Origin of the sequence: Azospirillum sp. 11R-A (assembly GCF_049472615.1) — a bacterium.
GTDB lineage: Bacteria > Pseudomonadota > Alphaproteobacteria > Azospirillales > Azospirillaceae > Azospirillum > Azospirillum palustre.
This window is the reverse complement of the sequence record NZ_JBCEBL010000010.1, coordinates 110,076-165,974: the sequence shown is the minus strand read 5'-3', so window position 1 is coordinate 165,974 and position 55,899 is coordinate 110,076. Positions and strand designations below refer to the sequence as shown.

Here is a 55,899-nt window from a genome sequence, read left to right as displayed (position 1 = left end):
CAGCGGCCCCGGGCTGTGAAGCTCCAGGCAACAGCGCGTCGTTTACCGGCTAAAGGGCTACCGTCTCACAGCCCCACCGTGGGCAGCGTACATACTGACCTCCCTCTCGGGACCGACCCACTGGAATGGTCGGTTCTGCCAAAAAGGACGCGGTACGTCGTAGCATAACCACAGAGGGCCATAGGCACGTGCGGGTGCGTCGTGCCGATTGATTTACGCTTTTCCGCCCGTGATTCAAGTGAATTTTTTGAGGCGGGAATGGGGCGGATTCAGGCCGCCTGCGCAGCTTCCGGCTCGAAGGGCGGGAAGCGCGCGGCGATGGCGTCGCCGGTCGGGGTGGCCACCCAACCGTCGGGACGGCCGAAGAAACGGATGGTGGTGAAGCGCGGCTTCGGCCCCATGTCGAACCAGTGCGGCGTGCCGGCGGGAATGCTCAGCAGATCGCCGGCCTCGCACACCACGCGGAAGACGCGGGCCTTCAGATGGATGTAGAAGGCGCCGGCACCCTCGACGAAGAATCGCGCCTCGTCCTCGTCATGGGTGTGTTCGTCCAGGAATTTGGCACGCAATGCGGCGATGCCATCCGTCTGTGGGGTGACGCGGACGACATCCGCCGTGAGGAAGCGGCGCGCCTGCTTCAGCCGCTCGATGGGGACAGCATAGGCGTGCAGCACGGCATCCGCATCGCTATCGGCGGGGAGGGGCGTATCGGCGTTCCAGCGCTCGCATAGAATACCGGCATGGGCGAGATGAGCCGCGATCAGGGCCGCATCGGACGTGCGGAGTTCCGGCCGGCGGGCATCGCTTTCCAGATATACGGTCAGATCGCTCACCGCGCGCACTCCCGCCGAATGGACACGCACACCGTGAAGCGCCGTCCGGCGCAGCGCAATAAGCCGAATCGCAGCCGCGACCGTTCGCCGCGCATCGGCGGCTGTACCGCAGCTCGGCCGTCAGCGGCTGCGTTGCAGGCCGACCGTCACCCCCACCGCAACCGTCAGCAGAAGGCTGACGAAGGCGGCCACCCCGGTCCAGCCATAGCCATGCCAGAACAGCCCGCCGAGCGTCCCGGCGAGCGTCGAGCCCAGGTAATAACAGAACAGATAGATGGAGGAGGCTTGGCCGCGCGCCATCGCGGCGCGGCGGCCGATCCAGGCCGACACGATGGAATGGGCGCCAAAAAAGGCGAAGGTGAACAGGGCGATGCCGAAGGCGATGACGAACAGGCTGTCGATCTCCATCAGCGCCAGCCCGGTCACCATCAGGGCCACCGCCGCCGCCAGCGTGCGGTTCGATCCGAATCGGCCAGACCAGCCGCCGAACAGCGGGGAACTGACGACGCCGAAGCTGTAGACAAGGAACACCGCGCCGACGATGGCCGGACGCAGTTCGAACGGCGGCTCGCTCAGGCGGAAGCCGATATAGTTGAAGACGGTGACGAAGCCGCCCATCAGCAGGAAGCCGAGCGAGAAGAGCCCGAGCAGAGCCGGATCGGTCAGCAATCCACGCCAAGCCCGCACCAGGGCCGGCAGCCCGGCGGCGCGGCGGACAAAGTGCCGCGACGGCGGCAGGGCGAACCAGACCGTGACAGCGGCTGCAACCGCCAGCGCACCGACCACCCCGACCGCCAGCCGCCAGCTGCCGAGATCGGTGAGGACGGCGGTCAGCACCCGGCCCGACATGCCGCCGATGGCCGTCCCGCCGATATAGAGTCCCATGGCGACGCCGGCCGACTTCGGATCGACCTCTTCGGAGACGTAGGCCATCGCCACAGCGGGCAGGCCGCTCAGTGCCAGACCCTCCAGCGCCCGCACGGCCAGGAAGCCATGCCAGCCCGGAATCAGTGCGCCGACGATCCCGAGGATGCCGGCGCCGAGCAATGCCGCGACCATCACCGGCTTCCGGCCGATCCCGTCGGAAATGGCGCCGGCCACCAGCAGCGCCACCGCCAGGATGCCGGTGGTCAACGACAGCGACAGGCTCGATTCCGCCGGCGTTACACCGAACTCGCGCACGAAGTCGGGCAGCAGCGGCTGGACACAATAGAGAGTGGCGAAGGTGGAGAAGCCGGCGACGAACAGGATGCGGCTGGCGCGCCGGTAGGCCGGAGTGCCCGACACCAGGTAAGCGGGCGATTCATTATCCTGCTCTGCCACAATCCCTCACTGCCAAAAAGCCCTGCTGCGCTTCAGAAGATTCGCCACGCTGCCATGCGAACGGCCGGCGGACATTGTGCGCCGAGGGAAAAATTGTCCAAGCTCCCAAAGTCTTGTCCGTCATGCTCCGGACGCAATCCGACGACATCCGGTCCCCGACCGGGATAGCCGGTGCGGAATCGAGTCCAGCCGATACTTGGCTGCTTCGCGGCTTTTCAGGGTTTGATTTCCGTTCTATGGTCCATCGGAAACGGTTCGAACACCGTGGCTGCGGCAGCCGCAGTACGATCGATTGCTCTCCTTTTGTCGAGACCGGTAATGGAAAAAGAATATTTCGTCGATGATTACGAGAAGCTGGTTGCGGCTTTGAAGAGCGTCGATCCCATCGATGTGGCGATGAGCAAGGCGGTTGGCGGGGCCTACGAGATTTTCGGCCATATCGAATGCCAGGTGCTGGAGCAGCATGGATTGGCGAACGGTATGTCCGTTCTGGATTTCGGATGTGGCAGCGGTCGTCTGTCCACGGCGCTGTCACAGAAGTGGGGTGTCGAATATCTCGGGGTGGACGTTGTCGACGATCTTCTTCGGTTCGCCGCCTCCAAGGCACCGCCGCATTACCGATTCCTTTTGAATCACGGGCTGTCCATCCCGGTGCCCGACGCCTTCGCCGACATCTGCTGCGCCTTCAGCGTCTTCACCCATCTCAGGCACGAGGATTCCTTTCTGTATCTGATGGACCTCGTGCGTGCCGCGAAGCCGGGCGGTCGCATCATCTTCTCGTTTCTGGAATTCGCCGATCCGAACCACTGGACGATCTTTACCGACACGGTTGCGGCCCGTCGGCAGTCGGTCCTCCCGCACCTGAACGTCTTCATCGAACGCAATGCGATCTCGCGCTGGGCCGCCCACCTGGGGTGTCCGCAGGTCGCCTTCGTCGATTCCCACGACCCGCGCTGGGGCGGCCATGCCCTGGGACAGTCCGTCGCCGTGCTGACCAAGCCGGCTGCCTGAGCAGAGCCCCCGATGCGCGGTATCATCGGGGGCACCGACGATGGCCGACTCCATCCGTACCGACCGGCGCTGTGGCCTCGCACTGGACCTTGGCGGGGTCGCGCCGTATAACCAGTGCCCCACACAATTCGTTGATTGTTCGAGCCATGCACGACCTTCGCGCCATCCGTGAGAATCCCGAAGCCTTCGACCGCGGCCTTGGCCGCCGGGGACTGGCGCCGATGTCGTCCTCCGTGCTCGACCTCGACAGCCGCCGCCGCGCCGCGCAGACCCAGATGCAGGAGATGCAGGCCCGCCGGAACGAGGCGGCAAAGGAAATCGGCCTCGCCAAGCGCGAGGGGCGCGATGCCCAGCCGATCCTGGACGAGATGGCGACCCTGAAGGACCGCCTACCCCAGGTGGAGGAGGAGGAACGCGCACTCGGTGCGGAACTCGACGCCATCCTGGCGGGCATCCCCAACATCCCGGCCGACGACGTGCCGGACGGCCCGGACGAGACCGCCAACGTCGAGGTTCGCCGCTGGGGCACGCCGCCCGACATCGCCAACCCCAAGCAGCATTACGAGCTGGGCGAGGCGCTGGGCCTGATGGACTTCGAGGCGGCGGCCCGCATGTCCGGCGCCCGCTTCACCGTGCTGAAGGGCGGTCTGGCCCGTCTTGAACGCGCGCTCGCCGACTTCATGCTGGACATCCACACCAGCGAGCACGGCTTCACCGAGATCGCGCCGCCGCTGATGGTGCGCGACACCGCCCTGTTCGGCACCGGCCAGCTGCCGAAGTTCGAGGAGGATCTGTTCAAGACCACCTCCAGCGACCATTACCTGATCCCGACCAGCGAGGTGCCGCTGACCAATCTGGTCAACGACCAGATCGTGGCGTCTGAGGAGCTGCCGCTGCGCTACACCGCGCTGACCCCCTGCTTCCGGGCGGAAGCAGGGTCGGCCGGGCGCGACACCCGCGGCATGATCCGCCAGCATCAGTTCTGGAAGGTGGAGATGGTCGCCATCACCGCCCCGGAACAGTCGGAGGACGAGCATCAGCGCATGACCCGCTGCGCCGAGACGGTCCTGGAGCGGCTGGGCCTGCCTTACCGCACCATCGTGCTGTGCACCGGCGACATGGGCTTCTCCTCGCGCAAGACCTATGACGTCGAGGTCTGGCTGCCGGGCCAGAACGCCTACCGCGAGATCTCCAGCATTTCCAATTGCGGCGATTTCCAGGCCCGGCGGATGAAAGCCCGTTGCCGGCCCAAGGGCGAGAAGCAAACTCAGTTCATGCACACCCTCAATGGATCGGGTGTGGCGGTCGGGCGCTGCCTGATCGCGGTTCTGGAGAATTACCAGCAGCCCGACGGTTCGATCCTGGTTCCTGAAGCGCTCCGTCCCTACATGCGCGGAGTGGAGAGGATTTCCATCTGATGTTCGACCTGCCGCTCGACCTGTCCCGGACCCGGATCCTCGTCACCAACGACGACGGCATCCATGCCCAGGGATTAAAGGTCCTGGAAGCCATCGCGCACGAGCTGTCCGACGACGTCTGGGTCGTGGCGCCGGAGATGGAGCAGTCGGCGGCCAGCCATTCGCTGACCATCAACCGGCCGCTGCGCCTGCGCAAACTGGATGAACGCCGCTTCACCGTCGACGGCACGCCGACCGATTGCGTGCTGCTGGCGGTGAACCATGTGATGAAGGACGCCCGTCCGACGCTGGTTCTGTCCGGCGTCAACCAGGGCTCCAACATCGGCGAGGACGTGACCTATTCCGGCACCATCGCCGCGGCGATGGAGGCGACCCTGCTGAACGTGCCGGCCATCGCCATGAGCCAGCATTACGAGCCGGGCCAGCCGATCGACTGGTCCGCCGCCGCCGCCCATGGCGCCGACGTGGTGCGCAAGGCGGTGACGGTGGCCTGGCCGAAGAACGTGCTGCTGAACGTCAACTTCCCGGCCCGCCCGGCCGCGGAGGTGACCGGCATCCAGGTGGTGCGCCACGGCAAGCGCAAGATCGGCGACGAGCTGCTCGAGCGTGTCGACCCGCGCGGCAAGCCCTACATCTGGATCGGCACGCTGCGCGGCGAAGCCGACGTGGCGGACGACACCGACATCCATGTCGTTTTCAACGGCGGCATCTCGGTGACGCCCGTCTATCTCGACCTCACTCATACGCCGACGTTGCAGACGTTGAGGCAGGCCTTCGTGTGACATACAACCCGCGCAAGATCCGCTTGCTGATGGCCCTTCGCGGGGCCGGCGTCACCGACACGCACGTGTTGGCGGCCATCGAGCGGATCCCGCGCGAGCTGTTCGTCCCGGAGGCCTTCCAGGATCGGGCGTGGGAGGACACGGCGCTGCCGATCGATCAGGGCCAGACCATCAGCCAGCCGCTGGTGGTCGGCCTGATGACCCAGGCGCTGGAACTGCTCCCGCGACATCTTGTCCTGGAGGTCGGAACCGGTTCCGGCTATCAGGCGGCGGTGCTGTCGCGGCTCTGCCGCCGGGTCTTCACCATCGAGCGGCTGAAGCCGCTTCTGCGTGAGGCCGAGGGGCGGTTCCGGGTGCTCGACATCGGCAACATCACCACGCGGCTCGGCGACGGGACGCGGGGCTGGCCGGAGCAGGCGCCCTTCGCCCGTATACTGGTCACAGCCGCCGGTGGGCCGGAGCCGCCAAAAGACTTGACGGATCAACTCGCCATTGATGGTGTCTTGGTCATTCCGTTGGGGACCGATCACCGCGACCAGAGGGTCGTGCGTTTCCGGCGCTCCGAAGCTGGCCTTATCCGGGAGGACCTGTGGCCCGTCCGTTTCGTTCCGCTGCTGTCCGACCCGCCGCAATCGGTCCGTTCCGCATGAAACCCGCATTTTCCAAGCGCGTCCTGCCCGCCCTTGTTCTGTCCGCCGCCGTCCTGGCGCTCGGTGCCTGCGAGCGGGTGGGGGGGCTTGCCCCCTTCACCACGGTTTCCGAGGTGCCGGATTCGGCTGGCGGCGCCATCAGCGTGCAGAAGGGCGACAGCGCCTACAGCCTGTCGCGCCGATACAATGTGCCGCTGCGCGACCTGATCGAGGCGAACAAGCTGGCTCCGCCCTACCGGCTGGAAGTCGGGCAGCGGCTGGTGCTGCCGACCTCGCGCCAGTACATCGTGCAGAAGGGCGACAGCCTCTACAGCATCTCCCGGATGCACAATGTCGACGTCAGCGAACTGAGCCGGCTGAACAACTTGGCCCCGCCCTATGCGGTGCAGGTCGGCCAGCCCCTGCGCCTGCCGGGCAGCAATGACAGCAATGGGACCATGGTCGCTTCCGGGATCGCCTCCGGCGGTGCCGTGCCGCTGACGCCGCAGGGTTCGCCCGCCGGCCGCGGGTCGGTGCAGGCGGCCGAGCTTCCGCCGCCCGGCGCGTCCTCCTCCGGCTCCACGTCCTCCGGCGGCATCGCCGCCACGCCGCTGCCGCCGCCGTCCAAGCCTGGGGCCGCGCCGGAACCTGTCCCGGCTCCTCCCGCCGCCGCCGGCGATACCGCCTATCAGCCGGGCCAGGCGCCGACCCTGCTGCGTCCGCCCGGCAGCAAGCCGGCGGCAACGCCGATTCCGGCACCAGCCGCACAACCCGCTCCGCCTGCCGCCGCTCCGCAGCAGGAGGTTGCCGCCGCTGCGCCACCGAAGCCGGAGCCGAAGGCCGAGGTCGGCGCCCCGCCGCCGCGTGGCGGCGCCCGTTTCCTGTGGCCGGTGAAGGGCAAGCTGATCTCCGGCTATGGGCCGAAGCCGGACGGTCTGCACAATGACGGGCTGAACATCGCGGCGGCGAAGGGGACCGCCGTGGTCGCCGCCGACAACGGCGTGGTTGCCTATGCCGGCAACGAGTTGCGCGGCTTCGGCAACTTGCTGCTGCTGAAGCATTCCGACGGCTGGATCACCGCCTACGCCCACCTCGACAAGATCGAGGTGGAGCGCGGCGCTTCGGTGAAGCGGGGGCAGGTGATCGCCCGGGTCGGGCAGACCGGCGGCGTGTCCTCGCCCCAGCTGCATTTCGAGCTGCGCAAAGGCAGCCAGGCCGTCGACCCGAGCGACCAGATGGACCGCAAGGTCAGCGAAGGGACTTCCCGAGGCGGCCAGCCAAGTCCTGGATGAATTGCCAGGCCACCCGGCCCGACCGGCTTCCGCGCGTGACCGACCATTCGACGGCCTCGGCGCGCAGCCGGTCCTCCGGGATCTCCAGGCCGAAATGGCGGACATAGCCCTCGATCATCGCGAAATAGGTGTCCTGGTCGCAGTTGTGGAAGCCCAGCCACAGACCGAAGCGGTCGGACAGCGACACCTTCTCCTCCACCGCTTCCGCCGGGTTGATGGCGGTCGACCGCTCGTTCTCGATCATGTCGCGCGGCATCAGGTGCCGGCGGTTCGAGGTGGCGTAGAACACCACATTGTCCGGCCGCCCTTCGATGCCGCCATCCAGCACCGCCTTCAGCGACTTGTAATGGGCATCGTCATGGTCGAAGGACAGGTCGTCGCAGAACAGGATGAAGCGGCGGGCCTCGCCCTTCAACCGGGTCAGCAGGCGGGGCAGGGTGGGGATGTCCTCGCGGTGGATCTCGACCAGTGCCAGTTCGCCCGGCCGCTCCGTGCAGATGGCGGCGTGGGCGGCCTTGACCAGCGAGCTTTTGCCGGTGCCGCGGGCACCCCACAGCAGGGCGTTGTTGGCCGGCAGGCCGGCGGCGAAGCGGCGGGTGTTTTCCAGCAGGATCTCGCGCTGCCGCTCGATGCCCTGAAGAAGCATGATGTCGACGCGGTTGACCACCGGCACCCCTTCCAGACGGTCGGGATCGGGGTGCCAGACGAAGGCATCCGCCGCACCGAAGTCCAGCGGCCGGTCCGGCGGCGGGGCGAGACGTTCCAGCGCCTCGGCGATGCGGGTCAGCAAGGGGACGAGCGCCTGATCGGCACCGGACTGATCGCCAGGGCTTTTGATTGAGTGCGACATAATTTTCCGGAAATTTTTTCTGGATGTTCCATGGAAAGTGGGTGCCCGCGCAGCCATCTTTCCGACGCCTTCGCACCGTAACACAGCAAGGCAAGCACACAAGCTGTGGTGCGCCCGCGGATTGTGGCGCATCACCATTGCATCCCGGTCATGGGCGGCTATAGTCGCGGCGTCCCGGCGGAACGCCGATCCGGTGCCGAGACCAAACCTGTAAGGAGCTTCCAGATGTTCGTTTCGACGGCTTATGCACAGACGGCGGCCTCGGCTGGCGGCGGCGGTGACATGCTCGTCCAGTTCGCGCCGCTGATCCTGATCTTCGTCGTCTTCTACTTCCTGCTGATCCGTCCGCAGCAGAAGAAGATGAAGGAGCATAAGACCATGCTGTCGGCCATCCGCCGTGGCGACCGCGTCGTGACCGGCGGCGGCATCATCGGTATCGTGACCAAGGTCGGCACCGACGACGAGATCACCGTCGAGATTGCGGAGAACGTGCGCGTGCGCTGCCTGCGCTCCACCGTGAACCTCGTTCTCGCCAAGACCGAGCCGGCCGGCAAGTCCGGCGGCGACACCGCGCCGACCGTCGATGGCGAGGCCAAGCCGGCCGACACCACCGCCGCCGGCGGGATCGGCAAGCTGTTCGGCCGCAAGTAAGCCGCAGCCGGGCCCCTCTTCCACGGGTCGGCCCGAAGGCGCTTCCCGTCCGGCCCGGCCGCTCGCCCCCTCGACGGGGCGGGGCGGTCGCCCGGACCGGGTGTCTGATCGGATTCGAGTGACGCATGCTCTATTTTTCGCGCTGGAAGATTTACCTGATCCTGGCGACCTGCATCGCCGGGTTCATCCTGATGCTGCCCAACTTCATGGGCCGCGACACGCTGGCGGCGCTGCCGTCCTGGTACGCCAACACCCGGGTGTCGCTGGGTCTCGACCTGCGCGGCGGATCGCATCTGTTGCTTGAAGTCGACATGGCCACCGTCATCCGCGACCGCGTGGAAGGTCTGGTGGACGGCGCTCGGCAGCAGCTGCGCACCGCCAATGTCGGCTATACCGCGCTGAACGCCGGCGAGCGCGCCGTGACCGTCCAGTTGCGCGACCCGGCCCAGGCCGAGGAGGCGGTGAAGGCCTTGCGCCAGCTCTCCAGCCCGGTTGGCCGCACGGCTCTGGGCGGCGGTCAGCCGGACCTCGACGTGACCGTCAACGGCGGCACGGTGACCGTGGCGCTGAGCGAGGTCGCCCTGCGCGACCGCGCCACCCAGGCCATCGAGCAGTCGATCGAGATCGTGCGCCGCCGCATCGACGAGACCGGCGTGAACGAGCCGACCATCGCCCGCCAGGGCAACGACCGCATTCTGGTCCAGTTGCCCGGCGTCGAGGATCCCGACCGCATCAAGCGGCTGCTCGGCACCACCGCCAAGATGACCTTCCGCTTGGTCGACGTGAACGCCGATCCCAGCACCGGTCGCGCTCCTCCGGGGTCCGAGATCCTGCCGTCGACCGAGGGCGACCGCTACCAGTCCAAATACGTCATCCGCAAGAAGGTCGAGGTCGACGGCGCCACGTTGCAGAACGCGTCGGCCGGCACCAACCCGCAGACCGGCGAATGGGTGGTGAACTTCGAGTTCAACACCGCCGGCGCCAACCGGTTCGCCGAGGTGACCAAGCAGAATGTCGGCCGGCCCTTCGCCATCGTGCTCGACAACAAGGTCATCAGCGCACCCGTGATCCGCGAGCCGATCACCGGCGGCCGCGGCCAGATCAGCGGCAACTTCACCGCCGCCAACGCCAACGACCTCTCCGTCCTGCTGCGTGCCGGCGCGCTGCCGGCCCCGCTGAAGGTGATCGAGGAGCGGACCGTCGGTCCCGACCTGGGTGCCGATTCGATCCGCGCCGGCCTGACCGCCGTCGTCGTCGGCTTCGTGATGGTCTGCATCTACATGATCGCCTGCTACGGGCTGTTCGGCGCCTTCGCCTGCTCGGCGCTGTTCATCAACCTCGTGCTGACGCTCGCTGCGCTGTCGCTGCTGCAAGCCACCCTGACGCTGCCCGGCATCGCCGGTGTGCTGCTGTCGCTGGGTCTGGCGGTCGACGCCAACATCCTGATCAACGAGCGTATCCGCGAGGAGACGAAGAAGGGCCGTGGGGTCTTCGCCTCGATGGAGGCCGGCTTCAGCCGCGCCTACAGCACCATCGTCGACAGCAACCTGACGACGGCCATCAAGATGGCGCTGCTGTTCGTCTTCGGCACCGGCACCATCAAGGGCTTCGCCGTCACCATCACCTTCGGCATCCTCATCTCCATGTTCACCGCCACGGTGCTTGTGCGCCTGATGATGGTGACGTGGCTGCGCCGGACGCGTCCGGCCGTGTTGCCGGTCTGAGAGGTCTTCCGATGTTCCATCTCCGCCTCGTCCCCGACAACACCAAGATCCCCTTCATGAACGGCCGCATCGCCGGCCTCGTCGTGTCGGCGATCCTGTCAATCGCGTCCATCGTCCTGTTCTTCCATCCCGGCCTGAATTACGGCATCGACTTCCGTGGCGGCATCGTCATCGAAGCCCGCACGCCGCAGGCCGCCGACTTCGCCTCGCTCCGCCATACGCTGTCCGGCCTCGGTATGGGGCAGGTGGCGTTGCAGGAGTTCGGGTCGCCGCAGGACGTGCTGATCCGTCTCGAACGGCAGCCCGGCGACGACGCCGCCCAGCAGGTCGCCGCCGACAAGGTGCGCAACACGCTGGCGCAGTCCATCCCCGGCACCCAGGTCCGCCGTGTCGAAGCCGTCGGCGCGTCGGTCAGCGGCGAGCTGTTCGCCAACGGCATGCTGGCGCTGGGCCTCGCCATGCTGGCGATGCTGGTCTACATCTGGTTCCGCTTCGAATGGCAGTTCGGCTTCGGCGCGGTGGTGACGCTGATCCTCGACATCACCAAGATCGTCGGTTTCTATGCCATCACCGACATCCAGTTCAACCTGACGGCCGTGGCGGCGATCCTGACCGTCATGGGCTACTCGGTGAACGACAAGGTCGTGGTCTATGACCGCATGCGCGAGAATCTGCGCATCTACAAGAAGATGCCGCTGCGCGACCTGATCGACATGTCGATCAACGAGACGCTGAACCGCACCGTCGGCACCTCGGTCTGCACGCTGCTGTCGATCATTCCGCTGGCGCTGTTCGGCGGCGAGGCGCTGCAGGACTTCGGCATCGTGCTGATCTTCGGCGTTATCCTTGCGACCAGCTCGTCGGTGTTCATTGCCGCCCCCATCTTGCTGTTCCTCGGCGAGAATCGCCTGCGGCGCGGTTCTCCCGATGCCGCTTCGGCGGGCAACACCCCGGCGACCACGCCGTAACGCCGGACGTTTGGGGAAGGAGAGGGCAGTATGGCCGACATCATGCCGATGATCCCGTCGGACCGTCAGGTCATCGACGGCTACGGTCCGGGACAGTTCTGCATTTCCGGCCAGTGGCGCGTCGGCGCGGTGATCGTCCTGCCCGACCGCACCCTGGCGTGGGGGGTGACCGACGCCGCCTCCCTGTCGGTGGAGGATTTTGGGCCGGTGCTGGCGGCGGAGCCGAAGGTGGAGATTCTGCTGCTCGGCACCGGTGGCACCATGCGGATGATTCCGAAGGCCCTGCGCCTGGCCCTGCGCGAGCAGGGCATCGTGGTGGAGCTGATGGACAGCCGTGCGGTGTGCCGGACCTACAATGTCCTGCTTGCCGAAGGTCGGCGGGTGGCTGCGGCGATGCTGCCGGTATAAATCCGAATACTCTTACCGGAAATGACAAAGGCGCCCGAAAGGGCGCCTTTGCTTTTTCATACCTCGACAGGAAACGTTACGCGGCCAGCTGCTCGGCGGCGAAGTCCCAGTTGGCGAGGTTGTCGATGACCGCCTTCACGAAATCGGCGCGGCGGTTCTGGAAATCGACGTAATAGGCATGCTCCCACACGTCGATGGTGAAGAGCGGCTTCTGGCCGTGCGCCAGCGGGGTGTCGGCGTTACCGGTCTTGCCGACCTTCAGCTTGCCGCCGTCCAGGTACAGCCAGGCCCAGCCCGAGCCGAACTGGGTCAGGGCGGCCTGGGTCAGCTCTTCCTTGAACTTCTCGACGCTGCCGAAGTCGGCGACGATGCGCTGCTCCAGGGCGGCCGGCATCTTGCCGCCGTCCTTCTTCAGGCACTGCCAGAAGAAGGTGTGGTTCCACACCTGGGCGGCGTTGTTGAAGATGCCGACCTTGGACGAATCGCCGGCAGAGGCCTTGATGACCTCCTCCAGGCTGGCGTCGGCCAGCGGGGTGTCCTTGGTCAGGTTGTTCAGGTTGGTGACGTAGGTCTGGTGGTGCTTGTCATGATGCAGGTGCAGGGTCTCCGACGAGATGTACGGAGCCAGAGCGTCGTACGCATACGGAAGCGGCGGAAGTTCGAACGCCATTTGATTTACCCTCTCTTATTTGATTGTCCTTCCGGGCCGTGCCTTGCGGGCACGGCACCTCCGTCCGTCCAAATAGGCCGATGACGGAAGCTTGTGAAGGCCGGAAACACTCTCGAACGTCGTATAGGGTTATTTCCATTCGACAAAGTGGCCTCCGCCGCCCGGTTTCCCGAGCGCACGGCGGCCTCCAAGGTGGCGGGAAGTCCCGTTTCCGTCCAGTCGCCGGCCAGCGTCAGGTTGCTCCAGCGCGTCCGCGTCCCCGGTCGGCGCATCACCGATTCGGGAGACTGGTCGGGGGTCGCCCGCCGCTCCTTCACCACGCGGACGGGCGGAATCGGGTCCCCGAGTCGCGGTGCCGGGTGCAGGTGTGGGGCGATCTCCGCCCACAGGCGGCCGGCGATCTCCTCGGCCGGCAGATCGGCCAGCGCATCCGCGTCGCTGACGGTGACCGACAGCAGGTCGTCACGGGCGAACAGCCATTCCGCGGTTCCCCCGACCAGCCCGGCGAAGGGCAGGCCGCCCGGCAATCGCACCGGCCCGTCGAGTTGGAAATGCAGATTGACGATGGCCGGCCCCGGCGGCGGCACGGTCAGCCCCGGCAGCAGCCGTTCCGCCACCCAGGCCGGCGCAGCGACGATCACGCTGTCGAGCGGGCCGAGCGTCACGGCGCTGCCGGCAGCAGCAAATCCGCTCACGCGGTCCTGATCGAAGGTCACCCGATCGACCCGGGCGCCGAGATGCAGCGCCGCACCGGCCGCCCGCAGCCGTGCCAGGGCCGGCTCGACGAAGGCGGCGGAGAGGCCATACGGCGCCAGCACCGGCCGGCAGGCTGCCTCGCCGCGGAGCAGTGTCTCGCGCAGCACCGCGCCGAACAGGCGGGCCGAGATGCGCTCCATCGGCCCGTTCAGCGCCGACACCGCCAGAGGGCGCCACAGCGGCTCGAACAGCGCTCCACCGGGGGGGAGGCGGTCGGCAACGGACTGCGCCCGCCCGGCCGTCAGGCAGCGCAGGGCGGTAAGATAGTCGAGCAGCCGGCTACCCGGCACCCGGCGGGCCGGGTCGAACAGCCATAGCCCACCGGGACGGAGGGTCCAGGCAGCCCCGCTGCGCAGATCGAGGAAGGGAAACGCCGCCGGCCGCAGTTCCTCCAGCGCATGGTATCCGCCGGTCCGCCGGGCATAGTCGAGCAAAGCCCGGTTGCCGCTGAGCACCATATGGTTGCCGTTGTCGATCAGCCGGCCGAGCGTCGCATCATGGAAGCTTCGGCAGCGTCCGCCGGCTTGCGGCGCCTGGTCGTAGAGAGCGACGCGCCGCCCCGCTTCCACCAGCCGGACGGCGGCAGCCAGCCCGGCGAGCCCGGCGCCGACGACATGGACGGTTCCGGTGCCGCTCATCAGCCGGCCGGAGGGATGCCGAGCATGCAGCGCACCGCCACCCAGGCGCTTTCCCGCCGGCCGACGCGGACGCGGGCCTTCAGGTCGCGCCAGCCGGCGGCGCGGAGGCGCGTCAGCAGGCGATGGTACAGCACCATCATGGCGGTCGCGGCCCACAGCGATCCGCGCGCCTGCCCGGCGATGGCGGAGCGTGCCTCGGCGAAGCGGGCTTCCGCGAGATTGGCCAGCGCCTCGCAGGCTTTGGGCAGGGCGGGGTTGGCCAACACCTCGTCCGGGTCGGTGGCGTCGATGCCGGCGGCCCGCAGCAGTTCGCGCGGCAGGTACAGCCGGCGCAATTCCGCATCCTCGGCCAGATCGCGCAGGATGTTGGTGAGTTGCAGGGCCTCGCCCAGCGCCAGGGCGAAACGCTCCGTGGCCGGGTCGGCGCGGTCGAAGACACGGATGGCCAGCATGCCGACGGCACCGGCGACGCGCCGGCAATAGAGCCGCAAGGTGTCGAGATCCGGTGCCTGCATGCCGCCGGCCTCCTCGCCGGCGACATCCATCGCCATGCCGTCGATCAGCGCCTCAAACTCCGCCCGTGGCAGTCCGTAGCGCTCGATGGCGCCTTTCAGCGCAGCGGTCAGCGGGCCGCCGGGCGCACCCCCGACATAAAGGTCGCGGATGTCGCGCCGCCAGACGTCGAGTGCGGCCCGCTTGTCGGCAGGCTCGCCCGGTTCGTCGGCAATGTCATCGATCCGGCGGCAGAAGGCATAGATGGCGAACATCGCCGCCCGCTTGGAAGCGGGCAGCAGACGCATCGGCCAATAGAAGGTGCTGCCGGACCTGGCAGTGACGGAGGTCGCCGTATCGGGCGCCGTCCTGTCCGGCGCATTTTTGTCCGGCGACGTCGTGGATACCGGTTCCAGCGGGGCCGTCTCCAGCGGCGGAGGGGTCATCTGTGACATCCTGGGCATTGCACGTCGTGACGTGCCTGACGGTGCACGTCGCGACGTGTGGCCCCGGAGTTTATGCGGCGGAGAAGCTCCGCGCCAGCCCCCGCGCCACGGCGGCCAGCTTGTGATGCGCACCCAGCGTCACCCGCGTCTTCATCGGGTCGCGGGACTTCAGGCGCCGCGACAGCGATTCGGCGAGGCTGAGGATCACCGCCGCCTCCATCCGCAGGCCGCGATGCTGGATCAGGCCGGGCAGGGCGGCGGCGCGTTCCAGCAGGCGGTCGGTATGCTCCAGCGCCTGATCGAAGATGGCGCGCATGCGGGCGTCGCTCTCGACTTCGACAAGGCGCTCCACGCTGATTCCGGCCTCGTCGAACCAGGCCAGCGGGATGTAGCAGCGCCCGAGCTGCGTCCAGTCCTCCCGCGCGTCCTGGAGATGGTTCAACACCTGCAGGGCGGAGCAGAGCGCATCGGACGCCGGCCCGGCGGCCACACCCTCGCCATGCAGCTCCAGCAGGTAGCGGCCGACCGGATTGGCCGAGAAGCGGCAGTAGAGAAGCAGGTCGCTCCAGCTGTGGCAGCGGGCGCCGACCGAATCGCGGCGGAAGGCGCGAAGGATCTGGCGGGCATGGCGGTCGCTGACGCCGGTCTTTTGCAGGCTCTCCCGCAGATCGGTGGCCGGCTTCAGATAGGCATGCTTGGCCTGGCCCGAGGTCAGCGCCCGTTCCAGCGCCTCCAGATAAGCCAGCTTGGTCTCCGGTTCGAGATCCGCATCGTCGGCGATGTCGTCGGCCAGACGCACGAAGCGGTAGAAGGCGATCACATGCGGACGCAGATGCTTCGGTATCAGGCGGGACGCGACGGGGAAATTCTCTCCCGATTCGTCCTTGCGTGCGACCGGACCGGTCTTGCGGGGTTTCGTCGGGGCGATGTTGAAATCCGTCATGGGATCCCTGCCTGCTGCGCGTCGGGGCTGGCGGTGCGACCGTGTGTGCTTCATATAGGCGTAGCAACAGGCTTTGGCCCGTCCTTCCATCGCTCCTCCCCTCTTTTTCCAATCGGGCATCCCATGGTGAAGGCTGCGACCGACCTGTCCTATTGCGGACGGGAGGTTCGGAAATATGACAACGACCACTTTCTGGCAGGTCTGTTCACCCCTGCCGACAGGCGCGAGGCGACGTTCGCGCTCTATGCTTTCAACCTCGAGATCGCGAAAACGCGCGAGGTGGTCAGTGAACCGATCCTTGGCCAAATGAGACTTCAATTCTGGCGCGACGGGATCGAAGCCGTCTATGAGGATGGACCCGTACCCCGGCATGAGGTGATGGAGCCGCTGGCCCAGGCGGCGCGCGGGCTGGGGTTGAGCCGTTCCCTGTTCGACCGGCTGATCGACGCCCGGGAAGCCGATCTGGACGACACGCCGCCGGCCGACCTGACCTGTCTCGTCAACTATGCCGAGGTGACCGGGGCGCCGCTGGTCAAGCTGGCGCTGGAGATTCTGGGCGTGCGGGATGCGGCGGCGATGGCGGCCGGGCGCCATGTCGGCATCGCCTATGCCCTGTCCGGCATCCTGCGGGCGGTGCCGTTCCTGGCGCGTCAGCACCGTCTGCGCCTGCCGGACGACCTGATGCAGCGCCACGGCGCCAAAGCTGAGGATCTGTTCGCCGGACGCTCGACGCCTGAACTGCGGCCGGTGGTGGGGGAGATCGCCGATACGGCACGCAAGCATCTGGCCGAGGCCCGCGCCCTGCGCCGCGACATGCCGAAGGCGGCGACCCCGGCATTGCTGCCGGCGACGCTGGCCGACCTGCATCTGGGCGTGATCGCGCGCGAGGGCAACGACGTGTTCGCCCCGCGCGTCCTGCTGGCCAATCCGTTCCGTCAGCTTCGGCTGGGCTGGGCGGCGATGCGCGGGCGCTACTGACGCCCGCGCCATACGGAAATCCGCAGATACCCGCCGGTCAGCCCTTCAGCCAGCCGTCAAGGTCGGCCATTGCCCGGCGGGTGTAGGCCAGCTTGCGGTCGCGGCCGCGGATCTTGTCGTCCACCGGCGGGAACAGGCCGAAATTCACGTTCATCGGCTGGTAGGTTTCTGCCTCCGCCCCGCCGGTGATGTGGCCGAGGATGGCACCGAGCGCCGTGGTCACTGGGGGCGCGCTGATCTCGTGGCCCAGACGCTCCGCGGCGGCGAAACGGCCGGCGAGCAGGCCGACGGCCGCGCTCTCCACATAGCCTTCGCAACCCGTGACCTGACCGGCGAAGCGCAGGCGGGGCAGCGACTTCAGCCGCAGGGCGCCGTCCAGGATGCGCGGGCTGTTCAGGAAGGTGTTGCGGTGCATGCCGCCCAGCCGGGCGAACTCGGCATTCTCCAGGCCGGGGATCATCCGGAAGATGCGGGCCTGTTCGGCATGGCGCAGCTTGGTCTGGAAGCCGACGAGGTTGTACAGCGTGCCGAGCGCATTGTCCTGGCGCAGTTGGACCACCGCATAGGGGCGGCGTTCCGGCCTGTGCGGATTGGTCAGGCCGACCGGCTTCATCGGGCCGTAGCGCAGGGTGTCGACGCCGCGCTCCGCCATAACCTCGATCGGCAGGCAGCCTTCGAAGTAGGGGGTGTTCTTCTCCCACTCCTTGAAGTCGAGTTTCTCGCCCTCGATCAGCGCGGCGATGAAGGCGCGGTACTCGTCCTTCTCGAAGGCGCAGTTGATGTAGTCCTTGCCGGTGCCGCCGGGACCGGGCTTGTCGTAACGCGACTGGAACCACGCCTTCGACAGGTCGACGCTCTCCAGATAGACGATGGGGGCGATGGCGTCGAAGAAGGCCAGCGACTCCTCGCCGGTCTGGACGCGCACCGCCTCGGCCAGGGCGGGGGAGGTGAGGGGGCCGCTGGCGACGATGACGCTGTCCCACTCCTCCGGCGGCAGGCCGGCGACCTCCTCGCGCTGGATGGTGATCAGCGGATGGGTGGTGACCGCCTCCGTCACCGCATCGGCGAAACCGTCGCGGTCCATGGCGAGCGCGCCGCCGGCCGGCACCTTGTGCGCGTCGGCGCAGCGCAGGATCAGCGAGCCGCAGCGCCGCATCTCCTCATGCAGCAGCCCGACCGCATTGTATTCGGCATCATCCGACCGGAAGGAGTTGGAACAGACCAGTTCCGCCAGCTTGTCGGTATCATGGGCCTCGGTCTTGCGGACCGGCCGCATCTCGTGCAGCACGACGGGCACACCGCGGGAGGCGAGCTGCCACGCGGCTTCCGAGCCGGCGAGACCGCCGCCGATGACATGGACGGGGCGAAGGGAGTCGGTCATTGGGCTTTCCAGAACACAGTGTGATGCAGGCGGGCGAAGAGCAGGCGGATCAGGGGCGGGTTATGGCGCTCCGCATCGCCGAGATCCAGGACTCAATGAGCGCGGCATGGGAAGGAAGGCGGGAAAACAGGTCCTCCGCCTTTTCCTCGTCGTAGGTGTGAACCGTCAGATTGCGGTCGTTCATCATCGCGAGGGCGAGTTCCGTCTGCTCCTCGGTCAGGAAGCCTGCGATCTGGCTCTCGCGGACCATCGCCTTGGGGCTTGCCGAGTTCAGACGTTCCATACCCATCTGATCGGCAATGACCGATCTTGCGGCTTTCCAGACCGTTTCCGTCGCCAGAGTGAAACGCAGGATGGCGGAGTCGCGAACAACGTCGTCGGCTGGCCGGGCGAGCACTTCCTTAAGCCGCGTCAATGCCTGATATGCGGTGTCGAGTTTCCGATTCATAGTCTCCATTCGACACCCTCCCGTTCGACTTCCTGCCGCAATTCCGGCCGTGCCGCATGGAGATCGACCACATCCACGAAGTACGGAACGGTACTTTCCTCCAAATCCTCGGCGATTTCCCCGATGAGGTTGGGAGGCAGCGGTTCCAGCGGGTCGATGGCCACGTCGATATCGCTCCAGTGCCCGGCGTCGCCACGGGCACAGGAACCGAACAAGTAGACATGGGCAGGATGTCCGGCCAAACGGGCGAATACGATGCGCTTCACGGTTTCGAGAGCGCGCAGGCGCACAGGATTCAGCATGGCTCGCAGTTTAACACAGTTCGATACTGCATGCGGTCATTGGAAAAAGCCGGCCTTCGCGGAGAAGGCCGGCTGCAAGTCGATCAGGAGTCAGTCAGAACATGGAGCCTGGGGCGTCAACCGAAATGGAGGCTCACTCGCTCTTGGTCGTCGTGCTGCGTTCGACGGTGGTGGAACCGGTCGGGGCCGGCGTCACGGTGGTCGAGCCGTAGCTGGGGGTGGTGGTCGTCGTGGTCGTCGTGCTGGTGGTGGATTTGTCGGACCCGCAGGCCGCCAGCAGCAGGGCCGCACCAAGGGCGGCCCCCACACCGGTCAGAAGCGTCTTGCTCATGCCTCTCGTCTCCCATGCAATGCGAATTCTGCCTGGAAGAACAAGGCGCAGCTTGCGTTTGTTCACGCCCTCTTTCGGGTTGCCGATTTCCGCACCACCGGCTTCGCCTTTAGGTAGGGAGCGAGATAGCGGCCGGTATAGCTGCGTTCCACCTTCGCGACATCTTCCGGCGTGCCTTCGGCGACGATCTCGCCGCCGCCGGTGCCGCCCTCCGGCCCCAGGTCGATGATCCAGTCGGCCGTCTTGATGACCTCCAGATTGTGTTCGATCACCAGCACCGTGTTGCCCTGGTCGACCAGCGCGTGCAGCACCTCCATCAGCTTTTCGACGTCGGCGAAATGCAGGCCGGTGGTCGGTTCGTCGAGGATGTACAGCGTGCGCCCGGTGGCGCGGCGGCTCAATTCCTTGGACAGCTTGACGCGCTGCGCCTCGCCGCCCGACAGGGTGGTCGCCGCCTGTCCGATGTGGATGTAGCCGAGGCCGACGCGTTCCAGCGTGTCCAGCTTGTCGCGGATGCCGGGAACCGCCTTGAAGAACTCCTTGCCCTCCTCGACCGTCATGTCCAGCACGTCGGCGATGGTCTTGTCGCGGTAGGTGACTTCCAGCGTCTCGCGGTTGTAGCGCTTGCCGTGGCAGACGTCGCAGGTGACATAGACGTCGGGCAGGAAGTGCATCTCGATCTTGATGACGCCGTCGCCCTGGCAGGCCTCGCAGCGCCCGCCCTTGACGTTGAAGGAGAAGCGGCCCGGACCGTAACCGCGCGCCTTCGCCTCCGGCAGGCCGGCGAACCAGTCGCGCATCGGCGTGAAGGCGCCGGTGTAGGTCGCCGGATTGGAGCGCGGGGTGCGGCCGATCGGCGACTGGTCGATGTCGATGACCTTGTCCAGATGCTCCAGGCCCAGCACCGCGTCATGTTCGGCCGGATGCTCGCGGGCACCCATCAGCTTGCGCGCGACCGCCTTGTACAGCGTCTCGATGATCAGCGTGGACTTGCCGCCGCCCGACACGCCGGTCACGCAGGTGAAGGTGCCCAGCGGGATCCTGGTCGAGACGTTCTGCAGGTTGTTGGCGCGTGCGCCCTGCACCTCCAGGAACTGGCCGGGATGGCCGGGCCGGCGGGTGTCGGGCACGGGAACGAAGCGGGTGCCGTTCAGATACTGGGCGGTGATGCTGTCGGGGTTCTTCTGAACCTCCTCCGGCGTCCCCTGCGCGATGACCGAACCGCCATGCTGGCCGGCGCCGGGACCCATGTCGACCAGATAGTCGGCACTGCGGATCGCATCCTCGTCATGCTCGACCACGACGACGGTGTTGCCGATGTCGCGCAGGCGCTTCAGGGTTTCCAGCAGCCGGTCGTTGTCGCGCTGGTGCAGGCCGATGGACGGTTCGTCGAGCACATACAGCACGCCGGTCAGGCCGGAGCCGATCTGCGAGGCGAGCCTGATCCGCTGGCTCTCGCCGCCCGACAGCGTGCCGGATCCGCGGCTGAGCGTCAGGTATTCGAGGCCGACGGCGTTGAGGAAACCAAGGCGCTCGTTGATCTCCTTGAGGATGCGGTAGGCGATCTCGCGGTCCTTCGGGCGCAGATGCTCGTTCAGTTCGCTGAACCACGCACCGGCGCCGGCGATGGACAGCTCCGCCGCCTCGGAGATGTTGCGGCCGCGGATTTTGACCGCAAGCGCCTCCGGCTTCAGGCGGGCGCCCTTGCAGACCTCGCAGGGTTGCGACGACTGGTATTTCGAGAGCTCGTCGCGCGTCCAGGCGCTGTCGGTTTCGCGGAAACGCCGCTCCAGATTGTTGACGATGCCCTCGAACGCCTTGTTGGTCTGGTAGCGCCGCAGGCCGTCGTCATAGGTCATGGTGATGGCAGACCCATCCGAGCCGAACAGGATGGTCTTGCGCACCGTCTCCGGCAGATCCTGCCAGGGCGTCGTCATCGACGCATCGAAATGCTCGCAGATGCTCTCCAGCGTCTGGTCGTAATATTTGGAGGTCGAACCGGCCCACGGCGCGATGGCGCCCTTGGCGAGGGTCAGTCGCTCGTCCGGAACCACCAGCATCGGATCGAAATAGATCTTGCTGCCCAGCCCGTCGCAGGCCGGGCAGGCGCCGAACGGGTTGTTGAAGGAGAACAGCCGCGGCTCGATCTCCGGAATGGTGAAGCCGCTGACCGGGCAGGCGAATTTCTGCGAGAAGACGGTCTGCTCGTTGGTCTCGGCATTCTCGACCCAGACGATGCCGTCGGCCAGCCCCAGCGCGGTCTCCAGCGAATCGGCCAGACGGTTGCCCAGCCCCTCGCGGACCACGATGCGGTCGACCACCACCTCAATGTCGTGCTTGAGCTTTTTGTTGAGCGCCGGCACCTCGTCGATCTCGTACATGGTGCCGTCGACCCGCACGCGCTGGAAGCCGCGCTTGCGCAGGTCCTGGATTTCCTTCTTGTACTCGCCCTTGCGGCCGCGGACGAAGGGCGCCAGCAGCAGCAGGCGCGTGCCTTCCGGCATGCCCAAGATGCGGTCGACCATCTGGCTGACCGTCTGGCTTTCGATGGGCAGGCCGGTGGCCGGCGAATAGGGGATGCCGACGCGCGCCCAGAGCAGGCGCATGTAGTCGTAGATCTCCGTCACCGTGCCGACGGTGGAGCGCGGATTCTTGGAGGTCGTCTTCTGTTCGATGGAGATGGCCGGCGACAAACCCTCGATGGAATCGACGTCCGGCTTCTGCATCAGCTCAAGGAACTGGCGCGCGTAGGCCGACAGGCTCTCCACATAGCGCCGCTGCCCCTCGGCATAGATCGTGTCGAAGGCGAGCGACGACTTGCCCGATCCCGACAGGCCGGTGATGACGATCAGCTCGTCGCGCGGCAGATCCACATCGACGTTCTTCAGGTTATGTTCCCGCGCGCCGCGGACGCTGATATACTTGTTCATGGAGTGTTCTTTTACCCGAAGCTTTTCCGGATGGAAAGCGGCAAGGCGCCGCGACGCATGACGAAAATCGGCCGGCAGAGGAAATGGCCCCCGCCGCCAGTCGGCTGACGATATATGCGCCAAGCGCGGTATTGCCACCGGCGCCCCGCGCGGGTCGGTCATGACCAGAAGGGCGGAACGGCCCGGAACCGCTTCCACAGCTCGGGCAGCGCCTTGCGCCGCTTTTCGGATTGGCGCTCAATCCAGGCGGCCACCGCGCCGCCCGTCTTCGGATCGGCGCCGGTCAGCGATGCGAGCATGCGGGCGCTGGTAACGGCGTCCTGATCGGCGTCCAGCGCCGCCTGCAACTGTTCCAGCGCCGCGAAGAAGGGCAGGGTGGCCGCCTCCGGATAAAGTCCCCGGAAGAAATCGGCGGTATAGCGCAGCGTGCGCAGCCGCCGGCGCAGCTTGTCGCGCCCCTTGGCATCCTCCGGCGGTTTCGCCGGCTTGCCGAGCTTCGCCATGCGCGCAGACAGCCAGCCGCCGGCAAGCGTGGTGACCGGCGCCGACAGCACGGCCCGCCGGTCGGCGTCCGCCTCCGACATCCAACGGCCATGCTCCAGCCACGCGGCGAGGCCGAGGACCGTGTTGGTGCAGCCGGGCGCCAGAATCGCCGCCATCGCTTCGCGTGCCGGACCGGCCCCGGCGGAGCGGGCCAGCGATTCCAGCCGCTCCAACGCCGTGCGGTCGATGCCCGGGGCCGCCTTCGGATCGGCAAGCAGAGGAGCGAGGACGCCGGACATCAGCACGTCCCAGCCGCGCGCCGGTCCCAGCCTCTTGGCGAGCCCCCGGCTTTCCTCGACCAGCCGGTCGGCTTCCGGCGCGGCGATCAGCGGAGCGAAGAGGCGATGGGCGGTGCGCAGCCGGCGAAGCGCCACGCGCATGCGGTGCAGCCCCTCCACGTCGCCGCCGGCCAGCGCACAGGACTCGTTGGCAAGGAACTGGCGCAGCGCCTGACGCAGGATATGGCGATAGGCCTCCGCGACCGTGGTCAGCGGCGACAGGCCGAGTGGTTCGGCTTCCGCCGGTCCCGGCGCCCTGCCGGTGACCATCCGCAGGCCGGCCTCCGCCTTGCTTTCGGTGCCGATGCGCATGGGAATGGCGGATTGCAGCATCAGCGCCAGATCGAACAGGCTGGCGACCTTGCCGGCCTTCAGCTCCAGTTCCACTTCGCTGATTGGCAGGGAGTTGCCGCCGGCATAGACGCCGCCGTCATCGACGGCCAGTTCAACCGCGGTCAGCGGATCGGGGCGCAGCAGCAGAGTGGTGCGCCGGAAGTCGGTGATGAACAGGCAGTCCAGTGCATCGAGCGCCGCCGCCGGCACCAGCCCGGCGACGCTGGGATCCGTCAGCACGCCGACATCGACCGCCTCTCCGGCGACGACCCACTCCCATTCCCGCCGCACGGCGACGGCGGCCGAATCGCCGGGGCTGGCGCTGTTGACGGTCTTCAGGGTCTGGACGAAGCGGTCGCCCTCCTGCCGCACGCGCAACGCCACCCCGTTGGCGGCGAGCTTGAAGTCGGGCGTGTCGAAATAGGCGGTGCGCAGCCTTTGGGTCGCTGCCGGGCCGTCGGCAATCGCCAGCAGCCCCGGCAGCGCCGCCACCCGTGCCAGATCCGCCGTCGCCGCATGCAGCTTCAACTCCACCTCGCGGAACGTCGATGCGGCCGGCTGCGCGTCGGGTCCGGGCTGCGGGCTGTTGGGCGGTGCCGTGGGTGGGCTGACGGGGGTCAAGGGGCGGCTTCCTCCCGAATCCGGCCGGGGCACGGCCTTGCGGCCGAACTGGCCTGGAGCGTATCAGGTGGATCCGTGGATACTCCAACCGCCGCCGCAGGTTAAGAGAGTTTACGCGGCTGCACAAAATCCGCCAGCCGGCCGGCGCCCATCTCCAGGTCGGCCCAATGCAGCGTCTCGAAGACCAGAACGGCGCAGGCGCCGGTCGGGAACTTGTCGGCCAGATCGTGGCGGAGGCCATGGTCGCCGCTGCCGGTCAGGGCGTTCGCCAATTCGTGCAGGTCTGGATTGTGCGCCACCAGCATCAGGCCGGTCGCGGAATCGGGAGCGTCGCGCAGCCTTTCCAGCAGCGTGTGGGAGCCGCACAGATACAGGCCGCGTTCATGCTCCACCGGCGGATAGGGCGTACCCATCGCCGTCATCACCCGCTTGCGCGTTTCCACGGCCCGCACGGCGGTCGAACAGAGCACGAGGTCGATGTGCGCGTGATGCCTGGCCAGATAGGCGCCGACCAGGGTGGCCGCCTTCTCTCCGCGGGCGTTCAACGGGCGGTCATGGTCGCCCAGCGACGGATCGTCCCAGGAGGATTTGGCATGGCGCAGCAGGAACAGCGTCTTCATGGTGGAAATCGGCCGGCAGGGGAGGGGCGAGGGGGCAGGCGGCGGGATCGGCGAGGCGGGAAGAGGTCGCAGTGTTTAACCAAATGGGAGTCCTGAAACCGTAACGCATATGGGATACTCTGTCTGCCCACCATATAACCGTCGTCGGCATGGTTCAAAGCCAAGCGCCGGCGTTCGGGATTTCACGATTTCAGAGGTCGACGTGACGCATCTCCAGGAACTCGATTCGGTCGGTATCGAGCCAAACGCCCCGGAACGCTTCATCAATCGGGAGCTTTCGTGGCTGGCCTTCAACCAGCGCGTCCTGGACGAGGCGGCCAACCCGAATCATCCGCTTCTGGAGCGGCTGCGCTTCCTGTCGATCTCCGCCAGCAACCTCGATGAATTCTACATGGTCCGCGTCGCCGGCCTGAAAGGGCAGGTGGCCGCCGGCGTGAAGACGCCCAGCCCTGAGAATCTGACGCCGGCCCAGCAACTGGTCGCGGTGAAGCAGCGCATCGCCGCCCTGATGGAGAGCCAGCAGGCCACGTGGCGTTCGCTGAAGGGTGAACTGCGTGGCGCCGGCATCTCGGTCGTCGATCCGGCCGACCTCAGCGAAGGCGAACTGGACTGGCTGGAAGCCAAGTTCCTGGACGATATCTTCCCGATTCTGACGCCCATCGCCGTCGATCCGGCCCACCCCTTCCCCTTCCTGCCGAATCTGGGATTCTCGCTGGCGCTCCAGCTGCATGACCCGGTCAAGGGCCGGCACATCGACGCGCTGGTGCCGCTGCCGACGCAGCTTGAGCGGTTCCTGCGCCTGCCGGGTTCGGACATCCGCTTCATCCAGTTGGAAAAGGTGGTGATGCAGTTCATCGACCGCCTGTTCCCTCCGTTCCAGGTCAAGGCGCACGGCGTCTTCCGCGTGCTGCGCGACAGCGAGATCGAAATCGAGGAAGAGGCGGAAGATCTGGTCCGCACCTTCGAAAGCGCGCTGAAGCGCCGCCGCCGCGGCAGCGTCATCCGGCTCGCCACCGACAGCGGCATGGCCGCCGACCTGCGGGAGTTCCTGCGGCATGAGCTGAACGTCGCGTCGGACGATGTCTTCATCCTGGATGGGCTGATCGGCCTGACCGACACCAAGCTGCTGATCGTCGACGAGCGGCCCGATCTGGTCTTCCGCCCCTTCAACGCCCGTTTCCCGGAACGGATCCGCGATTTCGGCGGCGACTGCTTCGCGGCGATCCGCCACAAGGACATCGTCGTCCACCACCCGTACGAGTCGTTCGACGTGGTGGTGCAGTTCATCCGGCAGGCGGCGCGCGACCCGCAGGTGGTCGCCATCAAGCAGACTCTCTACCGCACCAGCAAGGACAGCCCGATCGTCGCCGCGCTGATCGAGGCGGCGGAGGCCGGCAAGTCGGTCACGGCTCTGGTCGAGCTGAAGGCCCGCTTCGACGAGGAGGCGAACATCCGCTGGGCGCGCGATCTGGAACGCGCCGGCGCCCAGGTGGTCTACGGCTTCGTCGATCTGAAGACCCACGCCAAGGTGTCGCTGGTGGTGCGGCGCGAGAAGAAGGCGCTGCGCAGCTACGTCCATTTCGGCACCGGCAACTACCACCCGATCACCGCGAAGGTCTACACCGACCTGTCCTTCTTCACGTGCGACCCGGCGCTGTGCCACGACGCCGCGGTCATGTTCAACTTCATGACCGGATACGCCACGCCCAAGGTGCTGGAGAAGATCGCCATCGCCCCGATCACGCTGCGCCAGCGGCTGTCGGACCTGATCGAGGCGGAAATCGCCCATGCCGTCGCCGGCCGTCCGGCGTCGATCTGGGTGAAGCTGAACTCCCTGGTCGATCCGGTCATCATCGACAAGCTGTACAAGGCCTCGCAGGCCGGCGTTCAGATCGACATGATCATCCGCGGCATCTGCTGTCTGCGTCCGGGGGTGAAGGGGCTGTCTGAGAACATCCGGGTGCGCAGCATCGTCGGCCGCTTCCTGGAACATGGCCGCGTCATCTGCTTCGGCAACGGCCACCCCATGCCGAGCAATCAGGCCAAGATCTTCATCTCCTCCGCCGACTGGATGACCCGCAATCTGGACCGCCGCATCGAGACGCTGGTGCCCATCGAGAATCCGACAGTGCACGAACAGGTGCTCGACCAGATCATGGTCGCCAACATGAAGGACGATGCAAGCACCTGGAAGCTGGGGCCCGATGGCGTGTACCATCGCATCAAGGCTGGCCCCGATGCGTTCAGTGCCCATAATTACTTCATGACCAACCCCAGCCTGTCCGGCCGGGGCAGCGCGCTCAGCAATAAGCGCACGCCGCCGCGGCTGATGCTGCACACGGTGTCCTGAGGGCGGGTGACGGGAGCGAGAGTATGAACATTGAGAAACGCGCCGCCGCCAATTTCGGCGAGCTGGGGCAGGCGGTCGGCAGCGCTTCAGGCGTTGCGACCGCCGGGGAGCGCGTTGGAGACCGGGTGGGTGTGATCGACATCGGGTCGAACTCCATCCGTCTCGTCGTCTACGATGGGCTGACCCGCTCGCCGCTTGCCCTGTTCAACGAGAAGGTGCTGTGCGGTCTCGGGCGCGGCGTGGAGAAGGCCGGCGTGCTGAACCCCGACGGCGTCGCCCAGGGGCTGGCGGCGCTGGAACGATTCGCGACGCTGGCCCAGGGCATGCGCGTCGGCCGGCTCGACGTGATCGCCACCGCCGCCGTGCGCGATGCCCGCGACGGTGCCGCCTTCGTCGATGCCATCCGACGCCGGGCCGGCCTGACCGTCCGCGTCATCAGTGGCGAGGAGGAGGCGCGGTTGTCGGCCATGGGCGTGCTGTCGGGCACCCCCGGCGCGGACGGTCTCGTCGGCGATCTCGGTGGCGGCAGTCTGGAACTGGTCCCTCTCGACCGCGGCGTGATCGGCAGGCAGGTGACTCTGCCGCTCGGCCCGCTGCGGCTGATGGAGGTCGGCTCAACCAAGGGCGGCCCGGCCAAGATGATCGACCAGCATCTGGAATCGCTGCCCTGGCTGCCGGCGATGAAGGGGCGGCCCTTCTACCCGGTCGGCGGCAGCTGGCGCGCCATTGCCAAGCTGCATATGGAGCAGTCCGGCCACCCGCTGCACATCATCCACCACTACACCATCCCCTCCGCCGACGCGCGGGAGTTCACCGGCCTGATCGGCCGGCAGAGCCGCTCGTCGCTGGAGAAGATGGCGGGATCGCGCCGCCGGCTCGACACGCTGCCTCTGGCCGGGCTGGTGCTGGAACGGCTGCTGCGCATCGCCCAGCCGTCGAAGCTGGTCTTCTCCGCCTACGGCCTGCGCGAGGGGCATCTCTATTCGCTGCTCTCGCCGGAGGGGCAGCGCGAGGATCCGCTGATGGCGTCGGCCGCCGATTGGGCGCGACGCTTCGTGCGGATGGGCGATCCGGCCTTGCTGATGTCCTGGACCGCCGGGCTTTTCGCCGGCGAGGACGACAACGCCATCCGGCTGCGCCATGCCGCCTGCCTGCTGAGCGATGTCGGCTGGGCCGACCATCCCGACTACCGGGCGGAGCATGCCTTCCTGCGCGTGCTGCGTTATCCGTTCCCGGCGCTGGACCATGACGAGCGCGCTTTCCTCGCGCTTGCCGCCCATGCCCGCTATGCCGGCACCATCGACGTGCCGCTCACCGCACCGGTGCGGACGCTGGTGAGCGAAGGGCAGGGCATGAAGGCGCTGGTTCTGGGTCTGGCCCTGCGCCTTGCCCACACGCTGTCGGGCGGCGCCACGGCCTTGCTGGAGCGCACGAGCCTGAAGGTCGGTGATGGCCGCATCGTGCTGACCCTGCCCGACGACGGCAGCGTCCCGTCCGGCGAAGCGGTGCAGCGCCGCATCGACGCGTTGGCCAAGGCGATGAATCTCAAGGGCGATGTGGTCCAGCCGCTGCGGCCGCAGGCGGCGGAGTAGGGCCGGAGGAATAGGGCAGGGCCGGACGCCGGTGAATGGCATGCGGCCCTGCCCGTTCATGTCCGGGTGATCACGTCCGGGTGATCGAAACGCCGCCGTCCACCAGCAGCGCGGTTCCGGTGGTGAAACTCGACGCGTCCGACGCCAGGTAGAGCGCCGATTGCGCGATCTCCCGTGGAGTAGCAAGGCGTTTCAGGGCGTGAAGCCCCTGGACGAAGGCCAGCGCCTCCGGCGTGTTCGACACGGCCCGTCCCATCGGCGTATCGGTGCCGCCCGGCAGCAAGGCGTTGGCGCGGATGCCCTGCGGTCCGTATTCCGCCGCGATCACCTGCGTCAGACCGATCAATCCGGCCTTGCTGGCGGCGTAGGCGGCCATTCCGGGAAAGCCGACGGTATGGCCGACGAAGGTCGAGGTGAAGATCAGCGATCCGCCGCCGCGGGAAAGCATCGCCGGAATCTGGTGCTTGGCGGCATGGAAGGCACTGGTCAGGTTGGTATCGATCACCTCGTGCCACATCTCCGCCGTCATTTCGGGAAGCGGAACCTGCGCGCCGGTGGTGCCCGCATTGTTGAAGGCGACGTCCAGTCCGCCGAACCGGCGGATGGCGGTTTCGACCGCGGCGCGTGCGACCTCGGCATCCGCGACAGTGCCGGCCACGGCGACGGCATCGCCACCATTGCTCCGAATCTCGTCCGCCAGCCGTTCCAGTTCGTCACGCCGCCGGGCCACCAGAACCAGTTGCGCGCCGTGCTCGGCGAACAGCAGCGCCGCCTCGCGCCCGATCCCGGAACTGGCACCCGTGACGATTGCAATCTTTCCGTCCAGCTGTTTCATTGCCATTCTCCCATGCGGTGAATGGCCCGAAAGTCGCGAAACCGGTCCGGTTCGGGCTATCCGATTCTTGCTTTCGAATTCGCAAGGCCAAAGCGGACAGTAGCGGCTTTATTTTCCATAACCTAACTTATGTGTTTTTTGCGTGTAGGCGCAAAGTCAGAATGTCAGTCCCTCGCAACATAGAAGTGTCAGTCTTCCGTCGGGTTTTCGACGGCTGGGAGTCTCAAGCCCAAGCCCGTCTCACTGACACTCCTATTTTGCGCAAACCACTGACACGCCCGGTCGCAACATCATTCGCTCGCTTGGGATGGTTCCCAAGAACATGCCCCGTAAGCATGCATGGCTGGGTCGTTGTGGGTTGACCGGTTGCGGCATGGCGGATGACCGATGCGTTGCCCATTTCCGGCCTCGCAACTTCGGATCCGGATGGATGATGTCGTCGAATAACCAGCCCACCCCGCCCGATCAGCGCCAAGCGGTCCTGTCTCAGCGCCGAAATCTCAAGATGGCCGAATCCGCTCACGCCTATGTGCGCGGCAGCACCGTGAAGTTTTACGAATGGCTGGAGCAGTCCAGCGGCCGGATCCCCGACGGTCCGCCGGTCTGGATCTGCGGCGACTGCCATGTCGGCAACCTCGGGCCGGTCGCCAATGCCAAGGGCAGGATCGGCATCCAGATTCGCGACGTCGACCAGACGGTCGTCGGCAACCCCGCCCACGACCTGATCCGGCTCGGCCTGTCGCTCGCCACCGCAGCGCGTGGGTCCGACCTGCCCGGCGTCACGACGGCGCTGATGCTGGAGCGGATGATCGAGGGCTACATGATGACCCTCGACGGCGAACTGGGCGGCGACGCGGTGCGGAAGAGGCCGTCGGTCGTCCGCGTCGGCATGCGTCAGGCCATCGGCCGCACCTGGAAGCATCTTGCCAAGGACCGCATCAAGGACATCCGGCCGACCATCCCGCTTGGCAAGCGGTTCTGGCCGCTGACCGACGAGGAGCGCGCCGCCGTCGAGGATCTGTTCGCCAAGGATCAGGTCCGCCGTCTGGTGACCGCCCTGCACTCCCGCGACGACAATGACCGGATCGAGCTGCTGGATGCGGCCTATTGGGTGAAGGGTTGCAGTTCGCTCGGCCGGCTGCGGATCGCGGTGCTTCTCGGCGTCGGCGAGGGTCATTACGACGAGGGCGGCCTCAGCCTGATCGACATCAAGGAGGCGGTCCAGGCCGCAGCACCGCGTGCCGCCAAGAACGGCATGCCGCGCGACAATGCGGAACGCGTGGTGACCGGCGCGCAGAATCTCTCGCCTTATCTCGGCGACCGCATGCGCCCTGCCCGCCTGCTCGACCGCGCCGTCTTCCTGCGCGAGCTGCTGCCGCAGGACATCAAGCTCGACTTCGATCATCTGACGCGCGAGGAAGCGACCCGCGTCGCCTTCTATCTGGCCGCTGTGGTCGGCAAGGCGCATGCCCGCCAGATGGACGAGGCGACGCGCAAGTCATGGCGCGGCGAACTGGCGCGCAACCGGACCAAGAGCCTTGATGCTCCGTCCTGGCTGTGGTCCAGCATCGTCGACCTGATCGTCGGTCACGAAGCGGCCTATCTGGAGCATTGCCGCCGCTACGCCGAACGGCCGGACGCCTGATCGGGAAGGCGACGCGCCATTTCAAGGCAGGCGTCGCGGTCCGGTTGGAAATCCTCGGCGATCCACCAGGCCTCGACGCGCTTCAGCGTTCCGCCGACCATCGGGCCGCGCGGAACGCCAAGCTCCAGCAGGTCGCGACCGGCAATCGGCAGCCTCAGGCCCGGCAGGTCGTCGGCCACCGACAGGGCCTTGCGCAACGCACCCAAATCCAGCGGACCGTCATGGATGGCGGCGGCGATCAGCAACAGGTCGCCGAACAGCTCCGCATCGCCGACGCGGTACAGCGCCTGACGCAGGGCCTTGCGGTCGTCCGCTGGCGCCACCACGACCGGCGGTTCGACCAGGGCCAGCAGGCGGTCCCGTTCGTGTTTGGACAGGCGCAAAGCGTCGGCAGCCCTGAGTGCACCCGGCCTGTCGCTGTCCAGCACGGCGGCCAGCCGGCGGGTGGGGTCGGGCGTCAGGCCGAGATCGCGTTCCACGGCGATCAACCGCTCCAGCCGGCCGGTGTCCATCGCCTCCGGCAGCAGATGGACCATGATCCCCTGCCCCATCATCAACCGCCAGACCGAAGCGGCGCAGGGGGCGGTCAGCAGGCGGAACAGTTCCCCCCGCACCCGTTCGCCCGACAGCGTCGGCAGGCGCGGTGCCAGGTCGCGGCAGGCGGCCAGCGCCTCGGCATCCGGCTCGCCACGGCCGTAATGGGCGTGGAAGCGGAAGAAGCGCAGCAGGCGCAGCACATCCTCCTCGATCCGCCGTCGGGCTTCGCCGACGAAGCGCACATGTCCGGCGGCGAGGTCGGCCAGACCGCCGAACGGGTCGAACATCGCCCCATCGGGCGTGCAGCTCAGCGCATTCATGGTCAGGTCGCGGCGGGCGGCGTCTTCGATCCAGTCGTCGGTGAATTCGACACGGGCATGGCGGCCGAAAGTCTCCACATCGCGCCGCAGCGTGGTGATCTCGTAGGGCTTGCCGCCGCACAGCGCGGTGACGGTGCCATGGGCGAGGCCGGTCGGGATGACGCGGATTCCCGCCGCCTCCAGCAGTTCCATGACCCGCTCGGGCGGCGCATGGGTGGCGATGTCGATGTCCTTCACCGGCCGGCCGAGCCACGCATCGCGCACGCAGCCCCCGACGAATCGCGCGTCGGCACCGCCCGATGCCAGGGCATCGAACAGCGCGAGGCTTTCGGGAGCGGTCATCCAGGGCTGGGGCGACAGGCGTGCGGCAACGGTCATGGCGCGCGACGCTATCCGATTCCCGGTCCCCATTCCACCGCCGTTGGGTTTGGGGCCTTCGGTTTTGGCACCGTCAGTCCGCCCCCTCCCCCGTTTCGCGGGCGGCAGCACCCAGCACGTCGCGCAGGTTCACCAGCATGCCGGCGGTCGCCCCCCAGATGTAACGCTGCGGATAGGGGAAGGCATAGAACCAGCGCGGTTTCCCCAGAAACTCGCGGCTGTGGCGCTGCGGGTTCGACGGGTCGAGGATGAAGGACAGCGGCACCTCGAACACCTCGGCCACCTCGGTCGGGTCGGGCGTCAGGATGAAGGGCGGCGTCACCACCCCGACCACCGGCGTCACCCGGAACCCGGTGCGCGTGACATAGGTGTCCAACCGGCCGACAATCTCGATCCGGCCACGCTCCAACCCGATCTCCTCGGCCGTTTCTCGGAGTGCGGTTTCTTCCGGAGTGCCGTCCTCCGGCTCCATCCGGCCGCCGGGGAAGCTGATCTGGCCGGCATGGGCGCTCAGCGTCGCGGTGCGCTGGGTGAAGATGACGGTCAGTTCCTCCGGCCGGTCGACCAGCGGAACCAGCACCGCCGCCTCGCGCAGCGTGGAAGGCTGTCCCATTTCCGGATTGAGGTCGTGATCGCCCCGGATCTTGGCGGCATGCTTCGGCGCCGTCCGGTTCGACAGGACGGCACTCTCTACCGCCGCATCGGTGCTCATCGCCGGCAAGCGCCGGCGGACTTCCTCCAGGCTCAGTCGCCAGGCAGCCTGCCCAGCGTGAAGAAGACCTTGTTGCTCCATAGACCCACCTCGGACTCGCCGGTTTCGGTTTGGCGCGTCTCGCTGCGCTCCACCATGTCGTAGAACACGGGCCGCAGGATCAGCGCCTCAAGCCGGCTTCTGATTTCGATGTAGGGTGCCGGCTCCCCGGTTTCAGGGTTAACGGCGACGCGGATCGAATGTTCGGGGCCGGCCTCCACCCAGTGATCGAGGTTGGTACGGAAGGACAGGACCTGATCGGCCCCGCTGCCCGTCACGGTCATCTCCACCGCGACGAAAGGGGCGTCGTCCACGACGATCCGGCCGCGCTCGACAGGCGTGATCAGCCAGTAATCGCCGTCGTCGTCGCGCTTCAGGACGGTGGAGAACAGCTTCGCCAGTTCGATCCGGCGGATGGGATCGCCATTGTGGAACCAGGTGCCGTCGCGCGCAATGCGGATGTCGTACTGCTCCAGCGTCGGTGTCCGTCCCAGCGCCACCGGCAAGTCGGACGGCAGAACCGGCGGCGTCTCCGGAACGGTTTGTCCATCTGAGCGCTTGTCATTCGCCATCGCGTTACCGACCTTCATAGGATTGGGAACCGCTTTGTCCCCGGACATGCGCATTTTCGCCACACTCGGCCGCTAGGTCCACTCCAATGGTCCTGGCGCCACCACCCGTCCGGCGGCACATCCGGCGGCGGGATTCGGAAAATGGGTGTCGACAAGGTGCCGGAACAGGGCCAACCATGCGGATCCCGTGTTTCGCGTCGCGGAATCCTGCGACCATGACACCGATCGGCCCACCATCGGGGAGCAGCAGACCTTGAGCGCACAGGACATCCTGAGGGGGCAGCCTCCCGTGCCGGAGGACCCGCAACGGCTGATGGAAGAGATCGAGGCGCTGGGCGACCGCCTTGCCTCCGTCCGCGACCGCATCGGCCGCGTGATCTTCGGCCAGCAGGAGGTGATCGACCGCACGCTGGTCACCCTTCTGGCCGGCGGCCATGTCCTGCTGATCGGCGTTCCCGGCCTTGCCAAGACGCGGCTGGTGGAAACGCTGGGCACCGTGCTGGGCCTCGCCGAAAAGCGAATCCAGTGCACGCCCGACCTTATGCCCGCCGACATCCTGGGTTCCGAAGTGCTGGAGGAGGGCGACAACGGACGCCGGTCCTTCCGCTTCCTGCCCGGTCCGGTGTTCAGCCAGCTGCTGATGGCCGACGAGATCAACCGTGCCAGCCCGCGCACCCAGTCGGCCCTGCTCCAGGCGATGCAGGAGCACCGGGTGTCGGTCGCCGGCCAGTACCACCCCCTACCCCAGCCCTTCCACGTGCTGGCGACCCAGAATCCGCTGGAGCAGGAAGGCACCTATCCGCTGCCGGAAGCCCAGCTCGACCGCTTCCTGATGCAGATCGACGTCGATTATCCCGACCGCGAGGCGGAACGGCGGATGATGATCGCCACCACCGGGGCCACCGACGAGCGCGCGGTGACGGTGCTGTCCGCCGCCGATCTTCAGACTGCACAGCGCCTCGTCCGCCGCGTGCCGGTCGGTGAAGGGGTGGTGGACGGCATCCTCGACCTCGTCCGCCGCGGTCGGCCTGAGACGTCGGAGCTGATGGAGGTGCGCCAGCATGTCGCCTGGGGCCCCGGCCCGCGCGCCAGCCAGTCGCTGATGCTCGCCGCCCGCGCCCGTGCGGTGCTGGACGGCCGCCTGTCGCCATCGCTGGACGATGTCGTTGCGCTGGCCAAGCCGATCCTGAAACACCGCATGGCGCTGAACTTTGCCGCGCGGGCCGACGGGGTGACGCTTGACGACGTCATCGACCGCCTCTGCGCGCCCCTGGCCTGACCCCTCGAAGCGGAGCCGCAATGCCGCGCAGCCCAAACTCCCCGCAAAAAGGCCAGCCGCCGGGTCAGCTGTCGAACACCCTGCTGGCGCGGCATCGTGCGGAGGAGCTGGCATCCACCCTGCCTCCGCTTCTGGTCGCGGCGGAGCGGGTGGCGGCGACCGTCGCCCAGGGCGTGCATGGGCGACGCCGCGTCGGGCTGGGCGAGACCTTCTGGCAGTTCCGCCGCTACCAGCCGGGCGACGCCCCGTCGATGATCGACTGGCGCCAGTCGGCCAAGACCCAGCCGGTCTATGTCCGCGAGAATGAATGGGAGGCGGCGCAGAGCGTCTGGCTGTGGCGCGACCGCTCCGCCTCCATGGATTTCCGTTCCGTCGCCGGGCTGCCGACCAAGCGGGAGCGGGCGGATCTGCTGACGCTCGCCACCGCCGTGCTGCTGGCCCGCGGCGGCGAGCGGGTCGCCCTGCTGAACAGCGGCGTGCGTCCCGACCACGGCAAGACCGCCATCGACCGCATCGCCCGGCTGATGACCGACCCGCGTGCCGCTGCCGCGCCCGACCCGCTGCCGCGGGTGGAACCCCTGCCCCGCCATGCGCAGACGGTTCTGTTCGGCGACCTGCTGTCCCCCCTGCCGGAAATCCACGCCATCGTTGCCGGTCTCACCGGGCGGGGCCTGCGCGGCCATCTGGTCCAGATCCTCGATCCGGCCGAAGAAACGCTGCCCTATGACGGCCGTATCGATTTCCACGGCCTGGAGGGCGAACAAAATCTGCTGGTCCCCCGTGTCGAGGCCGTCCGCGACGCCTACCGCGAGCGCCTGAAGGCGCAGCAGGACGGGCTGGCGGCGCTTGCCCGCACCGCCGGCTGGAGTTTCGCCGTTCATCGCACCGACCGTTCGCCGCAATCCGCGCTGCTCACCCTCTGGGGTGCGATGGCGATGGAGGCGGTGTGACGCGCCGGCCTACCCCTTCTCGCCCCTCCCCCTCGTGAAGACGCGCCAATGCTGGGTCTCGGACCGATCGCCTTCGCCGCCCCCTGGGTCTTGACCGCACTGGCTGCCCTGCCGGTCCTATGGTGGCTGCTGCGCGTCACACCGCCGGCACCACGGGCTATCCAGTTCCCCGCCATCCGCCTGCTGCGCGATCTGATCGCGCGGGAGGAGACGCCGGCTCGGACGCCGTGGTGGCTGCTGCTGCTGCGGCTGATCGTGGCGGCGCTGATCATCCTGGCCCTGGCCGGTCCGTTGCTGAACCCGCGGGCGGCACTGCCCGGCGGCGGGCCGTTGCTGCTGGTGGTCGACAATGGCTGGGCGGCCGGGCGCGACTGGCCGACCCGCAAGCGCACGATGGACGAGCTGATCGCCCAGGCCGACCGCCAGCAGCGGCCGGTGATCCTGCTGCCCACCGCCCCGGCCGCCGACGGGCAACAGATTCATGCAAGCGCCGTCCTGCCGGCACCCGAGGCCCGCCGTCTGGCCCAGGCGATGGTTCCCCTGCCCTGGCCGACCGACCGTGCCGCGGCGCTGGAGGCCCTGAAGGCGGTGGCCACGCAGGCCAACGGGCGCGGCTCCATCCATGCGGTGTGGCTCAGCGACGGCGTCGGCGACAAACAGGCCGCCGCTCTCGCCGCCGGATTGCAGCGGCTGGGCTCCGCCGACGTTCTCGACGATTCCGCCGAGCATCCCCCTCATTTGCTGCTGCCGCCCTCCAGCGAGGGCACGGCACTGACCGCCCGCGTCGTCCGCGCCGACCCGTCGAAACCGGAGCCGGTGACCGTCCGCCTCGCCGCTGCCGACGGCCGGCTGCTGACCCGCCAGACCGTCAGCTTCGAGCCGGGCCAGAAGGTTCGGGAGGTGCGGCTGGACGTGCCGACCGAGCTGCGCAACGACGCCGCCAGCCTGCGGGTCGAAGGCGATACCACCGCCGGCGCCACCGTCCTGCTGGACGAGCGCTGGCGCCGCCGCCCCGTCGGTCTCGCGTCCGGCCGGGCGGAAGGGGAAAGCCAGCCGCTGCTGTCCGATCTCTATTATCTCGAACGCGCGCTGTCGCCCTACAACGAGGTGCGTCGCGGCGAGACGCTGGATCTGCTGAAGCGCGATCTGGCCGTGCTGATCCTGTCCGACATCGGCGCCCTGACCGGGACCGAGGTTCAGGACATCGAGGATTGGGTGAAGAAGGGTGGCGTGCTGGTCCGCTTCGCCGGCCCGCGTCTGGCCCAGCATGCCGACACGCTGGTGCCGGAGCGGCTGCGCATCGGCGACCGTGCGCTTGGCGGCGCATTGTCCTGGTCGGAGCCGGCAAAACTCCAGCCCTTCCCGCCGAAATCGCCCTTCGAGGGGCTGACCATCCCGCCCGATGTCCAGGTGAACCGGCAGGTGCTCGCCGAGCCCGCGCTGGATCTGGCCGACCGCACCTGGGCGAGGCTGGCCGACGGCACGCCGCTGGTCACTTCGCAGAAGCGCGGCGACGGCTGGATCGTGCTGGTCCACACCACCGCCAGCCCGGACTGGTCGAACCTGCCGCTGTCGGGCCTGTTCGTCGACATGCTGCGTCGGCTGGTCGCGCTCAGCGGCGGCGTGACGGGAACGGCAGCCACCGCCTCGCTCGATCCGGTCGAGGTGCTGGACGGCACCGGCCGGCTGGTTGCGCCGCCGCCCACCGCCTTCCCCATCCCCGGCAATGCTGCCGCCGATGTCATCGGACCGCGCCATCCGCCGGGGTTCTACGGCACCGACGATGCCCGGCGCGCGTTGAACCTGTCGGCTGCCGTCACCGCCATCGACCCGCTGCCGCCGATGCCGGCCGGCGTGGGCCGCGACGGCTATGGCGGCCGCGGCGAGGTTCCGCTGAAGCCGTCGCTGCTGTCGGCGGCCCTCGCCCTGCTGTCCATCGACCTGCTGATCGCGCTGGCCCTGCGTGGCTTGCTGCGCCCGCCCGCTCTGCGGCGTAGGGCTGGCGGGGCGGCGGCCGGCCTGCTGCTGGCACTCGCGCTGTCTTCAGCGCCGCAGCCCGCCCGCGCGCTCGACCAGGACAAGGCGGTCAAGGTGACGGCGGAGACCTACCTCGCCTATGTCCAGACCGGCGACAGCAGCGTCGACGACACCGCCCGCGCCGGGCTTGAGGGGCTGGTCAGCGTGCTCGGCCTGCGCACCGCCGTCGAAGCGGCCGGAGCGGTCGGCGTCGATCCCGAACAGGACGAGCTGGCCTTCTATCCCCTGCTCTACTGGCCGGTGTCGGATCGGCAGAAAGCCCTGTCCGATCAGGCGCGCCAGCGGGTGAACGAGTATATGCGCAGCGGCGGCACCATCCTGTTCGACACCCGCGATCAGGCGCCCGGCGGCGGTCCGGCCGTTCTGCAACGGCTGGTGGAGGGGCTGGACATCCCGCCGCTGGCCCCGGTGCCGCAGGATCATGTGCTGCGCAAGTCCTTCTACCTGCTGACCGACTTCCCCGGTCGCTACGCCGGCGGGCAGCTGTGGATCGAAGCGCGGGAGGGGCCGGCGAATGACGGCGTGTCCTCCGTCGTCATCGGCGGCAACGACTGGGCGTCGGCCTGGGCGGTCGGCCGCAACGGCCAGCCGATGTTCGCGGTCATCCCCGGCGGCGAGCGTCAGCGCGAGATCGCCTATCGCTTCGGCGTCAACCTCGTGATGTACGCGCTGACCGGCAACTACAAGGCCGATCAGGTCCATGTGCCCGCCATCCTGGAAAGGCTCGGCCAGTGATGCCCGTCGATCTGTTCTCCGGACTTTCCGTGGCGCTGGCGCCCCTGCTGCCCTGGCCGGTGCTGGGCGCACTTTTCGGCTTCGCCTTGCTGGTGGTGCTGATCGCGGCAGCGCGCCGGGCGCGCGGCACATGGCTGCGCCTGTTGGCGGTGGCAGTGCTGGCCCTGGCGCTGATCAATCCCTCGCTGGTCCAGGAGAAGCGCGACCCGATCAAGGACGTCGCCATCGTGGTGATCGACGATTCGCCGAGCCAGGCGATCGGCGACCGCCGCGCCCGCACCGAGCGTGCGGCGGAACAGCTGACCGAGCGGCTGAAGCGCTTCAACGACCTGGAGGTGCGCGTCGTCCGCAGCGCCGAGGGCGGCGAGACCGGCGGCACCATCAACGAGACCCATCTGTTCGATGCGCTGAACCGTGCGATGGCCGATGTGCCGCACCGCCGCATGGCCGGTGCCGTCTTCATCACCGACGGTCAGGTGCATGACGTTCCGCAGGTGCCTGGCAAGCTGGCCGACATCGGCCCGATCCACACGCTGCTGACCGGCGACCGCGACGAGGGCGACCGCCGCATCGCCATCGTGCAGGCGCCGAACTACGGCCTTGTCGGCAAGCCGGTCGAGTTGACCATCCGCGTCGACGACATGCCCGGCCGCCAGTCCGCCGACGCCGCGGTGACCCTGCGCCAGGACGGCGGCGGCCCCAGCACCATCCGCGTGCCGGTCGGCCGCGACGTTCGCGTCGACCTGCCGATCACCCATGGCGGCCAGAACGTGCTGGAACTGGAAGTCGAGCCGGCGAAGCAGGAGTTGACCCTCGCCAACAACCGCGCAGCGGTGGTGGTGAACGGCGTGCGCGACCGGCTGCGCGTGCTGCTGGTTTCCGGCGAACCCCATGCCGGCGAGCGCACGTGGCGCAACCTGCTGAAGGCCGATCCGGCGGTGGATCTGGTCCATTTCACCATCCTGCGACCGCCGGAGAAGCAGGACGGCACGCCGATCCGCGAGCTGTCGTTGATCGCCTTCCCGATCCGCGAGCTGTTCGAGGTGAAGCTGGACGAGTTCGACCTGATCATCTTCGACCGCTACCGCCGCCGTGGCGTGCTGCCGCAGATGTATCTGGAGAATATCGCCGATTATGTCCGCAAGGGCGGCGCCCTGCTGGAAACCTCCGGCCAGGGCTATGCCGGGCCGCTGTCGCTGTACCGCACGCCGCTGGGATCGATCCTGCCGGCGGCGCCCAGCGGCCAGACGGTGGACAGCCCGTTCCTGCCGACCGTGACCGATGTCGGCCGCCGCCATCCGGTGACCGCCGGACTGCCCGGCGACCGGCTGGACGCGGCACCGAGCTGGGGCCGTTGGTTCCATCAGGTGGATGTGACGCCCAACAGCGGCACCGTGGTGATGCAGGGTGCCGGCAACCGCCCGCTTCTGGTGCTGGACCGCGTCGGCAAGGGCCGGGTGGCGCAGCTCGCCTCCGACCAGATCTGGCTGTGGAGCCGCGGCTTCGAAGGCGGCGGTCCGCAGGCGGAGCTTCTGCGCCGCCTCGCTCACTGGCTGATGAAGGAGCCGGAGCTGGAGGAGAACGACCTGCGCGCCCATGTGGACGGCAACCGCATCACGGTCGAACGCCGGTCCCTGACGCCCGACCCGCGCTCCGTCACCATCACCGATCCGTCCGACCGGACCAGCACGCTTCAGTTGACCGACGACCGCACCGGCCGGGCCATCGCCACCGTGACCGCCGCGGCCCCCGGCATCTACCGCATCTCCGATGGGGAGCGGACGACGCTGGCGGTGGTTGGTGCCGTGAACACGCCGGAACTGGCTGACGTGAGGTCCACCGGCGACCGCATGCAGCCGGTGGCGGAGGCGACCGGCGGCGGCATCCACTGGGTGACCGACACCGACAGCGGCCCGAATCCCGGCATCGATGTGCGCCGCACCCAGCCCGACCGCAGCCAGACCGGCTCCGGCTGGATCGGCCTGCGCGCCAACGGCGACTATACTGTCACCGGCGTGACAGACGTGCCGCTGCTGCCGGTTGGTGCGGTGCTGGCCCTGGTGCTGGGCGGGCTGCTGATGGCATGGCGCCGGGAGGGCCGCTGAGCAGCCTCGGGGAGGGCCGATAGCCTGAGAAAATTTTCTGAAAACAGCCTGTTGCGTTCGGCCGGTCTTCCGATTATGGTGCCGCTCCTTCCGGCGATACGAGAGATCGCCGCGCCGGTTGGGGCGTCGCCAAGTGGTAAGGCAGCGGTTTTTGGTACCGCCATCCGCAGGTTCGAATCCTGCCGCCCCAGCCAATTTTCCAATTGCTGATACAGCAGACTTCCAACCCGCCCTTCGGCGGGTTTTCGCGTTTTTGGCAGCCGGTACAGTACCAACCCCTTCCGAGATCGGCACTGTACCGGGGCGCCGAGACCGGAGGCGGATGGCTCGGGAGCACTTGCCTTGCGGGTGTCCCGAGCCATTCATGTGTTAAAGAGCGGCGGCCAGTGAAGCCGAAGCCTGTTCGGATGCCAGGAACTGCGCGGAACGGCTGGTGGATGTCGTCAGCGGAGCGGCAGACCGTCCCTCGCGATACCCCGATGTCACATAATGCGTCGCAGCCCCCAGTTCGCTGGTGCCGTACATCCCGCGAAGGTCCGGGTAGCGCGCAAGATAGGCGGACGCATTGAAAGTCGTCGACCTGCCCTCAAGCCGCCCAGTGGTGGCATAGTGGAGCGCTGCAGCACTCTTATCCGCTCCGAACGCCTGGATAAGATCGGGATTGGCGGCGATGTAGCTCATTGCATTGAAGCTGGTGCTGCGTCCTTCCAGACGTCCGGCATTGATATAATGCTGGGTGGCGGCAACAGTGTTCGCACCGAACGCGGCGGCCAGATCGGGATTAGCCGCAAGATAGCCCGCGGCATCGAAGGTCGTCGACCGGTGTTCGCGGATGCCGGCGCTCAGATAATGGCTCAACACCGGCGCGGTGTTTCCGCCGAACGCGGCGGCCAGATCGGGATTCGCTGCCAGATAAGACAGCGGATCCAGTGCAGCAACGCTTGAGGTTGCAACCGTACGATCCTCGAAGCGGATGTATTCGACCCCGATCAACTGATCGTAACCATTCGAGTCATAAACATAGACGGACCCGCCATAGCTGAAGGCGGTATTCCAATACGTGCTCCTATCACGTTGGACGGTATCGACGCCGTCACCACCGTCGATAACGTTGTTCCCGTAGCCGCCATCCAGAAGGTCCGATCCGCCGCCACCCAGAATCGTATCGTTTCCGGCATATCCCCGAATTGTATCGTTGAAATCCGACCCGAACATCGTGTCCGAACCTGACAGGATCGAGGACCGTGCGCTGCTGCTTGCGCCACTGGACAGCCACGCGAGGAAGGTGGTCGCGGGAACCGACAGGTTTTCGACGGTGTAGGTCGGCCTGCCATTCGACAGCGAGCGTATGGCAGAAATCGTTCCGCCCACAACATTGGTGCCCGTCGAATTGTATGCGAAATTTCCATAAAACTCGGTGACTGCACCGCCACCGTAGCTTGCCGAAATAAAGGTGCTGTTTGCACCGGATATCTGCGCATACAGAAGATCGGCAATATAGATATTGTCGGTGTTAACCCCGGTTGAACCACCCGCAATAAAGCGCGCCATAGGCCTTCCCCTGATTTTTGTTGCGTTCGTTTTCAGCTCGACGCGTGTTATTCGTATGACGCTTTTAAGATCGCTCAAGCTGAACGAAAACGGCATTAGAGTAGCACAACCTCAGGGTATGAAAAACACGCAATTGCATTTTCCTGCAATGGTTTGCGGCAGAAAATTACGAGCCGTGCTCCCTGACCGCCAGTGATCAGGTGCCAAACGGCGAAGGGCAGCCGGATCGGCAGCCTTACCCTTGGATCTCCGCGACCTCGTTCGCAGCTGGCTCGACCAGCATGACCAAGGTGAAAACGGACCGGTCGCCCGGACGCAGGGTCACCTGCTCCAACGTCAGGGCGCCATCCAATGGATGATTGAATCGGCGCAGGCCGCCTTCACGCTCCAGAACACCCTGGTCCTCCCACAGCCGGGCGAACAGGGGGCTGGCCTGCCGCAGTTCGTCGACCAGTTGGCGAAGCGTCGGGTCGTCCGGGTGCCGGGCCGTTTCGGCACGAAACTCCGCCAGCAGCCGGCGGCCGCGATTCTCCCAATCCTGAATGAAATCGCGGGCCGACGGATCGAGGAAGACATAGCGCAGCAGATTGGTTTCGGCGCCGGCCAGCCAACCGGAAAAAAGCCGCTCCGCCCGAGGATTCCAGCCGACGGCGCTCCAGCACCGGTCGAGGAGATAGGCTGGCGCTGTCATCGCCGCCAGCGCCGCAAGCAGCGACGGCGGAGGGCCGTCCGCCTGCCCCGCTGCCGGCATGTCCGGGTCGCGCTTGCGGGTTAGTTCGAACAGATAGGCCCGCTCAGCCGGGGTCAGGTGCAGCGCATTCGACAGGCGCGCCAATGCCGCGGGAGAAACCGAAACGTCGCGGCCCTGTTCGAGCCACGTGTACCAGGTCGGACTGATGCCGCAGAGTTGCGCCAGTTCCTCCCGCCTCAGGCCGGGCGTTCTACGGCGGGCGGAACCGGTTCGAACACCGGCCTCTGCCGGAGCGATCCGTTCGCGGTGGCGCCGCAGGAAGGAGGCGAGCAAGCGGCGGCGGTCGGCCGTTGGATCGACGGGGGCCTGACCGGTGGAGGTGGGTGTGCGGATCATGGTGGCAGTGCTTATACCAGGATAACCACATGCCTTGTACCCGGTTACGAATGGCGCGACGCTCGCCACATCAGCCAGCCAACTGCAAGGAAGCCCCCCATGACCCGGACTCACCATGGCGTCGTCGCCGAGAATTACGGCCCGCGGGCCGATGCCTATGTGTCCAGTGCCGTCCATGCCGGCGGTGCCGACCTGGACCAGATCGAGCTGGTCCTGCGTGGCCGGTCGAACGCGCGGGTTCTGGATCTGGGCTGCGGCGGCGGCCATGTCAGCTACCGCGCCGCTCCCCATGTGGCGGAGGTCGTGGCCGTCGACCTGACGCCGGAGATGCTGGAGGTGGTCGCCCGCACCGCCGCGGAGCGCGGCCTGTCCAACATCGCCACCCGGCAGGCGCCCGCCGAACGGCTGCCCTTCGAGGATGGCCGGTTCGACGTCGTGCTCTGCCGCTTCACCGCCCATCATTGGCGTGATTTCGAGGCCGGACTGCGGGAAGCGCGGCGGGTGCTGGCACCGGGCGGGATTGCGGTCTTCATCGACTGTATCGCACCGGCTGCCGCCGTGCTGGACACCCACCTGCAGGTGGTCGAGGTGCTGCGCGACCCGTCGCATGTCCGCAACTATACGGCGGCTGAATGGATGGCGGCATTGGCACGGGCGGGCTTCGCTGTCCGGTCCCTGACGCCGCGTCGTTTGCGCATGGAGTTCCCGGTGTGGACCGCCCGCACCCGCACCCCGGACCTCCATGCCCAGGCCATCCGCTCGCTCCAGCGCAGTGCGGCGGCGGAGGTCCGCACCCATTTCGACATCACCGAAGACGGCAGCTTCCTGCTCGACACGCTGACGCTGGAGGCGGACCCGGTTTGACAGGCCGGTTCAGCAGGCCGCCGGAACAGTCGTCCGGCGGTCGGTCTCCCGCCTGTCGAGCGCGCCGCTCGCCAGCGTCAGGACGAGACCGCCCAGAACGAACAGGCCACCGACCCACGGCGTGGCGCCGAGACCGAGCGGGGAGGAAACAACCTGCCCACCGAAGAAGGCGCCCGCCGCGATGCCCAGGTTGAAGGCGGCGATGTTCAACGCCGACGCCACATCGACCGCTTCCGGCGCGTGACGCTGCGCCAGCTGGACGACATAAAGCTGAAGGCCCGGGACATTGGCGAAGGCCAGCGCCCCCATGCCGGCCAGCGTGACCAGCGCCGGAACCTTGGCGTCCGCGGTGAAGGTGAAGACGATCAGAACCAGCGCCTGCAAGGCGAACAGCCAGGCCAGCGCCCGAACCGGCCGGCGGTTGGCGAGCCGGCCGCCGACGACATTGCCGACCGCGATGGCGGCACCGTACAGAATCAGCACGAGGCTGACGGTCGAGTTCGAGAAGCCGGTGATCGTCTCAAGGATCGGCGCCAGGAAGGTGAAGGCGACGAAGGTGCCGCCATAGCCGAGTGCGGTGATGGCGAAGGCCAGCAGAAGCCGCGGCTTCGCCAGGACGCCCAGCTGCGTGCCCAGACCGGCGGCCGGCGGCTGGCTGAGCCGTGCCGGCACCAGCGCCGCGACGCCCAGCCCGCCGACGACGCCCAGCGCCGACACCGCCAGGAAGGTGGCGCGCCAGCCGAAGGTCTGGCCGATCCAGGTGCCCAGCGGCACGCCGGTGACGATGGCGATGGTCAGGCCGGAGAACATCATGGCGATGGCCGAGGCGCGCCGGTCTTCCGGCACCAGATCGGCGGCGATGGTCGAACCGACCGAGAAGAAGACGCCATGGGCGAAGGCGCTCAGCACCCGCGCCACCAGCAGCGTCTCGTAATTGGGGCTGATGCCGGCCAGCAGGTTGCCGGCGACGAACACGCCCATCAGTCCGAGCAGCAGCGGCTTGCGCGGCACCCGGCCGGTCAGCGCGGTCAGAATCGGCGCGCCGAACGTGACGCCCAGCGCATAGACGCTGACCACCATGCCGGCCAGCGGCAGGCTGACGTCCAGGTCGCTCGCTACGGTGGGGAGCAGGCCGACGATCACGAACTCCGTCGTCCCGATCGCATAGGCGCTGATCGCCAGCGCCAGCAGTGCAAGTGGCATTTCCAAGGTCTCCATTCCAAGAAGGACTGTGCTGGGGAGACGATGTGCGCCATAAGGTCAGGAACGGGAATACCAGCCCAGTTCGCATGATTTTGTCATTCAGGGACAAGGTAAGGATGGAGATGCCGGAATGAGCGATCCGCGCGCCTGGGAAATGCGGGTTTTCCTGCGGGTTGCCGTCCAGGGCAGCTTCAGCGCCGCCGGGCGCGATGTCGGCATGACACCGTCATCCACGGCGAAGCTGGTCGGTCGGCTGGAGGAACGGCTGGGTGTGCGTCTGGTCGAACGCTCCACCAGGAAGCTGCGCCTGACCGCCGAGGGAGAGCTGTATCGGGAACGGGCACAGGCGCTGCTGGGAGAGTTGGACGCGCTGGATGCGGAGATTGCCGGCGGCGCCCGCGCGCCGACTGGCCTGATCCGCGCAAACGCCTCGGTGCCGTTCGGCCAGCATTGCCTGCTGCCGCTGCTGCCTGAGTTCCTGCGTGACCATCCCGGCATCACGATGGACGTGACGATGACCGACGAGGTGGTGGACCTCTATGCCGCCCGTGTCGATGTCGCCTTCCGTGCCGGGCCCTTGAGCGATTCGGCGCTGCTGGCCCAGCGGTTGGGCGTCGTCCGGCGGAGGATCGTCGCCTCCCCCGCCTATCTGGACCGCAAAGGCGTGCCGACGACCGCCGCGGATCTGGAGGCGCATGACTGTCTGGGCTTCAATTTCCGCCGTGCCGCCGCGGTCTGGCCGCTGAAGTCCGGCGGACGGCTGGTGGACCGCGAAGTGCCGACACGCATCCTGGCCAACAATGGCGAGACGGTTCGCCACATGGCGCTGCTGGGGCTGGGGCTGGCGCGGCTGGCCGAATACCACGTCCGCGACGATTTGCGTGAAGGGCGGCTGGTCGCGGTGCTGGACGACACGCTGGTCGATACCGAGGAAATCCACGCCGTCTATACCGGCCGCGACCGTGCGCCACGCCGTGTCCGAGCCTTTCTGGACCATATGGCCCCGCGCCTGCGCGCGATGCTGGCGGGTTGATTTACCGGACACTGAAAAAGAAATCGGCCGGATGACTGGCATCCGGCCGATGGAACGCACCGCTTTGGCAAATTGCGTCAGAACGGGATCTCGTCGTCGAGATCCTCGTGACGGGGCGGAGCGCCACCGCCGCCACGGTTGCCGCCCGAAGAGCCGCCGCCGTAGTTGCCACCACCACCGCTGCCACCGCCATAGCCGCCGCCGCTTCCGCCGCCACGCGATTCGTAGCCGCCGCCGCCGCCGCCGAAGCTTCCGCCGCCACCCTCTTCACGGGCGCCGCCGGTAAAGTCGATTTCGGCCACGCGCACCGACAGGCCGGCGCCGCGGGTGCCGTCACGCTTCTCATACTCGCGCAGGGTCACTTCGCCCGAAACGACGACGCTCTTGCCCTTGGTCAGGTGCTGAGCGAGCGACTCGGCGCGGCGGCCCCAGATCGAGCAATCGACCCATTGAGTCGTCTTGCGCTCGCCAAAACCGACATCGTTGGCGACGCGGAAACCCAGCACCTTCTCGCCGCTCTGGGTCGTGCGCAATTCGCCGTCCGCGCCCAGGCGTCCCGTAAACGTCCAAACATTCATCGCTCGTTGCTCCTAAGCGCGAGTGTCCCAGCATCCATGCCGACCCGTCAGGATGCCCGGCGGAGGCATCCAGATGCCGAGGGTTCCCATTCGCAGGGCCGGCTGTTCAATGGCGACCATCCCCCCGGTCCCGCGCAACGAAGCACGAGGGACCGACGCCGGTCAACCGCCGTCGGAAATGCTCCGGCCATGTTCGGACCGGCGCACTCGCCCTGCCGCCCCGAACCAGAACACTCCATGAACAAATATAGCAGAGGAACAGGCGCGGGAAAACCGAATCCTTCGGCTTAGTGCTGGAAACCCGTCAATCGGCGCTGGGATCAGCGCAGGCGGCGCGCCGCCAGATCCAGGGCGATCTTCAGCTGTGCATGCGAAAAGGGCCTGTGCACCACGCCCAGCGGATAGGTTTCGGTGATGCGCGCCATGGTGCCGTGGTCGCTGTTGCCCGACAGGAAGATGGACCGCAGTCCGTGGTCCAGGTTCAGCCGGCGTGCCACCGCGATGCCGTCTCCGCCGCCGAGATGCGCATCGGTCATTGCCAGATCCGGACGTTCGCGCAGCGCCAGATCGACCGCCTCACACTCTGTCCGGGCAATGCCGCAGACGGTGTGCCCCAGATCCGCCATCACCACCGACAGGGCGTCGGCGATGCCGGGGTCATGCTCCACCAGAATGACGCGCAACGGCTGCCCTGGCGTACGGGTGCGATGGGGCAGATGCTGCTTGGCGATGGCGTCGATCCGGAGCATGCGACCGACCTCGGACGTTGCAACTGTTGAGCGGTATGCGGCGAATCTTGGTAAAATTTCATTTACCGATACGCCGTTTGTACTAGAACCTCCCCGAATTTGCAAGCTCAATCGTTCAGAATCTGACCTTTTGCGTCGGGCGCAAAAGGGGTGCGGGCGCCGCGAGTCGCAGCGTTTTTGACGTCTGTCCACCAAATCCAGTTTTTGCCGATGTCAGCGTCCGGCCGGTCCCAGCCAGTCGATTCCACCCTTGGGTCTTGGACCAGCACTGGCGGTGGCCCGTACCGTCGCCGCACGGGATGGCGGCGGCGGTGGCGCCGGTTCGCTGACAAGCCAGGACGCCTGCCCCTCGGCGGTTCGGGCGGACGCCGGAGCCGATGACGGAGAGGCTGGGCTGGATGGATTTGCCGCCGCAATCTGCGACAGGGCCGGTGCCAGGGGGCCGGGAGAGGGAGACGCTTGCGAAGCCGGCGGGGCCAGGGCCGGTTGGGACGGTCGGGCCGGCAAGTCGGCCGGACGTGGCGGCGCGCTGTCGGCCTGAAGCGGTTCGTCGCTCCGCTCCAGCCCATCGTCGTCGCCCCAGCCATCGGACGTGCCGTCATCGTCCGGCACTCCCCAGGCCATTGCGGCAGGCTGTCGCAGGCGGGGAGCGTCGGCGGCTCCCAACCAGGACGGACGCTCGTCATCCGACAGCGGGCCGGTCTGGGTGTTCAACTGCCGTGCCTGCTCGCGAATTTCCAGCAGGGTGGTGACCGCCAATTGCAGCAACGGCGCCAGCACCATCGGGTCGGCCATTTCCTCGGCGGTGAGCGCGGCAAAACGGTCGCGCACCGTCTCCACGGCCTGCTCCACGCCATCACGCAGGGCGCCGGCCTCGTGGGCCAGCCGCTCCACATCCTCGCGCAATGCGGAGATTTCGCACGCCTGCCGCAACTCGTGAAAGCCGATGCCCGCCCCCGGCACGGGTGCGGATCGCCGGTCGCGTGACGAACCAAAATCGTGAGGCATCCTGGCCTTACCCCGGTTCCAAGCCCAGCCCGATGAAGACGTCCGATCCGCCGGAAACGGCGGCGTCCATCCTTATGGCAACCCGCGCAACCGACGGGTGGTTCCAAAAGCCAACGTCATGGCGCCATTTGCCGGAGCGTCGGCGAAGTTGCCCGGCGTCACCGATGGGTTCCCGATTGGGCAACACTGTTTAGCGCCGTTGATGTCGTTTGGAAACCGTTTGCGCGTGATGGCCGCTTGTACTATTTTTTCGGCCCCAGGGGAATGGATTCCTTGCGATCCAACATCCAGGCGCTTCCCCGTCGCCATTTCATCTTGCCGGAATCCCATACGGTGTCGATCGACCGCTCGGAACTTGAACGGCTCCTTGCCGATCGCCCGGCTGGCAACCGCAGCGCCATGCAGGCGGTGCGCGAAAGCTATGCCGATATCGGGCTGATGCGCGAGCGCGGCCTGTCCTGGGCCGAGATCTCCGATCTGCTGGCCAAACTGGGGGTGGCTGCCCGCGACAACCAGCCGATCTCGCCCGTTACCTTGCGCTCTGCCTTCTTCCTCGTCGGAAACGAAGGGCGTGGCGAGGCCGCCGGCGACCATGGCGCCGCAGCCCTTCCTGCCGAGACCCTGGCCGCCGTCCATGAAGCCGCCCTGTCCGCCGGCCTGATGAAGGAAGAGGCCGAAGATGCGGATGAGGGCGGCCACGAGAAGGACGGCGAGAAGGACGACGGGCGCGACTCCGTTGTCGAGCCCGTAACGGAGGCTCCCAACTCCGATGTGGAACTGCTGACCGAGACGACCGGGCTTGATGGCGGGCTTGATGGCGAGGATGCCCAGGCGAACGCCGTCGCGGAAGAGCCGCTGACGCAAGAGCCCGCGCCCGAAGAGGGCGAACCGGCCCCGAAAGCCGTCGAGGAACCTTCACAACCCGCCTCCCCTGCCCTGGACCTGCTCGCACCGGCGACCGCCGTTGCCGAAGACCGGCCGGCAGAGGACGAGACTGGAACCGGGGAGGATGAAACGCCTCCCGAACCCGCAATGACTAGGCCGGAACCGCAGCCGGCTTCCCATCGGACGTCCACGGCGGTTGCGCGGGGCACCGGCTCTCCTGTATTCCCACCGATGCCTGCCACGATGACCCAAGACGACTCAACAAACGCATACTGGAAAGGCGATCGCATGCTGGGCACGATCTTCGTCCTCAATGACCGCGGCGGCGTCGGCAAGACGCTGCTGTCCCATCACCTGATGGCGACCGCCATGCTGGAAGGCCTGCAGCTGAAGGTCGTCGAGTACGAGGTGAACGAGCGTCTCGCCCGCCTGTTCGGCCCGGACGTGGTCGAACACCGCCGCATCACCCAGGACTTCATGAACATGATGGGCTCGGGTGACGGCTTCTACGAGTTCTGGGACCTGATCGGGCCGGAATTGCAGCGCGGCGGCCGTCTGTATGACTTCGGCGGCAACATCTCGCAGTGGTTCTTCAACTGGGCCGAGGTGTCGGGCTTCGACTATTACGTCGGCGAAGGCGAACGGTTGACCTTCATGGTCCCGGTGACCGTCGATCTCGCCTCGCTGTCCACCGGCATGACGACGCTGGAGCGGGTGGCGACCATCGCCCCGAAGGCCAAGCGCGTCCTGGTGGAAAACGGCTTCTCCGGCCCGTTCTCCCAGCTGGAGGACAGCCAGTATGCTCGCCGCAAGGCGGAGATGGTGGAGCGCGAGGGCCTGCAGGTCATCTCCATGCAGCCCTGCACCGCCCCGGCCTGGGCGCGCCTGACCGGCCACCGGCTGGATCAGGTGGCGACGATGACCCGCGAGGATCTGGTGAAGCTGGGCATGACCCCGCCAGTCGCCTCCCGTTCGCTGATCATCATCCACGAATGGCTGCGCAACATGCGCCAGTCGCTGTCGCCCTACCTGCACGACGCCTTCCGCCAGACCCCGGCCACCGCGAAGGCGCGCTGAAGCCTGGGAACGAGCTGAGACGGACCTTCACGAAAAGCCCTTCTTCCCCGGCGGAAGAGGGGCTTTTTGATATCTGCGGGGCGCTCTTCTACGCGGCGCTTTGGGCCGGGCTGGCGCTGTAGAGATCTTCCTTCACCGGGGCCACCGACCGCACCTGATAGCCGGGCCGGGCGCTGAAGCGGCGGTTGGCACGTTCGCCGGCCTCGCGGTCCGACTCCGCCCAGACGAGATACTGGCGCCCCCGTGCCCATTCGACGGCCAGAGGGTGGGCAGCATCGATCTCGCCGATCTGCTGGTTCACCACGGTGACCAGCCATTCCTTGTCGCCGGGATTGCGCCGGTCGGTCAGGATCAGGATCTGCGGACGACGCTTCGACTGCGCTTCGGTCAGGCGCTGTTGCACCTCCGTCTGCTTCTTGCGCAGCTCCACCATCTCCCGGGTCAGTTCCTCGATTTCGGCATGGAGGGTCTCCTCCTCCCGATGCAGGCGGTGGATGGTGGCATCCAGCTTGTCGAGGTTGTTGCGGACGCCGCGGACGCGCTGGCGCGCCTGCGACACCCTCTGCTCGACGCTCATCAGGATGTTGCCGAGCCAGGCACCGATGGCGACGATGGCCAGGACGATGATGAAGTTGATCATCATGTGACGCCGCCCACCTTCGCCCGGGCGGTGGCGGGCGGCGTCGGCACGCCCTTGCCGGCGGCCTTGCCTCCGGCCCGCGCATCGCCACGCATGAACGTCTTCTGGAAACCCATTTTGAACGGGAAGGCCACATCGCACATCTGCTTGGCCTCGTCGAAGCTGGACGCCCAGACCTCGGCCACGTTCGTGCAGCGCCAGATGGGGTTGACTTGCGCCCGCTCACCGGCGGCGCGGGCAGCGGCAGACGCCTTCTCCTGCGTCACCGTCGCGACGAATTTCATCAGCCCGGCCTGCGGGTCGCCGACCTCATGCACGAACATCGGCGGCTGGTCCGAGAGGTCCCGGACCTGCTTTTCCGCCTTGCGGATATCGCTTTCCAGCCGGTTGCGGTCGGAAGACTGGCTGTTCCGGCGCTGGACCAGATGGTTCACCCGGTTTTGAAGGTCCTGCGCCTCGGCATGCAGGACGTAGATGCGGTTCTCGACCTGATCCAGGCCGCTGCTCTTTTCCATGATGTTCGGCAGGAAATCCTTCAGCATCATGGCGACCGGGACGGCAGCCAGCATGATGATGACGATGGCGATCAGGAACAGCGTCGTGTTCGACATCCGCCCGGCCGTCCTCCTACCGCAAATCCTGCCCGCGAATCCTGCCGAAGCCCGCATCACCCGACGCGGAAGCTGCACCGGCGCAGTAAAAAAGAGAATCAACGAACAATCCGACCCCGTCAACGAATCGTCACAGGTTGGTTCGAAATTCGTCGGAATGAGTCGGCCGGCTGTGGGTCAGGACAGCGCCATCCTTCAGGACATGGCAGTCTCAGCCACCCGCTTCACCGCGTCCCGCACCGGTCCGGGACGCCGCTCGTCGCCGAGCGTGGTGAACCAATGGTCCGGCGGATTGCGGCCGGCGGCGCGGTTCCAGGTCAGGGCGCGCAGCACCGCCACCGCCTCCGCCGTCGGCCGCACGGCGGGATCGATGCCGTTCATCACCGCCCAGATCCCGGCCCAGCAACGCCCGACCGACCAGGGATTATAGCCGCCGCCGCCGACCACCAGAACCCGCGGCGCCAGCGGAAGCAGCGCCGCCACAGCATCCCACAGCGCGCGGTTGGACAACTCCAGCCGGCTCAACGGATCCTCGGCCAAGGCATCGGCACCGGTCTGGATCACCATCGCCTGCGGACGGAAGGCACGGGCCAGCGGCAGGACCGCCGCCTCCATCACATGCTCCATCTCGCTGTCGTTGAAGCCCGGTGGCACCGGCAGATTGCGGGCCATGCCGCCGGCGCGTTCCTCCGCCTTGCCGGTGTAGGGCCAGCGCCCATCCTCATGGATCGACACAGTCAGCACCCGGTCGTCGTCGGCGAAGGCCTCCTCCACCCCGTCGCCATGATGGGCGTCGAGATCGACATAGAGGACCCGCTCCAGCCCATGGTCGATCAGTTCCAGAATGCCGAGAACCGGCGCGTTGAAATAGCAGAAGCCGCTGGCCCGGTCGCGCCGCGCATGATGCGTCCCGGCGGCCGGCGCATAGACAAGACCGGCCGGCCGGTCGCCGAGAATCCTGGCCGCCTGCAACGCCGATCCGCTGCTATGGGCCGGCCGCCGGTACATCTCGGCGAAGACGGGATTTTCCAGCTTGCCGAGATTGTGGCGGGTGGCGGTCGCCTCGTCGACCCGCTGCTCGGCCTCCGCCCGCTTCAGCGCGGCGATGTAGTCGGCGGTATGGAAGCGCGCCAGTTCGCGTTCGCTCGCCACATGGGTGTCGAGATAGACCTCGTCCGGCAGCCAGCCCATGGCGCGGCTGAGGTCGATGGCGGTCGACACGCGTGGAATCGCCAGCGGATGCTTCGGCCCATAGGTCGAGCCGCGGTAGATTTCCCCGCCGATGAACAGCGGTGTGCGAAAGGGCGTGGTCAGGACGGGCACTCCTCGATGCCCGTCAGAAACTAGGCGCCGCGGCGGTGCGGTCAAGCCGCCCGCTTCCGCATGCTGGAAGCGGCATCCGGCAATGCTTGCGGTCACGGATCGTCCGCGCCTATAGTCGCCGCCTTCACTGGGGGGAGCCGATGGGCGGCTGAGAGGTCCTGTTGCGGGACGACCCCTGGAACCTGATCCGGTTCATGCCGGCGTAGGGATCAGTGATGCGGGACCGCACCCTTTCCATCTCCGCCACTCCACGATGCATGCCCGCGTGCCTGCGATGACGCCGCTTTCGGTGACCATCGCGCGCGCGCGGCTGACCTATGGCGGCACGCTCCTGTTCTCCGACCTGACGCTGGAGCTGCCGGCCGGGCGGACCACCTGCCTGCTGGGGCCGAGCGGCGTCGGCAAGACCACGCTCCTGCGCATCCTTGCAGGTTTGGCCGAGCCGGAGCCGCCGACCGAGGTGGTCACCGGCGACCGGCGGCCGTTGGCCGGCCGGATCGCCTACATGGCGCAGCAGGACCTGCTGCTGCCCTGGCTGACCGTTCTCGACAATGTGCTGCTCGGCGACCGGCTGCGCCACCGCCGTCCCGATCCGGCGCGGGTGGAGCAGGCCCGCGCGCTGCTGGATCGCGTCGGTTTGGCGGGGCGCGAGCGCGACCGTCCCGCCGCCCTGTCCGGTGGGCAGAAGCAGCGCGTGGCGTTGGCCCGCACCCTGATGGAGGACAAGCCGCTGGTCCTGATGGACGAGCCCTTCTCCGCGCTCGACGCCATCACCCGGTTGCGCTTGCAGGAAACGGCGGCGGAGACGCTGGCCGGCCGCACCGTCCTGATGGTCACCCACGACCCGCTGGAGGCGCTGCGTATCGGCGACCGCCTGCATGTGATGACCGGCCGGCCGGCCATCATGGGGCCGGCGCTGGAGCCCTCCGGCCCGGTGCCGCGCCGGGTCGACGATCCGGACCTGCTGGCGCATCAGGCCGAACTGTTGCGGAGGCTGGCGGAATGAAGGCGCTACTGCGCGGCGCGATCACCCTGCTGGTGCTGGTCGCCGGCTGGCAGGCGCTGGTCTGGGCCACCGGGCTGCCGCGCTACCTGCTGCCCGGTCCGCTGGCGGTGGCGGACGCCATGCAGCGGCAGGCCCCTCTGCTGCTGACCCATGGCCTGACCACGCTGGCCGAAATTCTGATCGGGCTGGTGGCCGGCGTGGCGCTGGGCGGGGTCAGCGCTTTGCTGCTCGCGCGGTTCCGCACGGCACGGCGCTGGCTGATGCCGCTGCTTCTGGTCAGCCAGGCCATCCCGGTCTTCGCACTGGCGCCGCTGCTGGTGCTGTGGCTCGGCTATGGCATGGCGTCCAAGATCGCCATGGCGGTGCTGGTCATCTATTTCCCGGTAACGACCGCGCTGTTCGACGGGCTGCGGCGCACCGATCCCGGCTGGCTCGACCTTGCCCGCACCATGGGCGCCTCGCCCGCCGCGATCCTGTGGAGCATCCGCCTGCCGGCCGCCCTGCCCGCCTTCTGGTCCGGCGTAAGGGTGGCCGCCGCGGTGGCGCCCATCGGGGCGGTGATCGGCGAATGGGTGGGGTCGTCCTCCGGACTTGGCTACCTGATGCTGCACGCCAATGCCCGCATGCAGATCGATCTTCTGTTCGCCGCCGTGCTGGTGCTGGGGCTGTTCGCGGTGACGCTGTACGCCGCCGTCGATGCGCTGGCCCGCCGTGCCCTGCCCTGGCAACCCGATACCCAACCTGCCGAAGACGCCAACCCTTGAAGGGGGAGAGACACCCGATGAAGCATCTTTTCACCGCCGGCCTGATCGCCGCCGGCCTGATGACCTCGCTTCCCGCGCTGGCCCAGGACAAGCTGTCCGTGATGCTGGACTGGTTCGTCAACCCGGACCACGCCCCGCTGGTGGTGGCGCAGGAGAAGGGTTTCTTCAAGGATGCCGGGCTTGAGGTCACCCTGACCGCCCCGGCCGACCCCAACGACCCGCCGAAGCTGGTGGCGGCCGGCGGCGCCGACATCGCCGTCTCCTACCAGCCGCAGCTGATCCTGCAGGTGGCGGAGGAGCTGCCGCTGGTCCGCATCGGCACGCTGGTGTCCACGCCGCTGAACTCCGTCGTCGTGCTGCGCGACGGGCCGGTGAAGACGCTGAAGGATCTGAAGGGCCGCAAGGTCGGCTATTCCATCGCCGGCTTCGAGGACGCTCTGCTGGGCGCCATGCTGGAGAAGCAGGGGCTGAGCCTGAAGGACGTCGAGCTGGTGAACGTCAACTTCTCCCTCTCGCCATCGCTGCTGTCGGGCCAGGTCGATGCGGTGGTCGGCGCCTTCCGCAACTTCGAACTGAACCAGATGGAGATCGAGAAGCACCCCGGCCGCGCCTTCTATCCCGAGGAAGAGGGTGTTCCGCCCTATGACGAACTGATTCTGGTCGCCCGCAAGGACAAGGTGAACGACCCGCGCTTCAAGCGCTTCCTGGCGGCGGTGGAGCGGGCGACGCTCTACATCCTGAACCATCCGGAGGAATCGCAGGCTGCCTTCGTCAAGGGTCGGCCCGAACTGAACGACGAGCTGAACCGCCGCGCCTGGGCCGACACGCTGCCGCG

50 protein-coding genes, 1 tRNA gene and 1 riboswitch (1 of these 52 cut by a window edge) are annotated in these 55,899 nt (G+C 67.4%); of the genes, 24 read left to right on the top strand and 27 right to left on the bottom strand.

What is annotated here, in order from left to right:
- Nucleotides 1–269 precede the first annotated feature (269 nt).
- Together VH569_RS16105 and VH569_RS16100 are read right to left on the bottom strand one after the other, a co-directional pair.
- Nucleotides 270–833 (bottom strand): 1,2-dihydroxy-3-keto-5-methylthiopentene dioxygenase, encoded by a 564-nt coding sequence (locus tag VH569_RS16105; RefSeq protein ID WP_423316242.1) that lies wholly within the window; start codon nt 831–833, stop codon nt 270–272.
- 120 nt (nt 834–953) lie between these two features.
- Nucleotides 954–2,156 carry an MFS transporter gene (locus VH569_RS16100; protein WP_423316241.1) on the bottom strand — a complete coding sequence of 401 codons (1,203 nt, stop codon included), beginning with the start codon at nt 2,154–2,156 and terminating at the stop codon, nt 954–956.
- A 318-nt stretch (nt 2,157–2,474) separates the two neighbouring features.
- Here VH569_RS16100 and VH569_RS16095 point away from each other — a divergent pair, with 318 nt between their 5' ends.
- The 5 genes from VH569_RS16095 (at nt 2,475) to VH569_RS16075 (ending at nt 7,288) form a co-directional block, all read left to right on the top strand.
- Nucleotides 2,475–3,167 (top strand): class I SAM-dependent methyltransferase, encoded by a 693-nt coding sequence (locus VH569_RS16095; protein ID WP_423316240.1) that lies wholly within the window; start codon nt 2,475–2,477, stop codon nt 3,165–3,167.
- A 146-nt stretch (nt 3,168–3,313) separates the two neighbouring features.
- The gene (gene serS, locus VH569_RS16090; protein ID WP_423316239.1) at nt 3,314–4,585 is read left to right on the top strand and encodes a serine--tRNA ligase; all 1,272 of its coding nucleotides are present in this window, start codon (nt 3,314–3,316) and stop codon (nt 4,583–4,585) included.
- Nucleotides 4,585–5,367, top strand: coding sequence for a 5'/3'-nucleotidase SurE (gene surE, locus VH569_RS16085; protein WP_423316238.1), 783 nt, complete (start codon nt 4,585–4,587; stop codon nt 5,365–5,367). The genes serS and surE overlap by 1 nt, the downstream gene beginning before the upstream one ends.
- The gene (locus VH569_RS16080; RefSeq protein WP_423316237.1) at nt 5,364–6,017 is read left to right on the top strand and encodes a protein-L-isoaspartate(D-aspartate) O-methyltransferase; all 654 of its coding nucleotides are present in this window, start codon (nt 5,364–5,366) and stop codon (nt 6,015–6,017) included. Before surE ends, VH569_RS16080 begins: the two co-directional genes overlap by 4 nt.
- On the top strand, nt 6,014–7,288 hold the full coding sequence (locus VH569_RS16075) for a peptidoglycan DD-metalloendopeptidase family protein (protein ID WP_423316236.1): 1,275 nt from the start codon (nt 6,014–6,016) through the stop codon (nt 7,286–7,288). Before VH569_RS16080 ends, VH569_RS16075 begins: the two co-directional genes overlap by 4 nt.
- Here the strand turns inward: VH569_RS16075 and VH569_RS16070 are convergent.
- Nucleotides 7,245–8,138 carry an ATP-binding protein gene (locus tag VH569_RS16070; protein WP_423316235.1) on the bottom strand — a complete coding sequence of 298 codons (894 nt, stop codon included), beginning with the start codon at nt 8,136–8,138 and terminating at the stop codon, nt 7,245–7,247. The genes VH569_RS16075 and VH569_RS16070 overlap by 44 nt on opposite strands.
- Nucleotides 8,139–8,363: 225 nt before the next feature.
- Here VH569_RS16070 and yajC point away from each other — a divergent pair, with 225 nt between their 5' ends.
- The 4 genes from yajC to VH569_RS16050 all read left to right on the top strand — a co-directional run bounded on the left by yajC (nt 8,364) and on the right by VH569_RS16050 (nt 11,889).
- Nucleotides 8,364–8,789 (top strand): preprotein translocase subunit YajC, encoded by a 426-nt coding sequence (gene yajC / locus VH569_RS16065; protein ID WP_423316234.1) that lies wholly within the window; start codon nt 8,364–8,366, stop codon nt 8,787–8,789.
- 125 nt (nt 8,790–8,914) lie between these two features.
- On the top strand, nt 8,915–10,513 hold the full coding sequence (gene secD / locus VH569_RS16060) for a protein translocase subunit SecD (RefSeq protein ID WP_423316233.1): 1,599 nt from the start codon (nt 8,915–8,917) through the stop codon (nt 10,511–10,513).
- Nucleotides 10,514–10,524: 11 nt separating this feature from the next.
- On the top strand, nt 10,525–11,481 hold the full coding sequence (gene secF / locus VH569_RS16055; protein WP_109446224.1) for a protein translocase subunit SecF: 957 nt from the start codon (nt 10,525–10,527) through the stop codon (nt 11,479–11,481).
- Between the two features lie 30 nt (nt 11,482–11,511).
- Complete coding sequence (locus VH569_RS16050; RefSeq protein ID WP_423316232.1) at nt 11,512–11,889, top strand: Mth938-like domain-containing protein; 378 nt, start codon at nt 11,512–11,514, stop codon at nt 11,887–11,889.
- Between the two features lie 76 nt (nt 11,890–11,965).
- On the opposite strand, the gene VH569_RS16045 is transcribed toward VH569_RS16050, so the two are convergent.
- The 4 genes from VH569_RS16045 to VH569_RS16030 form a co-directional block, all read right to left on the bottom strand.
- Nucleotides 11,966–12,559 carry a superoxide dismutase gene (locus VH569_RS16045; RefSeq protein WP_109446220.1) on the bottom strand — a complete coding sequence of 198 codons (594 nt, stop codon included), beginning with the start codon at nt 12,557–12,559 and terminating at the stop codon, nt 11,966–11,968.
- Nucleotides 12,560–12,564: 5 nt separating this feature from the next.
- The gene (hpnE, locus tag VH569_RS16040; protein ID WP_423316231.1) at nt 12,565–13,953 is read right to left on the bottom strand and encodes a hydroxysqualene dehydroxylase HpnE; all 1,389 of its coding nucleotides are present in this window, start codon (nt 13,951–13,953) and stop codon (nt 12,565–12,567) included.
- Nucleotides 13,953–14,891: a presqualene diphosphate synthase HpnD gene (hpnD, locus tag VH569_RS16035; protein WP_423316230.1), complete on the bottom strand. Its 939-nt coding sequence runs from the start codon at nt 14,889–14,891 to the stop codon at nt 13,953–13,955. The genes hpnE and hpnD overlap by 1 nt, the downstream gene beginning before the upstream one ends.
- 70 nt (nt 14,892–14,961) lie before the next feature.
- Entirely contained in the window at nt 14,962–15,834 is an 873-nt protein-coding gene (locus VH569_RS16030) for a squalene/phytoene synthase family protein (protein ID WP_109050087.1), read from the bottom strand.
- On the opposite strand from VH569_RS16030, the gene VH569_RS16025 reads away from it, so the two are divergent.
- Complete coding sequence (locus VH569_RS16025) at nt 15,724–16,812, top strand: phytoene/squalene synthase family protein (RefSeq protein ID WP_423316229.1); 1,089 nt, start codon at nt 15,724–15,726, stop codon at nt 16,810–16,812. The two genes, VH569_RS16030 and VH569_RS16025, sit on opposite strands and share 111 nt — an antisense overlap.
- Nucleotides 16,813–16,849: 37 nt before the next feature.
- Here VH569_RS16025 and trmFO read toward each other — a convergent pair whose 3' ends face one another.
- The 7 genes from trmFO to VH569_RS15990 form a co-directional block, all read right to left on the bottom strand.
- A complete protein-coding gene (gene trmFO / locus VH569_RS16020; RefSeq protein WP_423316228.1) occupies nt 16,850–18,193 on the bottom strand; it encodes a methylenetetrahydrofolate--tRNA-(uracil(54)-C(5))-methyltransferase (FADH(2)-oxidizing) TrmFO in 1,344 nt (447 codons plus the stop codon).
- Nucleotides 18,194–18,242: 49 nt separating this feature from the next.
- Entirely contained in the window at nt 18,243–18,650 is a 408-nt protein-coding gene (locus VH569_RS16015) for a nucleotidyltransferase substrate binding protein (RefSeq protein WP_423316227.1), read from the bottom strand.
- Nucleotides 18,638–18,943 (bottom strand): nucleotidyltransferase family protein, encoded by a 306-nt coding sequence (locus tag VH569_RS16010; protein WP_423316226.1) that lies wholly within the window; start codon nt 18,941–18,943, stop codon nt 18,638–18,640. The genes VH569_RS16015 and VH569_RS16010 overlap by 13 nt, the downstream gene beginning before the upstream one ends.
- Nucleotides 18,944–19,076: 133 nt before the next feature.
- The gene (locus tag VH569_RS16005) at nt 19,077–19,274 is read right to left on the bottom strand and encodes a hypothetical protein (protein ID WP_200198396.1); all 198 of its coding nucleotides are present in this window, start codon (nt 19,272–19,274) and stop codon (nt 19,077–19,079) included.
- 62 nt (nt 19,275–19,336) lie between these two features.
- Nucleotides 19,337–22,204, bottom strand: coding sequence for an excinuclease ABC subunit UvrA (gene uvrA / locus VH569_RS16000; protein ID WP_423316225.1), 2,868 nt, complete (start codon nt 22,202–22,204; stop codon nt 19,337–19,339).
- A gap of 158 nt (nt 22,205–22,362) precedes the next feature.
- The gene (locus VH569_RS15995) at nt 22,363–23,979 is read right to left on the bottom strand and encodes a CHAD domain-containing protein (protein WP_423316224.1); all 1,617 of its coding nucleotides are present in this window, start codon (nt 23,977–23,979) and stop codon (nt 22,363–22,365) included.
- Between the two features lie 101 nt (nt 23,980–24,080).
- On the bottom strand, nt 24,081–24,599 hold the full coding sequence (locus tag VH569_RS15990) for a SixA phosphatase family protein (protein WP_423316223.1): 519 nt from the start codon (nt 24,597–24,599) through the stop codon (nt 24,081–24,083).
- A gap of 202 nt (nt 24,600–24,801) precedes the next feature.
- On the opposite strand from VH569_RS15990, the gene VH569_RS15985 reads away from it, so the two are divergent.
- Together VH569_RS15985 and VH569_RS15980 are read left to right on the top strand one after the other, a co-directional pair.
- The gene (locus VH569_RS15985; protein ID WP_109050081.1) at nt 24,802–26,949 is read left to right on the top strand and encodes an RNA degradosome polyphosphate kinase; all 2,148 of its coding nucleotides are present in this window, start codon (nt 24,802–24,804) and stop codon (nt 26,947–26,949) included.
- Between the two features lie 23 nt (nt 26,950–26,972).
- A complete protein-coding gene (locus tag VH569_RS15980) occupies nt 26,973–28,541 on the top strand; it encodes a Ppx/GppA family phosphatase (protein WP_423316222.1) in 1,569 nt (522 codons plus the stop codon).
- A gap of 70 nt (nt 28,542–28,611) precedes the next feature.
- On the opposite strand, the gene VH569_RS15975 is transcribed toward VH569_RS15980, so the two are convergent.
- Nucleotides 28,612–29,376, bottom strand: a complete 765-nt coding sequence (locus VH569_RS15975; protein WP_423316221.1) for an SDR family oxidoreductase — start codon at nt 29,374–29,376, stop codon at nt 28,612–28,614.
- Between the two features lie 430 nt (nt 29,377–29,806).
- Here VH569_RS15975 and VH569_RS15970 point away from each other — a divergent pair, with 430 nt between their 5' ends.
- Complete coding sequence (locus VH569_RS15970; RefSeq protein ID WP_423316220.1) at nt 29,807–31,021, top strand: DUF2252 family protein; 1,215 nt, start codon at nt 29,807–29,809, stop codon at nt 31,019–31,021.
- Here VH569_RS15970 and VH569_RS15965 read toward each other — a convergent pair.
- From VH569_RS15965 to VH569_RS15955, 3 genes are all read right to left on the bottom strand, one after another.
- Nucleotides 30,997–32,256, bottom strand: a complete 1,260-nt coding sequence (locus VH569_RS15965; protein ID WP_423316219.1) for a CCA tRNA nucleotidyltransferase — start codon at nt 32,254–32,256, stop codon at nt 30,997–30,999. The genes VH569_RS15970 and VH569_RS15965 overlap by 25 nt on opposite strands.
- A 73-nt stretch (nt 32,257–32,329) precedes the next feature.
- Complete coding sequence (locus VH569_RS15960; RefSeq protein ID WP_423316218.1) at nt 32,330–32,968, bottom strand: CoA pyrophosphatase; 639 nt, start codon at nt 32,966–32,968, stop codon at nt 32,330–32,332.
- 32 nt (nt 32,969–33,000) lie between these two features.
- Entirely contained in the window at nt 33,001–33,579 is a 579-nt protein-coding gene (locus VH569_RS15955; RefSeq protein ID WP_423316217.1) for a DUF1285 domain-containing protein, read from the bottom strand.
- Nucleotides 33,580–33,892: 313 nt separating this feature from the next.
- On the opposite strand from VH569_RS15955, the gene VH569_RS15950 reads away from it, so the two are divergent.
- The 5 genes from VH569_RS15950 (at nt 33,893) to VH569_RS15930 (ending at nt 40,879) form a co-directional block, all read left to right on the top strand.
- Entirely contained in the window at nt 33,893–34,858 is a 966-nt protein-coding gene (locus VH569_RS15950) for an AAA family ATPase (protein WP_199235535.1), read from the top strand.
- Between the two features lie 20 nt (nt 34,859–34,878).
- Nucleotides 34,879–35,808, top strand: a complete 930-nt coding sequence (locus VH569_RS15945) for a DUF58 domain-containing protein (protein ID WP_423316216.1) — start codon at nt 34,879–34,881, stop codon at nt 35,806–35,808.
- Between the two features lie 48 nt (nt 35,809–35,856).
- Complete coding sequence (locus tag VH569_RS15940) at nt 35,857–38,580, top strand: DUF4159 domain-containing protein (protein ID WP_423316215.1); 2,724 nt, start codon at nt 35,857–35,859, stop codon at nt 38,578–38,580.
- Entirely contained in the window at nt 38,580–40,685 is a 2,106-nt protein-coding gene (locus tag VH569_RS15935) for a hypothetical protein (protein WP_423316214.1), read from the top strand. The genes VH569_RS15940 and VH569_RS15935 overlap by 1 nt, the downstream gene beginning before the upstream one ends.
- 119 nt (nt 40,686–40,804) lie before the next feature.
- Nucleotides 40,805–40,879, top strand: a tRNA-Gln gene (locus tag VH569_RS15930).
- 175 nt (nt 40,880–41,054) lie between these two features.
- On the opposite strand, the gene VH569_RS15925 is transcribed toward VH569_RS15930, so the two are convergent.
- Together VH569_RS15925 and VH569_RS15920 are read right to left on the bottom strand one after the other, a co-directional pair.
- Entirely contained in the window at nt 41,055–42,236 is a 1,182-nt protein-coding gene (locus tag VH569_RS15925; RefSeq protein WP_423316213.1) for a hypothetical protein, read from the bottom strand.
- Between the two features lie 235 nt (nt 42,237–42,471).
- Nucleotides 42,472–43,323 (bottom strand): helix-turn-helix transcriptional regulator, encoded by an 852-nt coding sequence (locus VH569_RS15920; RefSeq protein ID WP_423316212.1) that lies wholly within the window; start codon nt 43,321–43,323, stop codon nt 42,472–42,474.
- Between the two features lie 99 nt (nt 43,324–43,422).
- On the opposite strand from VH569_RS15920, the gene VH569_RS15915 reads away from it, so the two are divergent.
- Nucleotides 43,423–44,187 (top strand): class I SAM-dependent methyltransferase, encoded by a 765-nt coding sequence (locus VH569_RS15915; RefSeq protein WP_109050069.1) that lies wholly within the window; start codon nt 43,423–43,425, stop codon nt 44,185–44,187.
- 9 nt (nt 44,188–44,196) lie between these two features.
- Here the strand turns inward: VH569_RS15915 and VH569_RS15910 are convergent, their stop codons facing one another.
- Nucleotides 44,197–45,390, bottom strand: a complete 1,194-nt coding sequence (locus VH569_RS15910) for an MFS transporter (RefSeq protein WP_423316211.1) — start codon at nt 45,388–45,390, stop codon at nt 44,197–44,199.
- Between the two features lie 130 nt (nt 45,391–45,520).
- On the opposite strand from VH569_RS15910, the gene VH569_RS15905 reads away from it, so the two are divergent.
- Nucleotides 45,521–46,423 carry a LysR family transcriptional regulator gene (locus VH569_RS15905; protein ID WP_423316210.1) on the top strand — a complete coding sequence of 301 codons (903 nt, stop codon included), beginning with the start codon at nt 45,521–45,523 and terminating at the stop codon, nt 46,421–46,423.
- Nucleotides 46,424–46,500: 77 nt separating this feature from the next.
- On the opposite strand, the gene VH569_RS15900 is transcribed toward VH569_RS15905, so the two are convergent.
- The 3 genes from VH569_RS15900 to VH569_RS15890 form a co-directional block, all read right to left on the bottom strand.
- Complete coding sequence (locus VH569_RS15900; protein WP_423316209.1) at nt 46,501–47,001, bottom strand: single-stranded DNA-binding protein; 501 nt, start codon at nt 46,999–47,001, stop codon at nt 46,501–46,503.
- A gap of 320 nt (nt 47,002–47,321) precedes the next feature.
- Nucleotides 47,322–47,750, bottom strand: a complete 429-nt coding sequence (locus VH569_RS15895; RefSeq protein WP_109050065.1) for a response regulator — start codon at nt 47,748–47,750, stop codon at nt 47,322–47,324.
- Between the two features lie 213 nt (nt 47,751–47,963).
- A complete protein-coding gene (locus VH569_RS15890; RefSeq protein WP_423316208.1) occupies nt 47,964–48,758 on the bottom strand; it encodes a hypothetical protein in 795 nt (264 codons plus the stop codon).
- Between the two features lie 333 nt (nt 48,759–49,091).
- Between VH569_RS15890 and VH569_RS15885 the strand changes: the two genes are divergently transcribed.
- Complete coding sequence (locus VH569_RS15885; protein ID WP_423316207.1) at nt 49,092–50,720, top strand: hypothetical protein; 1,629 nt, start codon at nt 49,092–49,094, stop codon at nt 50,718–50,720.
- Between the two features lie 88 nt (nt 50,721–50,808).
- Here VH569_RS15885 and VH569_RS15880 read toward each other — a convergent pair whose 3' ends face one another.
- The 3 genes from VH569_RS15880 to VH569_RS15870 all read right to left on the bottom strand — a co-directional run bounded on the left by VH569_RS15880 (nt 50,809) and on the right by VH569_RS15870 (nt 53,294).
- On the bottom strand, nt 50,809–51,363 hold the full coding sequence (locus VH569_RS15880) for a hypothetical protein (protein ID WP_377809412.1): 555 nt from the start codon (nt 51,361–51,363) through the stop codon (nt 50,809–50,811).
- A complete protein-coding gene (locus tag VH569_RS15875; protein WP_423316206.1) occupies nt 51,360–52,094 on the bottom strand; it encodes a hypothetical protein in 735 nt (244 codons plus the stop codon). Before VH569_RS15875 ends, VH569_RS15880 begins: the two co-directional genes overlap by 4 nt.
- 72 nt (nt 52,095–52,166) lie before the next feature.
- Nucleotides 52,167–53,294 carry an acetoin utilization protein AcuC gene (locus VH569_RS15870; RefSeq protein WP_423316205.1) on the bottom strand — a complete coding sequence of 376 codons (1,128 nt, stop codon included), beginning with the start codon at nt 53,292–53,294 and terminating at the stop codon, nt 52,167–52,169.
- Between the two features lie 120 nt (nt 53,295–53,414).
- A riboswitch (TPP riboswitch) is annotated at nt 53,415–53,521 on the top strand.
- A gap of 47 nt (nt 53,522–53,568) precedes the next feature.
- Between VH569_RS15870 and VH569_RS15865 the strand changes: the two genes are divergently transcribed.
- The 3 genes in view from VH569_RS15865 to VH569_RS15855 are tightly spaced (at most 17 nt apart) and all read left to right on the top strand, a layout consistent with a single transcriptional unit that may run on beyond the window.
- A complete protein-coding gene (locus tag VH569_RS15865; RefSeq protein WP_423316204.1) occupies nt 53,569–54,300 on the top strand; it encodes an ABC transporter ATP-binding protein in 732 nt (243 codons plus the stop codon).
- The gene (locus VH569_RS15860) at nt 54,297–55,064 is read left to right on the top strand and encodes an ABC transporter permease (protein WP_423316203.1); all 768 of its coding nucleotides are present in this window, start codon (nt 54,297–54,299) and stop codon (nt 55,062–55,064) included. The genes VH569_RS15865 and VH569_RS15860 overlap by 4 nt, the downstream gene beginning before the upstream one ends.
- A 17-nt stretch (nt 55,065–55,081) precedes the next feature.
- Nucleotides 55,082–55,899 carry the 5' portion of an ABC transporter substrate-binding protein gene (locus tag VH569_RS15855; RefSeq protein WP_423316202.1) on the top strand. Its footprint extends 124 nt past the window's final position, so 818 of the gene's 942 nt are visible here — the first part of the coding sequence; the start codon lies at nt 55,082–55,084; its stop codon lies off the right edge, out of view.

What these genes read in the sequence shown, in the direction of transcription:
- VH569_RS16030 (WP_109050087.1), bottom strand. Translation starts at nt 15,834, where the DNA reads ATGACGGATTTCAACATCGCCCCGACGAAACCCCGCAAGACCGGTCCG.
- VH569_RS15970 (WP_423316220.1), top strand. Translation starts at nt 29,807, where the DNA reads ATGATGTCGTCGAATAACCAGCCCACCCCGCCCGATCAGCGCCAAGCG.
- hpnD (WP_423316230.1), bottom strand. Translation starts at nt 14,891, where the DNA reads ATGACCCCTCCGCCGCTGGAGACGGCCCCGCTGGAACCGGTATCCACG.
- yajC (WP_423316234.1), top strand. Translation starts at nt 8,364, where the DNA reads ATGTTCGTTTCGACGGCTTATGCACAGACGGCGGCCTCGGCTGGCGGC.
- VH569_RS15980 (WP_423316222.1), top strand. Translation starts at nt 26,973, where the DNA reads ATGAACATTGAGAAACGCGCCGCCGCCAATTTCGGCGAGCTGGGGCAG.
- VH569_RS16025 (WP_423316229.1), top strand. Translation starts at nt 15,724, where the DNA reads ATGCTTCGGTATCAGGCGGGACGCGACGGGGAAATTCTCTCCCGATTC.
- VH569_RS16075 (WP_423316236.1), top strand. Translation starts at nt 6,014, where the DNA reads ATGAAACCCGCATTTTCCAAGCGCGTCCTGCCCGCCCTTGTTCTGTCC.
- VH569_RS16070 (WP_423316235.1), bottom strand. Translation starts at nt 8,138, where the DNA reads ATGTCGCACTCAATCAAAAGCCCTGGCGATCAGTCCGGTGCCGATCAG.
- VH569_RS15965 (WP_423316219.1), bottom strand. Translation starts at nt 32,256, where the DNA reads ATGACCGTTGCCGCACGCCTGTCGCCCCAGCCCTGGATGACCGCTCCC.
- uvrA (WP_423316225.1), bottom strand. Translation starts at nt 22,204, where the DNA reads ATGAACAAGTATATCAGCGTCCGCGGCGCGCGGGAACATAACCTGAAG.
- VH569_RS16045 (WP_109446220.1), bottom strand. Translation starts at nt 12,559, where the DNA reads ATGGCGTTCGAACTTCCGCCGCTTCCGTATGCGTACGACGCTCTGGCT.
- VH569_RS15895 (WP_109050065.1), bottom strand. Translation starts at nt 47,750, where the DNA reads ATGCTCCGGATCGACGCCATCGCCAAGCAGCATCTGCCCCATCGCACC.
- VH569_RS15880 (WP_377809412.1), bottom strand. Translation starts at nt 51,363, where the DNA reads ATGATGATCAACTTCATCATCGTCCTGGCCATCGTCGCCATCGGTGCC.
- VH569_RS15860 (WP_423316203.1), top strand. Translation starts at nt 54,297, where the DNA reads ATGAAGGCGCTACTGCGCGGCGCGATCACCCTGCTGGTGCTGGTCGCC.
- VH569_RS15955 (WP_423316217.1), bottom strand. Translation starts at nt 33,579, where the DNA reads ATGGCGAATGACAAGCGCTCAGATGGACAAACCGTTCCGGAGACGCCG.
- surE (WP_423316238.1), top strand. Translation starts at nt 4,585, where the DNA reads ATGTTCGACCTGCCGCTCGACCTGTCCCGGACCCGGATCCTCGTCACC.
- VH569_RS15935 (WP_423316214.1), top strand. Translation starts at nt 38,580, where the DNA reads ATGCCCGTCGATCTGTTCTCCGGACTTTCCGTGGCGCTGGCGCCCCTG.
- VH569_RS15900 (WP_423316209.1), bottom strand. Translation starts at nt 47,001, where the DNA reads ATGAATGTTTGGACGTTTACGGGACGCCTGGGCGCGGACGGCGAATTG.
- VH569_RS15945 (WP_423316216.1), top strand. Translation starts at nt 34,879, where the DNA reads ATGCCGCGCAGCCCAAACTCCCCGCAAAAAGGCCAGCCGCCGGGTCAG.
- VH569_RS15925 (WP_423316213.1), bottom strand. Translation starts at nt 42,236, where the DNA reads ATGGCGCGCTTTATTGCGGGTGGTTCAACCGGGGTTAACACCGACAAT.
- VH569_RS15905 (WP_423316210.1), top strand. Translation starts at nt 45,521, where the DNA reads ATGAGCGATCCGCGCGCCTGGGAAATGCGGGTTTTCCTGCGGGTTGCC.
- secD (WP_423316233.1), top strand. Translation starts at nt 8,915, where the DNA reads ATGCTCTATTTTTCGCGCTGGAAGATTTACCTGATCCTGGCGACCTGC.
- VH569_RS16010 (WP_423316226.1), bottom strand. Translation starts at nt 18,943, where the DNA reads ATGCTGAATCCTGTGCGCCTGCGCGCTCTCGAAACCGTGAAGCGCATC.
- VH569_RS16005 (WP_200198396.1), bottom strand. Translation starts at nt 19,274, where the DNA reads ATGAGCAAGACGCTTCTGACCGGTGTGGGGGCCGCCCTTGGTGCGGCC.
- VH569_RS15950 (WP_199235535.1), top strand. Translation starts at nt 33,893, where the DNA reads ATGGAAGAGATCGAGGCGCTGGGCGACCGCCTTGCCTCCGTCCGCGAC.
- VH569_RS15920 (WP_423316212.1), bottom strand. Translation starts at nt 43,323, where the DNA reads ATGATCCGCACACCCACCTCCACCGGTCAGGCCCCCGTCGATCCAACG.
- VH569_RS16050 (WP_423316232.1), top strand. Translation starts at nt 11,512, where the DNA reads ATGGCCGACATCATGCCGATGATCCCGTCGGACCGTCAGGTCATCGAC.
- trmFO (WP_423316228.1), bottom strand. Translation starts at nt 18,193, where the DNA reads ATGACCGACTCCCTTCGCCCCGTCCATGTCATCGGCGGCGGTCTCGCC.
- VH569_RS15910 (WP_423316211.1), bottom strand. Translation starts at nt 45,390, where the DNA reads ATGCCACTTGCACTGCTGGCGCTGGCGATCAGCGCCTATGCGATCGGG.
- VH569_RS15960 (WP_423316218.1), bottom strand. Translation starts at nt 32,968, where the DNA reads ATGAGCACCGATGCGGCGGTAGAGAGTGCCGTCCTGTCGAACCGGACG.
- VH569_RS15975 (WP_423316221.1), bottom strand. Translation starts at nt 29,376, where the DNA reads ATGAAACAGCTGGACGGAAAGATTGCAATCGTCACGGGTGCCAGTTCC.
- VH569_RS16015 (WP_423316227.1), bottom strand. Translation starts at nt 18,650, where the DNA reads ATGGAGACTATGAATCGGAAACTCGACACCGCATATCAGGCATTGACG.
- serS (WP_423316239.1), top strand. Translation starts at nt 3,314, where the DNA reads ATGCACGACCTTCGCGCCATCCGTGAGAATCCCGAAGCCTTCGACCGC.
- VH569_RS15990 (WP_423316223.1), bottom strand. Translation starts at nt 24,599, where the DNA reads ATGAAGACGCTGTTCCTGCTGCGCCATGCCAAATCCTCCTGGGACGAT.
- VH569_RS15890 (WP_423316208.1), bottom strand. Translation starts at nt 48,758, where the DNA reads ATGCCTCACGATTTTGGTTCGTCACGCGACCGGCGATCCGCACCCGTG.
- VH569_RS16095 (WP_423316240.1), top strand. Translation starts at nt 2,475, where the DNA reads ATGGAAAAAGAATATTTCGTCGATGATTACGAGAAGCTGGTTGCGGCT.
- VH569_RS15940 (WP_423316215.1), top strand. Translation starts at nt 35,857, where the DNA reads ATGCTGGGTCTCGGACCGATCGCCTTCGCCGCCCCCTGGGTCTTGACC.
- VH569_RS15915 (WP_109050069.1), top strand. Translation starts at nt 43,423, where the DNA reads ATGACCCGGACTCACCATGGCGTCGTCGCCGAGAATTACGGCCCGCGG.
- secF (WP_109446224.1), top strand. Translation starts at nt 10,525, where the DNA reads ATGTTCCATCTCCGCCTCGTCCCCGACAACACCAAGATCCCCTTCATG.
- VH569_RS15865 (WP_423316204.1), top strand. Translation starts at nt 53,569, where the DNA reads ATGACGCCGCTTTCGGTGACCATCGCGCGCGCGCGGCTGACCTATGGC.
- hpnE (WP_423316231.1), bottom strand. Translation starts at nt 13,953, where the DNA reads ATGAGCGGCACCGGAACCGTCCATGTCGTCGGCGCCGGGCTCGCCGGG.